Origin of the sequence: Janthinobacterium sp. GMG1, from assembly GCF_034427795.1 — a bacterium.
Classification (GTDB): domain Bacteria; phylum Pseudomonadota; class Gammaproteobacteria; order Burkholderiales; family Burkholderiaceae_D; genus Janthinobacterium.
In genome coordinates this window covers 625,474-682,619 of sequence record NZ_JAXQNT010000003.1, presented here as the reverse complement: position 1 = coordinate 682,619, position 57,146 = coordinate 625,474, and the positions used below count along the sequence as shown (strand labels likewise).

At 62.8% G+C, this 57,146-nt stretch carries 47 protein-coding genes and 2 riboswitches (2 of these 49 only partly in view); of the genes, 24 read left to right on the top strand and 23 right to left on the bottom strand.

The annotated features are described in order from the left end of the window. The 4 genes from SJI03_RS11870 to fecA all read left to right on the top strand — a co-directional run. A protein-coding gene (locus tag SJI03_RS11870; protein WP_035818065.1) for a CoA transferase subunit B crosses the window boundary here: on the top strand, positions 1-422 show its 3' portion. It extends 229 nt beyond the left edge of the window; the window shows 422 of its 651 coding nt (coding positions 230-651); the start codon falls outside the window, past its left edge; its stop codon occupies positions 420-422. 155 nt (positions 423-577) lie between these two features. Next, positions 578-1,108 (top strand): sigma-70 family RNA polymerase sigma factor, encoded by a 531-nt coding sequence (locus tag SJI03_RS11865; RefSeq protein WP_322427322.1) that lies wholly within the window; start codon positions 578-580, stop codon positions 1,106-1,108. Position 1,109: 1 nt separating this feature from the next. After that, entirely contained in the window at positions 1,110-2,090 is a 981-nt protein-coding gene (locus tag SJI03_RS11860) for a FecR domain-containing protein (protein WP_322427321.1), read from the top strand. Between the two features lie 84 nt (positions 2,091-2,174). After that, complete coding sequence (fecA, locus tag SJI03_RS11855; RefSeq protein ID WP_322427320.1) at positions 2,175-4,544, top strand: TonB-dependent Fe(3+) dicitrate receptor FecA; 2,370 nt, start codon at positions 2,175-2,177, stop codon at positions 4,542-4,544. A 66-nt stretch (positions 4,545-4,610) separates the two neighbouring features. Here fecA and SJI03_RS11850 read toward each other — a convergent pair whose 3' ends face one another. Beyond that, on the bottom strand, positions 4,611-5,024 hold the full coding sequence (locus SJI03_RS11850; RefSeq protein WP_099379905.1) for a DoxX family protein: 414 nt from the start codon (positions 5,022-5,024) through the stop codon (positions 4,611-4,613). Positions 5,025-5,274: 250 nt separating this feature from the next. Then, entirely contained in the window at positions 5,275-6,612 is a 1,338-nt protein-coding gene (locus SJI03_RS11845) for a dicarboxylate/amino acid:cation symporter (protein WP_322427319.1), read from the bottom strand. A gap of 349 nt (positions 6,613-6,961) precedes the next feature. Here SJI03_RS11845 and SJI03_RS11840 point away from each other — a divergent pair, with 349 nt between their 5' ends. From SJI03_RS11840 to SJI03_RS11830, 3 genes are read left to right on the top strand one after another with little or no spacing between them, the layout of a single operon-like run. Then, positions 6,962-7,843, top strand: a complete 882-nt coding sequence (locus tag SJI03_RS11840) for an alpha/beta fold hydrolase (RefSeq protein WP_099379903.1) — start codon at positions 6,962-6,964, stop codon at positions 7,841-7,843. Between the two features lie 46 nt (positions 7,844-7,889). Then, entirely contained in the window at positions 7,890-8,240 is a 351-nt protein-coding gene (locus SJI03_RS11835) for a RidA family protein (protein ID WP_099379902.1), read from the top strand. Positions 8,241-8,279: 39 nt separating this feature from the next. Then, entirely contained in the window at positions 8,280-10,532 is a 2,253-nt protein-coding gene (locus SJI03_RS11830) for a RelA/SpoT family protein (protein ID WP_099379901.1), read from the top strand. Positions 10,533-10,612: 80 nt separating this feature from the next. Here SJI03_RS11830 and SJI03_RS11825 read toward each other — a convergent pair whose 3' ends face one another. The 3 genes from SJI03_RS11825 to SJI03_RS11815 form a co-directional block, all read right to left on the bottom strand. Further along, a complete protein-coding gene (locus SJI03_RS11825) occupies positions 10,613-11,563 on the bottom strand; it encodes a cation diffusion facilitator family transporter (RefSeq protein WP_099379900.1) in 951 nt (316 codons plus the stop codon). 117 nt (positions 11,564-11,680) lie between these two features. Further along, positions 11,681-12,556: a pirin family protein gene (locus SJI03_RS11820; protein WP_322427318.1), complete on the bottom strand. Its 876-nt coding sequence runs from the start codon at positions 12,554-12,556 to the stop codon at positions 11,681-11,683. A gap of 67 nt (positions 12,557-12,623) precedes the next feature. Beyond that, entirely contained in the window at positions 12,624-13,223 is a 600-nt protein-coding gene (locus tag SJI03_RS11815; protein ID WP_322427317.1) for an FMN-dependent NADH-azoreductase, read from the bottom strand. A 123-nt stretch (positions 13,224-13,346) separates the two neighbouring features. Here SJI03_RS11815 and SJI03_RS11810 point away from each other — a divergent pair, with 123 nt between their 5' ends. Then, positions 13,347-14,252, top strand: a complete 906-nt coding sequence (locus SJI03_RS11810; protein WP_099379897.1) for a LysR family transcriptional regulator — start codon at positions 13,347-13,349, stop codon at positions 14,250-14,252. Positions 14,253-14,404: 152 nt separating this feature from the next. On the opposite strand, the gene asd is transcribed toward SJI03_RS11810, so the two are convergent. Then, positions 14,405-15,253 carry an archaetidylserine decarboxylase gene (gene asd, locus SJI03_RS11805; RefSeq protein WP_099379896.1) on the bottom strand — a complete coding sequence of 283 codons (849 nt, stop codon included), beginning with the start codon at positions 15,251-15,253 and terminating at the stop codon, positions 14,405-14,407. Positions 15,254-15,636: 383 nt separating this feature from the next. Between asd and SJI03_RS11800 the strand changes: the two genes are divergently transcribed. From SJI03_RS11800 to SJI03_RS11775, 6 genes are all read left to right on the top strand, one after another. Continuing rightward, entirely contained in the window at positions 15,637-17,718 is a 2,082-nt protein-coding gene (locus SJI03_RS11800) for a TonB-dependent receptor plug domain-containing protein (protein WP_322427316.1), read from the top strand. A 119-nt stretch (positions 17,719-17,837) separates the two neighbouring features. Beyond that, a complete protein-coding gene (locus tag SJI03_RS11795) occupies positions 17,838-19,076 on the top strand; it encodes a DEAD/DEAH box helicase (protein WP_322427315.1) in 1,239 nt (412 codons plus the stop codon). A 66-nt stretch (positions 19,077-19,142) separates the two neighbouring features. Beyond that, positions 19,143-19,760, top strand: coding sequence for an LON peptidase substrate-binding domain-containing protein (locus SJI03_RS11790; RefSeq protein WP_322427314.1), 618 nt, complete (start codon positions 19,143-19,145; stop codon positions 19,758-19,760). A 142-nt stretch (positions 19,761-19,902) separates the two neighbouring features. Then, positions 19,903-20,646: a DNA-binding protein gene (locus SJI03_RS11785; protein ID WP_046684938.1), complete on the top strand. Its 744-nt coding sequence runs from the start codon at positions 19,903-19,905 to the stop codon at positions 20,644-20,646. A gap of 230 nt (positions 20,647-20,876) precedes the next feature. Then, positions 20,877-21,869 (top strand): chemotaxis protein CheB, encoded by a 993-nt coding sequence (locus SJI03_RS11780; RefSeq protein ID WP_322427313.1) that lies wholly within the window; start codon positions 20,877-20,879, stop codon positions 21,867-21,869. A 52-nt stretch (positions 21,870-21,921) separates the two neighbouring features. After that, a complete protein-coding gene (locus SJI03_RS11775) occupies positions 21,922-22,869 on the top strand; it encodes a cupin-like domain-containing protein (RefSeq protein ID WP_099379892.1) in 948 nt (315 codons plus the stop codon). A 1-nt stretch (position 22,870) separates the two neighbouring features. Here the strand turns inward: SJI03_RS11775 and SJI03_RS11770 are convergent, their stop codons facing one another. After that, positions 22,871-23,779, bottom strand: coding sequence for a DMT family transporter (locus tag SJI03_RS11770; protein ID WP_099379891.1), 909 nt, complete (start codon positions 23,777-23,779; stop codon positions 22,871-22,873). A 51-nt stretch (positions 23,780-23,830) separates the two neighbouring features. On the opposite strand from SJI03_RS11770, the gene SJI03_RS11765 reads away from it, so the two are divergent. Then, on the top strand, positions 23,831-24,388 hold the full coding sequence (locus tag SJI03_RS11765) for an XRE family transcriptional regulator (protein ID WP_322427312.1): 558 nt from the start codon (positions 23,831-23,833) through the stop codon (positions 24,386-24,388). Between the two features lie 8 nt (positions 24,389-24,396). On the opposite strand, the gene SJI03_RS11760 is transcribed toward SJI03_RS11765, so the two are convergent. The 4 genes from SJI03_RS11760 to trpS all read right to left on the bottom strand — a co-directional run bounded on the left by SJI03_RS11760 (position 24,397) and on the right by trpS (position 29,211). Beyond that, on the bottom strand, positions 24,397-25,128 hold the full coding sequence (locus SJI03_RS11760; protein WP_322427311.1) for a class I SAM-dependent methyltransferase: 732 nt from the start codon (positions 25,126-25,128) through the stop codon (positions 24,397-24,399). Beyond that, on the bottom strand, positions 25,125-26,378 hold the full coding sequence (locus tag SJI03_RS11755; RefSeq protein WP_322427310.1) for a voltage-gated chloride channel family protein: 1,254 nt from the start codon (positions 26,376-26,378) through the stop codon (positions 25,125-25,127). The genes SJI03_RS11760 and SJI03_RS11755 overlap by 4 nt, the downstream gene beginning before the upstream one ends. A 36-nt stretch (positions 26,379-26,414) precedes the next feature. After that, complete coding sequence (locus tag SJI03_RS11750) at positions 26,415-28,004, bottom strand: pyridoxal-dependent decarboxylase (protein WP_322427309.1); 1,590 nt, start codon at positions 28,002-28,004, stop codon at positions 26,415-26,417. Positions 28,005-28,134: 130 nt separating this feature from the next. After that, complete coding sequence (gene trpS, locus SJI03_RS11745; RefSeq protein ID WP_322427308.1) at positions 28,135-29,211, bottom strand: tryptophan--tRNA ligase; 1,077 nt, start codon at positions 29,209-29,211, stop codon at positions 28,135-28,137. 296 nt (positions 29,212-29,507) lie between these two features. Between trpS and SJI03_RS11740 the strand changes: the two genes are divergently transcribed. Next, positions 29,508-31,487, top strand: a complete 1,980-nt coding sequence (locus tag SJI03_RS11740) for a CocE/NonD family hydrolase (protein WP_322427307.1) — start codon at positions 29,508-29,510, stop codon at positions 31,485-31,487. Here SJI03_RS11740 and SJI03_RS11735 read toward each other — a convergent pair. The 4 genes from SJI03_RS11735 to SJI03_RS11720 form a co-directional block, all read right to left on the bottom strand. Then, entirely contained in the window at positions 31,484-32,341 is an 858-nt protein-coding gene (locus SJI03_RS11735) for a DMT family transporter (protein WP_322427306.1), read from the bottom strand. The two genes, SJI03_RS11740 and SJI03_RS11735, sit on opposite strands and share 4 nt — an antisense overlap. A gap of 7 nt (positions 32,342-32,348) precedes the next feature. Next, positions 32,349-33,170, bottom strand: a complete 822-nt coding sequence (locus SJI03_RS11730; protein WP_099379884.1) for a substrate-binding periplasmic protein — start codon at positions 33,168-33,170, stop codon at positions 32,349-32,351. Positions 33,171-33,270: 100 nt separating this feature from the next. Further along, the gene (locus SJI03_RS11725; protein ID WP_322427305.1) at positions 33,271-34,554 is read right to left on the bottom strand and encodes a TCR/Tet family MFS transporter; all 1,284 of its coding nucleotides are present in this window, start codon (positions 34,552-34,554) and stop codon (positions 33,271-33,273) included. A 321-nt stretch (positions 34,555-34,875) separates the two neighbouring features. Beyond that, positions 34,876-35,523, bottom strand: coding sequence for an HD domain-containing protein (locus SJI03_RS11720; protein WP_322427304.1), 648 nt, complete (start codon positions 35,521-35,523; stop codon positions 34,876-34,878). A 296-nt stretch (positions 35,524-35,819) separates the two neighbouring features. On the opposite strand from SJI03_RS11720, the gene SJI03_RS11715 reads away from it, so the two are divergent. The 3 genes from SJI03_RS11715 to SJI03_RS11705 all read left to right on the top strand — a co-directional run bounded on the left by SJI03_RS11715 (position 35,820) and on the right by SJI03_RS11705 (position 39,860). Then, a complete protein-coding gene (locus tag SJI03_RS11715) occupies positions 35,820-36,311 on the top strand; it encodes a chemotaxis protein CheW (RefSeq protein WP_034752308.1) in 492 nt (163 codons plus the stop codon). 230 nt (positions 36,312-36,541) lie between these two features. Continuing rightward, complete coding sequence (locus SJI03_RS11710) at positions 36,542-38,149, top strand: methyl-accepting chemotaxis protein (protein WP_322427303.1); 1,608 nt, start codon at positions 36,542-36,544, stop codon at positions 38,147-38,149. 73 nt (positions 38,150-38,222) lie between these two features. Beyond that, on the top strand, positions 38,223-39,860 hold the full coding sequence (locus SJI03_RS11705) for a methyl-accepting chemotaxis protein (RefSeq protein ID WP_099379881.1): 1,638 nt from the start codon (positions 38,223-38,225) through the stop codon (positions 39,858-39,860). On the opposite strand, the gene SJI03_RS11700 is transcribed toward SJI03_RS11705, so the two are convergent. From SJI03_RS11700 to SJI03_RS11680, 5 genes are all read right to left on the bottom strand, one after another. Further along, complete coding sequence (locus tag SJI03_RS11700) at positions 39,857-40,378, bottom strand: ribonuclease HI family protein (RefSeq protein WP_322427302.1); 522 nt, start codon at positions 40,376-40,378, stop codon at positions 39,857-39,859. The two genes, SJI03_RS11705 and SJI03_RS11700, sit on opposite strands and share 4 nt — an antisense overlap. Further along, a complete protein-coding gene (locus SJI03_RS11695) occupies positions 40,375-40,728 on the bottom strand; it encodes a DUF6677 family protein (protein ID WP_322427301.1) in 354 nt (117 codons plus the stop codon). The genes SJI03_RS11700 and SJI03_RS11695 overlap by 4 nt, the downstream gene beginning before the upstream one ends. A gap of 36 nt (positions 40,729-40,764) precedes the next feature. Next, positions 40,765-43,449, bottom strand: a complete 2,685-nt coding sequence (mgtA, locus tag SJI03_RS11690; RefSeq protein WP_099379878.1) for a magnesium-translocating P-type ATPase — start codon at positions 43,447-43,449, stop codon at positions 40,765-40,767. A gap of 393 nt (positions 43,450-43,842) precedes the next feature. After that, a complete protein-coding gene (locus tag SJI03_RS11685) occupies positions 43,843-44,454 on the bottom strand; it encodes a helix-turn-helix domain-containing protein (protein ID WP_322427300.1) in 612 nt (203 codons plus the stop codon). A gap of 22 nt (positions 44,455-44,476) precedes the next feature. Continuing rightward, complete coding sequence (locus SJI03_RS11680; protein ID WP_322427299.1) at positions 44,477-45,694, bottom strand: Bcr/CflA family efflux MFS transporter; 1,218 nt, start codon at positions 45,692-45,694, stop codon at positions 44,477-44,479. A 164-nt stretch (positions 45,695-45,858) separates the two neighbouring features. On the opposite strand from SJI03_RS11680, the gene SJI03_RS11675 reads away from it, so the two are divergent. Then, complete coding sequence (locus tag SJI03_RS11675) at positions 45,859-46,017, top strand: hypothetical protein (protein WP_322427298.1); 159 nt, start codon at positions 45,859-45,861, stop codon at positions 46,015-46,017. 79 nt (positions 46,018-46,096) lie between these two features. Here SJI03_RS11675 and gcvP read toward each other — a convergent pair whose 3' ends face one another. The 3 genes from gcvP to gcvT all read right to left on the bottom strand — a co-directional run bounded on the left by gcvP (position 46,097) and on the right by gcvT (position 50,688). Continuing rightward, on the bottom strand, positions 46,097-48,997 hold the full coding sequence (gcvP, locus tag SJI03_RS11670; protein WP_322427297.1) for an aminomethyl-transferring glycine dehydrogenase: 2,901 nt from the start codon (positions 48,995-48,997) through the stop codon (positions 46,097-46,099). Positions 48,998-49,115: 118 nt separating this feature from the next. Further along, complete coding sequence (gene gcvH / locus SJI03_RS11665) at positions 49,116-49,496, bottom strand: glycine cleavage system protein GcvH (RefSeq protein WP_035818129.1); 381 nt, start codon at positions 49,494-49,496, stop codon at positions 49,116-49,118. A gap of 70 nt (positions 49,497-49,566) precedes the next feature. Continuing rightward, entirely contained in the window at positions 49,567-50,688 is a 1,122-nt protein-coding gene (gene gcvT / locus SJI03_RS11660) for a glycine cleavage system aminomethyltransferase GcvT (RefSeq protein WP_322427296.1), read from the bottom strand. Positions 50,689-50,762: 74 nt separating this feature from the next. After that, positions 50,763-50,868: riboswitch (glycine riboswitch) on the bottom strand. 27 nt (positions 50,869-50,895) lie between these two features. Then, positions 50,896-50,982, bottom strand: a riboswitch (glycine riboswitch). Positions 50,983-51,151: 169 nt separating this feature from the next. On the opposite strand from gcvT, the gene SJI03_RS11655 reads away from it, so the two are divergent. The 4 genes from SJI03_RS11655 to SJI03_RS11640 form a co-directional block, all read left to right on the top strand. Beyond that, a complete protein-coding gene (locus SJI03_RS11655; RefSeq protein ID WP_233516293.1) occupies positions 51,152-51,724 on the top strand; it encodes an ATP-dependent Clp protease proteolytic subunit in 573 nt (190 codons plus the stop codon). A gap of 145 nt (positions 51,725-51,869) precedes the next feature. Next, positions 51,870-52,505 carry a phosphatase PAP2 family protein gene (locus tag SJI03_RS11650; RefSeq protein WP_233516292.1) on the top strand — a complete coding sequence of 212 codons (636 nt, stop codon included), beginning with the start codon at positions 51,870-51,872 and terminating at the stop codon, positions 52,503-52,505. 183 nt (positions 52,506-52,688) lie between these two features. Further along, entirely contained in the window at positions 52,689-56,216 is a 3,528-nt protein-coding gene (smc, locus tag SJI03_RS11645; RefSeq protein WP_322427295.1) for a chromosome segregation protein SMC, read from the top strand. Beyond that, a protein-coding gene (locus SJI03_RS11640) for a cell division protein ZipA C-terminal FtsZ-binding domain-containing protein (protein ID WP_322427294.1) crosses the window boundary here: on the top strand, positions 56,213-57,146 show its 5' portion. The gene runs 230 nt beyond the window's last position; 934 of the gene's 1,164 nt are visible here — the first part of the coding sequence; it begins with the start codon at positions 56,213-56,215; the stop codon falls past the right edge of the window. Before smc ends, SJI03_RS11640 begins: the two co-directional genes overlap by 4 nt.

Genomic DNA, 57,146 nt, shown 5'->3' with positions numbered 1-57,146 from the left:
TGCCCGGCGCCGCCTACTTCAGCTCGGCCGATTCCTTCGGCATGATCCGCGGCGGCAAGATCAACCTGGCCATCCTGGGCGCCATGCAAGTGTCGGAAAAGGGCGACCTGGCGAACTGGATGATCCCAGGAAAAATGGTCAAGGGCATGGGCGGCGCGATGGACCTCGTCGCCGGCGTCAAGAGAGTCGTCGTGCTGATGGAACACGTGGCCACGGCCAAGGATGGCACGACGTCGCACAAGCTGCTCAAGCAGTGCGACTTGCCGCTGACGGGCGTGGGCGTGGTCGACGTCATCATCAGCGACCTGGGCGTGATCGACGTGACGGAAAACGGCTTGAAGCTGGTGGAACTGGCGCCGGGCGTGACCAAGGAGCAGGTGCAGGCGGCCACGGGCGCTGAACTGGACGTGTCGGCAGTCTGAACACGCATGGGCAGATAAAAAAGCGGACAGCGATGTCCGCTTTTTTTTCGTCCGTTCGGCCGCAATGCCACAGCCCGCCTTGCGATGAGGGCGCTTTTGCCTGATAATGAGAATACTTCTCATTTAATGGTTTGCCTGTGCGGCGGGCCGCCGCCATGCCTGCCAGCCATTCTTGCCTCACAGTTGATCTCCAACACGGCGATGCCGTGGGACAGCTGTATGGCGAGCATCATGGCTGGCTGCTGTCGTGGCTGCGCCACAAGCTGGGTTCCGCCCACTTGGCGGCCGACCTGGCGCACGATACCTTTTTGCGCGTGCTGACGTCGCGCGCCCACGTCACCCTGCTGCAGCCGCGCGCCTACCTGTGCACGATCGCGCATGGCCTGGCCGTGAATCACTGGCGCCGCCTCGACGTGGAGCGCGCCTATCTCGATGCGCTCGCTTGCCTGCCGGAAGCGCTGGCACCGTCGCCGGAAGAGCGCTTGCTGGTGCTCGAAGCCTTGCACCAGGCTGACGCCATGCTGGCGCGCCTGCCGCACAAGGCGCGCCGCGCCTTTCTGATGCACCAGCTCGACGGCCATACCTATGCCGAGATCGCCCAGGAGCTGGGCGTGTCCGAGCGCATGGTGCGCAAATACATGGCGCAATCAATGCTGCAGTGCCTGTCCTTGAGCCTGGCGGACTGAAGTGGCGGCCGCATCACAGGCTCAGCGGCGCTACATCATCCTGCAGCAGGCGGCCGAATGGTTCGCCTTGCTGGAATCCGATGCGGCGGGCGAGGCGGAACGGGCCAAATGGCAGCGCTGGCTGGATGCCGACCCCATGCATGCCTCCACCTGGCAGCAGGTGCTGGCCATCAGCGGGCAATTTCGCAGCTTGCCGCCGGCGCCGGCCCGCGCCGCGCTGGCTGGCGGCGCGGCACAGGGACGGCGCGCCTTTGCCGCCATGCTGGTGGCGGCCGTGGGTGGCGTGGCCCTGTGGCAATGGAATAAGCGGGAGGACGATGCCGGCGTGGCCTTGGCCAATACGGGCTACGACAGCGGCGTAGGCCAGTTGCGCCAGCTGCGCCTGCCTGATGGCGGCATCTTGCAGCTGGATACGGACAGCCTGGCCGAGCTTGGCTACAACGCTACGGCGCGGCGCATCGTGCTGCGGCGCGGACGCATTCATGTCAGCAGTGCGCCCGACACGCAGCAGCCTGCGCGGCCCCTGCTGGTGCAGACGGCACAGGGCACCCTGCGGGCATTGGGCACGCGCTTCGAGGTGCGCCAGTTCGATGGGCGCACGCAACTGTCCGTGGAACAGGGCGCCGTGGAAATCACGCCGCTGCAAGGTCCGGCCCTCGTCGTGCGGGCCGGGCAGGGCGCGCAGTTTGACGCACATCACAGCGCTCAGCCTGTAGCAGCCAGCGCGGCGGCGCCCGCCTGGACGCGCAGGATGTTGTTGGCCGATAACATGCGCCTCGATGATTTCCTGCAAGAATTGGGCCGCTACCGGCATGGCTACCTGGGTTGCTCGCCCGAAGTGGCGCACTTGCGCCTGGTGGGCGCATATCCGCTCGATGACCAGCCGGCGATTTTCGCCATGCTCGAAGCGAGCCTGCCCGTGCGGGTGCGCCAGCACATGCCGTGGTGGGTGTCGGTCTCGGCGCGGCATCAGCCCGACTAAAAATATTTTTCAAAAACAGGTTCCGCTTTTTGCGTCTCGCTTGGCAGACAAGTGAAAGCCGATCTCACTTTGAAAAGGAATCCCATGCCTGTCTTCGCCCACCTCCAGCCCCGCCACCGTCAACTGGCCCTGGCCATCCACCTCGCCTTGCTGGCGCTGCCCACCGTTGCCAGCGCGCAAGCCGCCACGGCGCATGCCGTGGAAGCCGTGCGCCAGTACGATTTGCCGGCCGGTGCCCTGAGCACGTCCCTGAGCCGCTTCGCGGGCCAGGCGGGCATCGCCCTGTCCGTCAACGCCAGCTTGACCGATGGCAAGAGTGCGCCCGCCCTGAGCGGCAGCTTTACGCCGGCGCAAGCCTTGCAGCGCTTGCTGGCGGGCAGCGGCCTGGAGGCGGTGGCGCGTGCGCCGGGCAGCTATCTGCTGAGGGGCACGTCCGCCACGCCGCTGGCGCAGGAGCAGGCCATGTCCGTCATCACCGTGGTGGGCAACTGGCTGGCCCATCCCGATGCGCAATCCGTGTTCGAACATGGCGGCGCGCGCAATGTGGTGGGGCGCGACGAGATCGTGCGCCTGGGCGCCACGGATGCGCGTGACGTGCTCAACCGCATTCCCGGCGTGCTGGCGCCCACGAATAACGGTACCGGCAGCCATGACATGGCCTTGAACTTCGGCGTGCGCGGCTTGAATCCGCGCCTGGCGGCCCGCTCCACCGTGTTGATGGATGGCATTCCCGTGCCGTTCGCGCCATATGGCCAGCCACAGCTGTCGTTTGCGCCCATTTCCATGGGCAATATGGATGCCGTCGACGTGGTGCGCGGCGGCGGCGCCGTGCGCTACGGCCCGCAAAACGTGGGCGGCATCGTCAACTTCGTCACGCGGGCGATTCCGGAAAAGGCCTCGGGAGAAGTGAGCGTGCAGGGCGAGCAAAGCCCATCCTCGTCCAGCGACAGCATCAAGACGCACACCAGCGTGATGCTGGGCGGCACCATGGATAACGGCCTGGGCGGCGCAATCCTGTACAGCGGCGTGCGCGGCAGCGACTGGCGCGAGCACAGCGACACGAAAATTGACGACGTGATCCTGAAAGGGCGCTACCGCATCGATGGCGCCAGCACGGTGACGGCCATGCTGCAAAACTATGAAGGCGAGGCCGACATGCCGGGCGGCTTGACGACGGCCGCGTTCGCGCGCGACCCTTACCAGTCGACGCGGCCCTACGATAATTTCTGGGGCCGCCGCAACCTGGCCAGTCTTGCGTATGAATACAAGCCGGACCGCCAGCGCCAGCTCAGCGTGCAGGCCTTTTATACGGACACCTTGCGTAGCGGCTACCTGGATCAAGGCAAGAACCTGACCCTGTCGCCACGCAGCTACACGGTGCGCGGCGTGGAAACGCGCTATGCGCAAGCATTTCGCCTGGGGCAGACGCGCCATGAAATCGGCGTGGGCTACCGCTTCATTGACGAAGCCAGCCATGAATTGCGCTACTGGCGCCTGAAGACGGGCGGCATCCTGCCGACGGAAAGCAGCCCCATCGACCGTGACACGTCGGGCAGCACGCGCGCCCATGCGCTGTTCATCGATGACCGCATCGACATCGGCAACTGGACCATCACGCCGGGCTTGCGCAACGAACGCATCAAGTCCTACCAGGACAATAACTTGAACGGCAAGCGCGATGGCGGCAACTACAACGTGCTGTTGCCCGCCCTGAACGCCATTTACCACGTCAATGACGCCTGGAATGTGTATGCAAGCGGCGACAGTTCATTTGGCACGGTGCAGTACAGCAAGATGGCCAATGCCGTGGTCAGCGGCGGCGCCGAGCCGGAAAAGGCCCGTTCGTGGGAACTGGGCACGCGCTATCAGGAGGGCGGCTTGCGCCTCGATGCGAATGTGTTTTTGATCCGCTTCAGTAACCAGTACGAAAGCAACCAGCAAACGAATAGCGTGTATGCGCGCGGCAAGACGCGCCATCGCGGTATCGAAAGCAGCGTCCAGTATGAACTGGGGGCCGCCATACCGGCTTTGCGCGGCGTCAATGTGTATGCGAGCTACGCGCTGGTTGATGCGGCAATCAAGGAAGACGGCCCGAACTTCGGCAAGCAAGTGCCGTTTTCGCCGCGCCACAAGGGCACGACCGGCGTCGGCTATCAGGCGGGCAAGTGGAGCGCCAGCGTCGACGGCATGTTCGAAGGCGCGCAGTTCGCCGACAGCGCCAACAGCGTGGCGGAAAATACGGCCGGTAACAATGGCCGCATTCCCGGCTATGGGGTGTGGGCCGCGCGCGGCAGCGTCGATATCGGCGGTGGCCCGGTCCCATTCCGCCTGAGCCTGGGCATGAAAAACCTGTTTGATCGCCGCTATTTTACGCGCTCGTTTGACGACAACAACATGGGCAAGTATGCGGCCCAGCCGCGCACCGTGTATGTGCAGCTGAGCAGCCGTTTCTAGGCGCCGCAGCGTAAAAAAGCCCCGGCAAGCGCGTGCGTGCCGGGGCTTTTTCTTGTCAGTAAAATTTTATGCCGCGCCAGCCTTGCCGCGCAAGCCGTCCAGGCTGTAGGCGCCAGCGCCCGCTACCGCGAAGTACAGGAAGGTGAAGCAATACATCACGGCCATTTCGCCGCCGTTCAGGATCGGCAGGAAGCCGGCGGGCGCATGCGCCATGAAGTAGGCGGCCGCCATCTGGCCCGACAGGATGAAGGCGACGGGGCGGGTGAACAGGCCAAGCAGCAGCAAGCTGCCGCCGACCAGCTCGATGACGCCGGCCGCGCCCATCACGGAAAACAGTTGCAGCCCGTCGAACATGGCCACATGCGGCGCGCCGAACAGCTTGGCCGTGCCGTGTTGCAGGAAGAGAAAGCCGAGGATGATGCGCAGCAGGCCCAGCAGGCGTGGGTTCCAGGTGGCGTAGAAGGCGGGCGAGAGGGACATGACGTACTCCATTCAAAAGTGAGGATGGTTCGGTGTCAGGCTTGCATTAACGCAATGTCATTATGCGCGAGCCAGGTGGCGAACAGGTGACAGTACTGTAATGGTTTTTCATTTATTGATCATCCTAGTAAATATTGATACATGATTTACTATTTGTTGATGATGCTGACAACAGTCTGCGCGCATGAAAAAAGCCCCGCAGAGTGATCTGCGGGGCTTTTCAGGAGGATGTCTCGCTGTAAGGTATTGCTTACTTGACGATATTCACGGCCGGTGCAACGTAGGCGTCGTCGGTCGGGTGGGTTGGATGGGCCAGCTCGCTATGCAGCTTGTCCATGTCCAGTTCTTTTTCCCATTTCGACACGACGATGGTGGCCACGCCGTTGCCCACAAAATTGGTCAGCGCGCGGCATTCGCTCATGAAGCGGTCGATACCGAGGATCAGCGCCATGCCAGCCACGGGAATCGTCGGCACCACGGCCAGGGTGGCAGCCAGGGTGATGAAGCCGGCGCCCGTGATGCCGGATGCGCCTTTCGAGGTCAGCATCGCCACGCCCAGGATGGTCAGTTCCTGCCAGATCGTCAGTTCCGTGTTGGTCGCTTGCGCAACGAACAGGGCCGCCATGGTCATGTAGATGTTGGTGCCGTCGAGGTTGAACGAGTAGCCGGTAGGCACGACCAGGCCGACGACTGGTTTGGAGCAACCCAGGCGCTCGAGTTTTTTCATCAGGGCCGGCAGGGCCGATTCCGACGAGCTGGTACCGAGCACGATCAGCAGTTCTTCCTTGATGTACAGCAAGAAGCGGCCGATGGAGAAGCCCGTGTACTTGGCGATCAGGCCCAGCACGACGAAGACGAACAGGAAGCAGGTCAGGTAGAACGAACCCATCAGTTTCGCCAGCGGGATCAGCGAAGCCAGGCCGTATTTACCGATGGTAAAGGCCATCGCACCGAATGCGCCGATGGGAGCGACTTTCATGATGATGTTGACCATGCCGAAGATGGCATGCGACAGTTCGTCGATCAGCTTGGTGACCGGACGGCCGCGCTCGCCCAGCAGGGACAGCGAAAAGCCGAACAGGATGGCGATCAACAGTACTTGCAGGATGTCGCCCTTGGCGAAGGCGTCGACGAAAGTCTTCGGGATGATATTCATCAGGAAGTCGACGGTGGTCAAGCCTTCGGCGTGCGTGTATTGCGCGATGGACTTGGCATCGAGGTGGGCCGGATCGGCGTTGAAGCCGGCGCCCGGTTTGAGGATGTTAGCCACCAGCAAGCCGATGGCCAGCGCGAAGGTGGAGACCACTTCGAAGTACAGCAGCGCCTTGCCGCCCACGCGGCCGATTTTCTTCACGTCCTGCATGCCGGCGATGCCGGAGACCACGGTACAGAAGATCACCGGGGCGATGATCATCTTGATCAGTTTGATAAAGCCGTCGCCCAGCGGTTTCATGTCGACGGCGTTCGAAGGGTAGAACACCCCCAGCAGTACGCCAGCGACGATGGCGAACAGCACCTGGACGTACAGGATTTTATAGAATGGTTTTTTCACGAGTGGTCTCCTCTTGCGGGTTGATGCTGCGATCATCCGCCCATTGCCAGGCCGGCTCAATTGTGGATAACCGCAGATATGCATTTTCGCTATATCGGGTATTGCGCCATGGCGAACGTGCCAGTGCTGTGCTGCGGCGCAGCATTTCAGGCGCGCGCTTGGAGCATTGCCCGCGCTGCGCTACACTGCCGTAGCGTCGCGCGCGAGGCAACCGGCAAATCGCCGGTTTCTTTGTTTTTTACTACCAAATAACGACGCCGGATAAAACCGTAGCGAGCGGAAGGGAGTTGTGGCCGAGAAGCGCAACCGTACTTAAGTACGGTGAGCATCGCAGGCCGCAAACACCGACGCGCAGTAGGTTTTCTCCGGTGTTATAAGGAATCGCATGATCGAAGCGAGCATCAAGTCAGTGCAATGTATCTCCCCCGCAGGCTTGCACACCATGTCGTATAAAGAGTGGGGCGCTGCCGATAATCCGAACGTGCTCGTCTGCGCCCACGGCGTGACGCGCGTGGCGGACGACTTCGATAACCTGGCGCGCGCCATGGCCAGCGATTACCGCGTGATCTGCCCCGACGTGGTGGGGCGTGGGCGCTCGGGCTGGCTGGCCAACCCGCAGTTTTACCGCGTACCACAATATGTGAGCGACATGGTGACCCTGCTGGCGCGCGTGCTGGCCAACGGCGAGCGCCAGACGGTGGATTGGTTCGGCACCTCGATGGGCGGCTTGATCGGCCTGGGCCTGGCATCGTTGCCCAACAGCCCGATCAGCAAGCTAGTGCTGAACGATATCGGCCCGACGCTGGCGCCCGAAGCCTTGCAGCGCATCGGCGACTACATCGGCCAGGACCTGCGTTTCGAAACCTTTGAGCAGGGCGCCAGGTTTGTGCGCGACGTGTCCGCCAGCTTCGGCCCGCACACGGACGCGGAATGGCATAAACTGGCGGTGGATGTGTTGCGCCAGGATAAGGATGGCCACTGGCGCCGCCACTATGATATGGGACTGGCCATGCCGTTCCGCTCGGCCACGCCGGAATCGGCGGCCAGCGACGAAGCCATGCTGTGGGCCGCGTATGATGCCGTACGCTGCCCCACCTTGCTGGTGCGCGGCTCGGAATCCGATTTGCTGTCGCATGAAACGGCCACGCGCATGCTGGGCCGCGGCCCGAAGGCTGAGCTGGTGGAAATCGCCGGCGTAGGCCATGCGCCCACTTTCGTGCACGACGACCAGATCGCCATCGCGCGCAAGTTTTTGCTGGGCAAGTAATAATCAGTAACGCTGTACAGATTTTGAAACAACCGAAAGAAGAAGCATGGAAATTACACGACTGCACGTAGGCAAACGCCTCTCCGAAGTAGCCATTCACAACAACACCATTTACCTGGCTGGCCAGATCGCCGAAGACACCACGCAAGGCATCGTCGGCCAGACGCGCGAAGTGCTCGGCCACGTCGACCGTTTGCTGATGGAAGCGGGCAGCGACAAGACTTGCATCCTGTCGTGCCAGATCTACATCGCCGACATGAAGGATTTTCCCGGCATGAATGAAGTGTGGGACGATTGGGTCGCGTCAAGCCACACGCCGCCGCGCGCCACGGTGGAAGCGAAGCTGGCCAATCCGGCTTGCCTGGTGGAAATCGTCATCATCGCTGCAGAGCGTTAAGTCATCAAGTTGTTGGGTTATTAAGTTTAAAGGTATCACATGGTTTCCATCTCGGCCCCGAATAGCGTCACCTCGGAACAACTGGTAGAGGGCTTGAGCGCGCCGGACAGCGCGCGCGTGCTGGACGCGTTCGCGTATGCCACCGAAGCATATGGCGACAAGCTGACCTTTGCCGGCCGCTCCGCGCTGGACTTCGCCGTCGGCGTGGCCACTACGCTGGCTTTCCTGCGCAGCGATGCGGAAACGCGCATCGCCGGCCTGATGTTCGAGCTGACCCTGCTGGAGCCGGATACGGCGGCCGATATCGAGCCCCGCTTCGGCAAGCAGGTGTGCGACCTGGCAACAGGCGTGCGCCAGCTGATCCGCTTGCGCGCGCTGACCCAGGCGCAGCACGGCAGCGCTGGCGGGCGCGGCAAGAATGCGGCGCAGCAAGCCGTGGCCCAGGTGGAAACCTTGCGCAAGATGTTGCTGGCGATGGCTTCCGACATGCGTGTCGTGCTGGTGCGCCTGGCTTCTTGCGTGACGACCTTGCGTTACTTTGCCGAACTAAAACTGTTCAATGAAATGACGCGCGAGTACGGCAAGGAAACCCTGGACCTGTACGCACCGCTGGCCAACCGCCTCGGCATCTGGCAGCTGAAGTGGGAGTTGGAAGACTTGTCGTTCCGCTTCATCGAGCCGGAAGCGTATAAACGCATCGCCAAGATGCTGGAAGAAAAGCGCATGATGCGCGAGGGCTTTGTTTCCTCGGCGATTTTGCGCCTGCAGACGGAACTGGCTTCGGCCGGTATCCAGGCGGAAGTATTTGGCCGCCCGAAACACATTTACAGCATCTGGAACAAGATGCGCGGCAAGGAACTCGATTTCACGGCCCTGTACGATGTGCGCGCCTTCCGCGTCATCGTTGCCGACGTGAAAACTTGCTACACGGTACTGGGCGTGGTCCACAATATCTGGACCCCCATCCCGAAAGAATTCGACGATTACATTTCGCGGCCGAAGCCGAACGGTTACCAGTCGCTGCACACGGTGGTGACGGCCGAGGATGGCCGGCCGCTGGAAGTGCAAATCCGCACGAATGAAATGCACAGCTTTGCCGAATACGGCGTGGCTGCGCACTGGCGCTACAAGGAAGAGGGCGGTTCGAATTTTGCCGGCCAGAAATACGACGAAAAGATCGCCTGGCTGCGCCAGTTGCTGGCCTGGAAAACGGAAGTGGCCGACGCCGTCGTGGGCCAGGAAGAAATCCAGCGCGAATGGGTGGAAAAACTCAAATCGGCCACCCTGGACGACCGCATCTTCGTCATGACGCCGCAAGCGCGCGTGCTGGAATTGCCCGTGGGCGCCACGCCCGTCGATTTTGCGTATCACCTGCACACGGACGTGGGCCACCGCTGCCGCGGCGCCAAGGTCGACGGCATCATGGTGCCCCTGAATACGCAACTGAAAAACGGCCAGACCTGCGAAATCATCACGGCCAAGGGCGCACCGGGCACGGCCGGGCCGTCGCGCGACTGGCTCAGCGCCGGCTACGCCGTCAGCACGCGCACGCGCTCGAAAATTCGCGCCTGGTTCCATGCCATCGACATGCAGGAAACCCTGGCCCATGGCCGCGCGCTGGTGGAAAAGTCCTTGCAGCGCGAAGGCAAGACAGCCGTCAACCTCGAAGCGCTGGCGCAAAAGCTGGGCTTTGCGAAAGTCGACGAGCTGTTCCTGTCGGTCGGCAAGGATGAGTTCAGCCTGCGCCACGTGGAGCAGGCGCTGCACGACAATGGCGAAGTGGTGGTGCCGGAAGACGCCGTGCTGGTCGGCAAGAGCCGCGCATCCAGCGTGGAGCAGGGCGCCAAGTCGGGTGTGCTGGTGGTGGGCACCGAAGGCTTGATGACGGTGCTGGCCAAATGCTGCAAGCCGGCGCCGCCGGACAGCATCGTCGGCTTCGTCACGCGTGGCAAGGGCGTGTCGATCCACCGCGCCACGTGCAAGAATTTCGAGGAAATGCGCGCCAAGTCGCCCGAACGGGTGATCTTCACGGAATGGGGCAGCACGGGCGGGCACGACACCGTGTATCCGGTCGATATCTTCATCCTGGCCGGCGACCGCCAGGGCTTGCTGCGCGACATCTCCGAAATCTTTTCGCGCGAAAAGATCAACGTGATCGGCGTCAACACCCAAAGCGCCAAGGGCCAGGCCCGCATGACCTTTACGGCCGAGATCAGCTCGACGGCGCAGTTGTTGAAGGCGCTGAATGTGATCAAGGATGTCAGTGGCGTGTTAGAGGCACGCAGAAGTTAGTGTATCTTGGGGTCAGACCCTCAAGCCCGCTAACGCAGAGCTCTGCGCTAACGTGGCCGGGGGTCTGACCCCAGTCCTTGCTAGTGGGTTTTGTCACCCTGATGCAACCCCGCCATCGCTGCCGTCTCAGGCTGCAGAGTAATATGGTCGATGCCATGCTTACTCAATAACATCTTCTTGATCGCCCGCAATACCTTCGGCCAATGGTCGAGGTGCTCGATTTCCACGTGGCCGATCAGGGCCGGCTGGCCGGGCGACATGTCCCACACATGCAGGTCGTGCACGGCAATCACGCCGTCCACTTGCTCCACGTCCGCGCCCACCTGAATGTAGTCGATATGCATGGGCACGCCTTCCATCAGGAAGTGGTACGACTCGCGCAGCACGCCGAACGTGGATTTCAGGATCAGCAGGGAGACCAGCACGGACAGCAGCGGGTCGATCTGCATCCAGCCCGTAAAGTAAATGACGGCGCCGGCGACGATGGCGGCGACCGAGCCGAGCAAGTCGCCCATCACATGCACGAGGGCGGCGCGCGTGTTGACGCTTTGCTTGTCTTTCGACAATACCCACGCCACCACCACGTTGATCGCCAGGCCGATAAAGGCGACGATGAAGACCATGCCGCCCTTGACGGGTTGCGGGGAGGAAAAGCGCAGCGCAGCTTCATAGCAGATCCAGCCCACCACGCACAGCATGGCCAGGCCGTTGACGAAGGCGGCCAGCGCTTCGGCGCGGCCAAAGCCGAACGAATGGCGCGGCGAGGGCGGGCGGCGCGCGATGAGCTGCGCCAGCAGTGCCAGGCCCAGCGCTGCCGCGTCCGTGACCATGTGGCCCGCGTCGGAAATCAGGGCCAGCGAATTGGACAGGAAGCCGGCCGCCACCTCGATGCCGGCAAATGACAGGGTCAGGCCCAGCGCCCACGCGAGGATGCTCTGGCTGCGTCCCTCGAACGAGTGGGTGTGCTTGGCGTCGCCTTTCAGGTGGGCGTGCAAATGGGTGGCGTCGTGTTCGGTGTGCGTCGGCTGCATGGAATGCTTTGTGGAATGATGTTGCCGTCAGTGTAATTGAAAAGCAACAACATAGTCGGCACGTAAAAAAACCTGCAGGCCCGGAGGCGCTGCAGGTTTTACCTGGAACAAACAATGTTACTGTACTGCCGTCTCGCCAAACTTACCTTCGCGGAAATCCTGCACGGCCTGGAATACTTCCGCCTGGGTATTCATGACAAACGGGCCATATTGCGCGATGGGCTCGTTCAAGGGCTGGCCGGCGACGAGGATCACGCGGCCGCCTTCGGGCGCGTCGATGCGCACGCCGTCGCTGCCTGGCGTGTTGGCGAAGATGGCCATGCGCAAGGCGGGCACGGCCTTGCCGTCCACCTGCACTTCGCCACGGAAGGTGTAGAGGAAGGCGTTATGGCCTGGCGGCAAGGACTGCTCGAAACTGCTGCCGGCCGGCAAGTCGATATCGAGATACAACGGTTCCGTCAGTTCACGCTGCACGGCGCCCGTCACGCCATGGCTCTCGCCGGCGATCACTTGCACGGCCACGCCAGCGTCCGTCGTGTAGCGGGGGATTTCGCTGCTGGTGAAATCGCGGTACCACGGCGTGCGCATCTTGTCGCGCGCGGGCAGGTTCAACCACAGCTGAAAACCTTCCATGACGCCTTCTTCCTGCTCCGGCATTTCCGAGTGGATCACGCCGCTGCCGGCCGTCATCCATTGCACGCCGCCCGAGGTCAGCAAGCCTTCGTGGCCGGCGCTGTCCTTGTGGCGCATGCGCCCCGTGATCATGTACGACACCGTTTCAAAGCCGCGGTGCGGATGCTCGGGGAAGCCGGCGATATAGTCGTTCGGCTTGTCGCTGGCGAAATTGTCGAGCATCAAAAACGGGTCGAGACGGCGCTGCAGCTGCTGCGTCAGCACGCGGTTGATCTTCACGCCGGCGCCATCCATGACGGCCTGGCCGGCGATCACGCGCTCGACGGCGCGTGGCTTGTTGACGGTGATGATGTCGCTCATTGCTTTCTCCTCTAGGCCAAGACGGCGCCAGTGCGCCGCCCCTTTCACTGCTGGGATTACATCGGGATCACACCAGGATGGCGTTGATCTCGGCGTCCGCTTGCGCTTGCGCCTTGGCCACGGCTTCCGGGCCCATGCCCATGCCTTCGGAATACACGTATTGCACGTCGGTCAGGCCGAGGAAGCCGAACATGGTGTTCAGGTAAGGCACCTGGCTATCGTTGGCGCTGTCGCGGTGCAAGCCGCCGCGGGACAGGCCCACGTAGACTTTCTTGCCGGTCAGCAGGCCAACAGGGCCGTTTTCCGTGTACTTGAAGGTGACGTTGGCGCGGGCAATCGCGTCGAACCAGCTTTTCAGTTGCACGGTGATACCGAAGTTGTACATCGGCGCGCCGATGACGATCACGTCAGCTGCTTGCACTTGCGCAATCAGCGCGTCGTCCAGGGCGATGCGGGCCGCTTGCTCCGGCGTGCGTTTGTCCGCTGGAGTGAACAGCGCTTGCAGGGTCGGCTCGTCGAGCACGGGGTGCGGTGCGGCAGCCAGGTCGCGGCGGACCAGGGCGGCGCCAGGGTTGGCTGCCTGTGCGCGGGCGACGATGGCGTCAGCCAGGCGGGTCGAGGCGGAACCGGTGCTGCGGGCGCTGGAATTGATTTGCAGGATGTTCATCTTGTTTCTCCGTGTGAGGTGTCTTGCGATGGATGAACTATAGCAATTCCAAAATTGATGCGGAAGCCGTTAAAATGGATAACATTAATCCACTCATGGAACAATCGAGCGTAAAGGTAGCGTATGAATATCGATCCCGGAGATTTGCTGCTGTTCGCCCGCGTCGTCGAGTGCGGCAGTTTCAGTCGTGCCGCCGTGCGCGTGGACTTGCCCAAGTCGACCTTGTCGCGCCGCATCTCGCTGCTGGAAGCGAAATTGGGCGAACGGCTGCTGTTGCGCACCACGCGCAAGCTGGCGCTGACGGAGTTTGGCGCCAGCCTGCTCGAGCATGCGCGCAAGGTGGTGGAAGAAACGGAGGCGGCTGGCGCCCTGGCGCAGCACCGCCAGGCAGGACCCAGCGGCTTGCTGCGCATTTCCATGCCGGCCGATTTCGGTGACACCCTGATGCGTCAGGTGCTGGCCGAGTTCGTGCGCCGCTATCCCGCCATTTCTCTGGAACTGGACTTGTCGGCGCGCCGGGTGGATTTACTGGAAGAAAATTTCGACCTGGCCATCCGCATGGGTAATTTGCCCGATGACGCCAGCCTGGCCGCGCGCCGTGTGGCCTTCAGCACTCTGGCGCTGTATGCCTCGCCGCAATACACGAGCGTGCACGGCTTGCCCGAGCATCCCGACGATTTGTATGGCCACGATTTATTGAGCTTGCCACGGGCCGTGCATGGCCTCGTGCACTGGACTTTGATCCGCGGCAAGACGACGTGGGAGCGCGATCTGCCCGTGCGCCTGCTGGCCAATTCGCCGGAATTGCTGGTGCGTATGGCCTGCACGGGCGTGGGCATTGCGGCCAGCACAGACCGCTTTGCCAAGCCGTATGTGGCGACGGGGGAATTGGTGCGCGTGCTGCCCGAGTGGAGTTTTCCGCTGGTCACGGGCTGGGCCGTGTTTCCCGGCCGGCGCTTGATGCCGGCCAAGACGCGCGCGTTTCTCGACCTAATGGAGGAAATGTACCAAACCGACGCGCCTGTTTAGTAACGGCTGTCAAAACCTACTGCGCGTCGTGATCTATGGCCTGCGATGCTCACTGTACCTTCGTACAGTTGCGCTTCTCGGCCACAGCTCCCTTCCGCTCGCTACGGTTTTGTCAGGCGTTGACAGGTCAGTGGAGGGCGCAGAGCCTTGATCTATTTAGGCCGGTTGCCCATGACTTCGCCCAGCTGTACGGGGCCGGCTGGCTGCCAGCCGGCATTGAAATCGACTGTGCCTTTCGGGAACAGCATGACGACGGTGGAGCCAAGCAGGAAGCGGCCCAGCTCTTCGCCCTGTTTCAGCACGACATTGTCGTTCGCATAGCTCCAGTCGCGTATCTGGCCTGTGCGGGGTGGGTTGACGACGCCGTGCCAGACGGTGGCCATGCTGCCGACGATGGTGGCGCCCACCAGGGTCATGACGAAGGGACCGTTGGCCGTGTCGAACACGCAGACGACGCGCTCGTTGCGGGCGAACAGGCCGGGAATGCCGCGCGCCGTCGTCGGGTTGACGGAGAACAATTCACCGGGAACATAAATCATGCGCGTCAGACGGCCATCGCAGGGCATGTGGATGCGGTGGTAGTCGCGCGGGCTCAGGTACAGATTGGCGAAGCTGCCGTGTTCGAACTGGGCCGCCAGGGCCGCATCGCCGCCGACCAGGGCCGTCGTGCTGAAGTTGTGGCCCTTGGCCTGGAAGATCTGGTCCTTGTCGATGCTGCCGAACTGGCTGATGCGCCCATCGACGGGGCAGACGTAGTCGGCCTGGGCCAGCGGACGGGCGTCCGGGCGCAGCGCGCGCGTGAAAAAGTCGTTGAAGCTCGTGTAGTGCGTGATGTCCGGATCCAGCGCCTCATCCATGTTGACGTTGTAGCGGCCGACGAACCAGCGGATCAAACGCGTCGTCATGGCGCCGCCCTTGGCACCGGCGACACGGCCGGCAAAATTGGTCAGCGCTCCCTTGGGCAGCAGATATTGAGGCAAAACGGCAAGACGGTCAGACACGATGGGAAGCCTTTGACGGGGTGATGGGAACAATGGTGAAAACGCATTATAGCGGCGATGTGGCGCGCAATACTATGCGCCGTATGCAAGGGTGCGTATCGCAGCCGGCCGCCGAATTTAATTTGCCATAGGAAATATTTTCAGGAAACTGTGCCACTCGGAAAAAATTACAGCACAATACAGCTGCCTGTTTTTTAGCTTTTAGCCATTTTTATTCAGCCAACTTTTTTAGCCAGGTCATGATGCCACGCCGTTGCCTTCGCCTTACCGTCCTTTGTTCCGCTGTCCTGTTTGCCTGGAATGCCCAGGCCCAGCAATCCGAAACGCCAGCCTCTGAGCCCGCCGCTGCGCCGCTGAAGGCTGAAAAGCCCGCCGCGCCCGCGATGCAAACCGTGGAAGTCAAGGGCAGCGGCTATGATCCGCGCCGCGACGATACGGCCAGCAAGATGGTCGTGGGCAGCGAGGAAATCCTCAAGTATGGCGACACGAATGTCACCGATGTGCTCAAGCGCTTGCCCGGCATCACGGTTTCCGGCGCGGCCGGGCGTTCGGGCGGCGAAATTCGCATGCGGGGCCTGGGCAGCGGCTACACGCAGATATTGCTCAACGGCGAGCGGGCGCCGGCCGGTTTTTCGCTCGACACCCTGTCGCCGGACGTGATCGAACGCATCGAGATTTTGCATGCGGCCAGCGCCGAATACAGCACGCAGTCGATTGCCGGCACCATCAATGTGGTGCTCAAGAAAGCCGTGAAGACGGCGCAGCGCGAACTCAAGCTGGGCGTGCAGGGCAGCGACGTGAGCTTTTCGCCCAGCGTGAACGTGCAACTGTCCGACCGCGACGGCAACTTCTCGTATTCGCTGGCCGGCTCGCTGTTCCGCTACGACTACCATTACGACAATCCCGGACTGGAACTGGGCTATGCGCCCGATGGCCGGCAAAACCTGCTGCGCCGCACGAATGGCACGGGCGATGGCCGCCCGGAAGGCATCAATCTGTCGCCGCGCCTGAACTGGGTGCTGGTCAACGGCGATAATGTGACGGCGCAATTCTTCTTCAATGGCGGGCGCTCGAATCACCGCAATTTCAGCCGCGCCGAGACGGAGCAGGGCTTGCGCCCCGATTACGACACCAATACGGGCAGCTCCAGCAACCACAATGCCTTCGGCCGCAGCGACCTGACGTGGATGCACAAGCTGGCCGGCGGCGCCCGGCTGGAATTGAAAATCGGCGCCTCGGCCGCCCGCAATACGTCCGACAGCCTGCAGCAAGGCTTTGTCGATGGCAGCGGCCTGGCGCTCGAGCGCAAGGTGGGCGTGAAGGCGACGGAAAACGGCGTCAGTTCCACCGGCAAGTATTCCACGCCCTTGCTGCCCGGCCATGCCCTGTCGATGGGCTGGGATGGCGCCTACACGGAGCGCGAGGAAACGCGCCGCCAGCGCGAAGCGGCACTGTCTGCCCTGGGTGCGCGCCCGCCCGTCGACAGCGACGAAGGTTTCGACGCCACCATCAAGCGCCTGGCCCTGTTTGTGCAGGACGACTGGGAAATCACGCCGCGCTGGTCGATGTATGCGGGCGTGCGCTGGGAGGGCATCGACACGCGCAGCGCAGGCAACACTTATGATGAAGTGCAGCAGCGCACCAGCGTGTGGAGTCCGCTGTTGCAAACCCTGTGGAAGTTGCCTGATACCAAGGGCGACCAAGTCCGTCTGGCCCTGACGCGCACCTACAAGGCGCAACCCACGGCAAGCCTGATTCCGCGTCGTAATACCTCGACCAACAATAGCCAGACGGACCCCGACCGTGAAGGCAATCCTTACCTGAAACCGGAGCTGGCGCTGGGCATCGATGCCTCGTACGAGCACTACTGGGCCGAAGGCGCCTTGCTCAGCGCGCGCGCCTCGGCCCGCCGCATCGATGGCTACACGCGCCAGGGCTTGCTGTTCATCAATGATCGCTGGGTCTCCACGCCCGTCAATGATGGCCGCGCGAATACTCAGACACTGGAACTGGAAGCGAAGTTCCCGCTGCGCGCCGTGCTGGCGGCGCCCGTGCCGGCCATCGACCTGCGCGCCAGCGTCAGCCGCAACTGGTCGCAGGTGGAGCAGGTGCCGGGGCCAAACAACCGGCTCGACCAGCAAACCCCCGTCAGCGGCAACTTCGGTCTCGATTACAAGACGCCGGATGGTGTGCTGACGACGGGTGGCAGCTTCAACTTCCGCAATGGCGGCCCCGTGCGCATCACCGAGCGCCAGAGCGCCTATACGTCGCCGCGGCGCGACCTCGACCTTTATGCGCTGTGGAAATTCGATGCGAAGAACCAGTTGCGCCTGGCCGTGTCGAACTTGCTGGCGCAAGACTTCGAAAGCACCACCACGTATGCGGACGCCAGCGGCACGATAGCCCGCAACAGCATTTCACCGAGTTCGCCGCAGGCGCGCGCGACCCTGGAAATGAAGTTCTGATCGCGACGTTCTCATACTGAAAACCCCGGCCGGCATCCCCGCTGGCCTATAATCTCGGCAATTGCGCGCGCGGCCCGTCCGTGCGCGCCACCTTTTCCTTTGCCAAGATTGCTTTCCCCATGACGTTTTCCTCCCTCGGCCTGATCGATCCCCTGGTCCGCAAACTCGATGAGCTCGGCTATGCCAAGCCCGCGCCCGTGCAGGCGCAAGCGATTCCTGCCGTGCTGGCCGGGCGCGACCTGATGGCCGCCGCCCAGACGGGCACGGGCAAGACGGCCGGCTTTGCCGTGCCGCTGCTGCAGCGCCTGACTTTGGAAGGCGTGGTGGCGCCCCAGTGCGTGCGCGTGCTGGTGCTCGTGCCCACGCGCGAACTGGCCGAGCAAGTGTATGCCAGCTTCCGCAGCTATGGCGGGAACTTGCCGCTGCGCAGCTTTGTCGCGTATGGCGGCGTGCCCATCGAGCCGCAGATCAGCAAACTGCGCAAGGGCCTCGACGTGCTGGTGGCTACGCCGGGCCGCTTGCTGGACTTGCAGACGCAGGGCGCCGTCAAGTTCGAGCAAGTGCAAACCCTGGTGCTGGACGAGGCGGACCGCATGCTGGACCTGGGCTTCGAGCGCGAACTAGATATATTGCTGATGACTATGCCCAAGCAGCGCCAGACCCTGCTGTTCTCGGCCACCTTCTCGGACGCCATCCGCGCCATGGCGAAAACCATGCTGAAGGACCCCGTCTCGGTAGAAGTGAGCGCGCGCAACAGCACGGTCAAGGCCGTGAAACAATCGGTGATCGTGTGCGACAAGAAACGCAAGCCGGAACTCTTTTTGCACTTGCTGAAGAAAAAGCGCTGGGGCCAGGTCCTGGTCTTCGTCAAGACGCGCAAGGGTGTCGAGCTGCTGGTGAACACTTTGCTGGAGCAGGGCGTGCGCGCCGATTCAATTCACGGCGACAAGACCCAGCCGAACCGTTTGCGCGCGCTGGCCCGCTTCAAATCGGCCGAGGTGCAGGTGCTGGTGGCCACCGACGTGGCTGCCCGCGGCCTCGATATCGATCAATTGCCCGTCGTCGTCAATTTCGACTTGCCCACCGTGGCGGAAGATTATATCCACCGCATCGGCCGCACGGGCCGCGCGGGCGCTTCGGGCGAAGCGATCTCGCTCGTTTGCGCCGATGAGGTGGAGCTGCTGTCGGCTGTGGAAGCGCTGACCCGGCAAACCCTGAAACGCAACGAGGAGCCCGGTTTCGAGGCCGAGCACCGTGTGCCGGGCACGTCCGCCGGCGGCACCATCCAGAAGAAGGCCGTGAAAGTGCTGGCGCCGAAGGCGGCGGAGCGGGCCAAGAAAAGGCGCTTCTACAAATAATCGGCGCAGTTAAGCTGACAAGGCAAGGCGCGCAGCACGGATATGCCATTCGTGCCATCATGCGCTATGACCTCGATACCTTTGTTCCCGCTCAATACGGTGCTGTATCCCGATGGCTATCTGCCCCTGCAGATCTTCGAGGTACGCTATCTGGACATGATACGCAAATGCATCATGGGCGAGCAGCCGTTTGGCGTGGTGCAACTGCTGGACGGCGGGGAAGTGCGCAAGCCGGGCCAGCAGGAAACGCTCGCGCCCGTGGGCACCCTGGCGCGTGTCATCGACTGGGCCGCGCCCCTGTCCGGCTTGCTGCAAATCAAATGCATGGGCATGCAGCGCTTTCATATCGTCTCCAGCGAACAGCTGAAGCACGGCTTGTGGATGGCGCAGATCGAAACCTTGCCGCCCGATAAAGCCATCCCCATTCCGCAAGAGCAGCAGAACGTGGCCGACGCGCTCGGCGCCCTGATCCGCACCTTGCAGGAGCAAAAGATCCCGCCTGACCAAATGCCCCTGCAGCCGCCGTACCGGCTCGATGAGTGCGGCTGGGTGGCGAACCGCTGGTGCGAGCTGCTGTCCCTGAGCGCCATGCAAAAACAACTATTGCTGAGTCAAGACAATCCCGTGCTGCGCCTGGAACTGGTGCAGGATATGCTCACGGAAAATGGCCTGCTCGAAGAGTAAAACGTCCCAGGCCGCATGCTTGCACAACATTTCGTTGTGCAATTGCAATTTCTATTGAGAAATACTTTACGCTTTGCCGCCGCTGGCATAAGATAATGCCCCTGGGCAAGATTGCCCTGGGCAACATTCAAGAGCAGACGACATGGCAAAAGTAAGCGCGGAACAGATCAATGCGGCAATGGAAGCGATGGCGGGCGAAGGCCAGGCCATCACGGTGCGCGCCTTGCGCGAACGGCTGGGCAACGGCGCCTGCCTGGGCACCATCAGCAAGCTCTTGCAGCGCCGCAAAGCCGGTGCGCAGCGCCAGATCGCTGCCGCCGCCGAACTGTCGCCCGTGCTGCAGCAAGCCATCCTCGATTATGTAGGACAGGAGTTAAGCGCCAGCCACAGCGCGCATGAAGCCGAGATGAACGACAATCAACAGGAATTGATGGACCTGGCCAGCGAGAACGAGCGCCAGCAAGAGTTGCTCGACCTGCAGGCCGGCGAGCTGGAAACCTTGCGCGAGGAACTTGAACGCGAGCGGCAAGTGGCGAACCAGGCGCGCACGGACCTGGCCAAGGCGCAGCTGCGCCTGGAAGGCTTGCCGCGCCTGGAAGAGGCGGCCGAGCAGGCACGCATGGACCTGGCCAAGGCGCAATTCAAGCTCGAAGGCATCCCCCGCCTGGAAGAGGCTGCCGAAGCGGCGCGCGCCGAACTGATCCAGGCCCAGCTGAAGCTGGAAAGCCTGACGCGCGTGGAAACGGAACTGGCCGCCGCGCGCCTGGAACTGGAAGCGGAACGCGAAGAGCTGGGCGAAACGCGCGCCGAGCTCGATGAAGAGCGCACCTTGCGCATCAAGGCGCAGCAGTTCATCGTCGATCCGATCTTCAAGACGCCTGTCTGAGGACGCCTGACCAAACCTACTGCGCGTCGTTATAGGCGGCCTGCGATGCTCACTGTACTTTAGTACGGTTGCGCTTCTCGGCCACCTCTCCCTTCCGCTCGCTACGGTTTCGTCAGGTGTCGTTACGTCTCTGTTCTGACCTAACGCTGCGTACAGTGTTAGCCGGCGCACTGAATCTTGTTATTAGGCGCGGCAAAATAGTTCAGTGATCCAGGCGCGAAAGGGCCGGCATGGAAACGCTGATCGTCATGGGTGCCTCGGTGGGCGGCGTGAGCGCACTGTCCACCATCTTCTCCGCCTTGTCGGCGAACCTGCCCGCGGCAATCCTGGTCGTCATGCATGTGGGCGCGCGCAATAGCGTGTTGCCCGAGATTCTAGGCAAAACCTCCGCCTTGCCCGTGCGCTTTGCCGAAGAGCGCGAACCCGTGCGCGCGGGGCGCATCCTGCTGGCGCCGCCGGATCGGCACATGCTCGTTGCCAACCTGGCTGGCCAGGCAACGGTCGAGCTGACCCGGGGACCCAAGGAAAACCATACGCGTCCCGCCATCGATCCCCTGTTTCGCAGTGCCGCGGCAGCTTTCGGCCCGAAGGTGGTGGGCGTCATCCTCAGCGGTTACCTCGACGATGGCACGGCAGGCTTGCAGGCCATCAAGGCCTGCGGTGGCAAGGCGCTGGTGCAGGAGCCGCAGGATGCGGTGGCGCCGTCGATGCCGCAAAGCGCAATCGACCACGCCGAGGTGGACTGGCGCCTGCCGTGCGCCGAGATCGGCCCGGCCCTGCTGGCGCTGGCCAGCGACACGCCAGCGCCGGCCAGCGCCGCGCAGCCTTTGCCGCCCGCGCCGTCGTGGATCGCCGTGGAAAACCGTTTTGCCCGGGGAGTGGGAAATATGGAGCAACTGGAAAAAATTGCCACGCCATCGACTTTCACCTGTCCCGAATGCCAGGGCACCCTGTGGGAGCTGCATGCTCAGCAGCCGCAGCGTTTTCGCTGCCATACGGGCCACAGTTTCACGGCGCGGATGCTCGGCGAGTTGCAGCATGACAAGGCGGAAAACGCTATGTGGGCCGCCGTCAGGGCGCTGCAGGAAAAGGAAAAGCTGTACCTGAACCTGGCCGCCAAGGCTCAGGCCTGGCTGCATCCGAGTACGGCCAGCGAATATGCCGCCAAGGCGCGCCAGGCGGGCGAGCAGGCCGATATGCTGAAACGGGCCTTGCTGGCTTAAAATAGCGTACGGTCGCGCCATGCCGCGCGACGCCCGATCGCAAAGAAGGTTTATGTCCGTAGAAAAGAAAGCGCCGCACCCGCCTGCGGCCACCCCCATCTTGCCGCGCGCACTGCCGCCCCGGCCGCCAGCCGAATTCAGTTCTGCCGCAACAGCCCTTGCGCATAAGCAGGCGCGCGAAGCCAAGGATGCGCAGGTGCGCGGCGTCACGTCCATCGATGCCATGCGTGTCGCCATCAAACAGGCGGCGCGCGACTTGCCCACCATCACCGAGGTGCCGCGCCTGGCCATGCTGGACGCCGCCGCCTTCCGTGCGCGGGCCGCGCTGGGCTTGCCCTTCCTGATGCGCGGGCTGGTGCGGCGTTGGCCCCTGTCGGCCCTGGGCCCCGAAGTCTTGCGCGAGCAATTCAGCCACGTGCCCGTGCGGGCGCGGGTGGGTGACTACATCAACACGGCTTTCGCGGCCGACCGCGCCATGCAGGACATGTCGATGGGGCAATATCTGGATATGGTGGCAGAGGGCGAGTATGCGCTGCCGCCTTACCTGGGCAACCTGGAATTGCGCGAACTGAACCGTCTGTGCCACTGGCCCACGTATTTCGACAAGATGGGCCCGCCACGCTTCTGGGTGGGGCCGGCCGGCACGGTGACGCCCTTGCATTGCGATTACGACGACAATATCTTCGCCCAGGTGTGGGGCCGCAAACGCATCTTTTTGTCGCCGCCGCACCATGACGCCTTCCTGTATCCCAGCGAGGCGAACGCCATCCTGTTCGGCTCGCCGTTCGACCCGGAAGCGCCCGATTTCGAGCGTTTTCCCCTGGCGCGCCAGGCCACCATGATCGAATGCCTCGTCGAGCCGGGCGACATGCTGTACGTGCCCGCCGGCTGGTACCACCAGGTGCGGGCGCTGACGTTTTCCCTGTCGTCGAACCGCTGGGCCAGGGCCGTGCCGCTGGCGCTGCATGGGGATATGGCGCTGCGGCGGGGCGAGGAATAACTTAGGGCTGGATGGTCTTGCCGGCAGCGCGCACGCGGCGCTTGGGCCGCCACTCGCTGAGGATGCCAGCAGCGATGATCAATATCGCGCCCACGATGGCCAGGGCCGGCAGGCGCTCGCCGGCGATGCGGCCGATCACGCCGGCCCACACGGGTTCGCCCGCATAGATCAAGGTGGCCTTGGTGGCGGAAATGCGCTTTTGCGCCCAGTTCATCACATATTGGATCAGCGCGCTGGCGCAGCCCAGGGCCAGCACGCTGAAGACGAAGGTCTTGCTGAGGACCGGTGGCGCTTCGCCCAAGACGGGCATCAGCAGCAGGGCGATCAATGAGGCCGTGGCCAGTTGCACGATGGTCACGCGCAGGATGTTCAGCTGCGGCGAGACGCGGCTGATGAGGATGATTTCCAGGGCGATGGCGATGGCGCCCACGGCCGTGATCAGTTCGCCCGTGCCAAAACCCATGCTCAAGCCATCCGTGCCGGTGAGCAGCAGCAAGCCGACGAACGCCAGCACGACGGCCGCCCACACTGCAGGGTGGGGCCGCTGCTTGAAGCCCAGCCATTGCACCAGCGGCACGATGGGCACATAAAAGGCCGTGATGAAGGCGGACTTGCTGCTCGTGATATACATCAAGCCATAGGTTTGCAGGGCGTAGCCGCCGAAGATGCTCACGCCGATGGCCATGCCGGTGAATAACTCCGCTTTCGTCAACTGGCGCAGCTGGCCCCGGCAAATCAGGGCGCCGATGCTGGCGGCCACGGCAAAGCGGGCGGCCACAAAGGCCAGCGGGCCGCTGACCGTCACGGCATGTTGCACGACAAGAAACGTGCCGCCCCAGAGGAAGGTAATGGCGATCAGGGCCAGTTCGGGCATGCCGAGGGCGGGCGGGGGACTTGCGTGTGTTTTCATGGGACGCTATGCTATGAGCAAAATATTTCCCATCATAATAGGAGCAATATATTGCGCAGTCAAGCCGAAGCCGGTGGCGTGCTGGCATACCTGGCCACCAATCTGCGGCGCTTGCGCCTGGCCGCCGGCCTCAGCCAGGAAGAGCTGGCGCGCCAGTCCGGCCTGAGCCGGCGCATGGTCAATGGCGTCGAGGCGGGCAGCACCAACATCAGCCTGGCCAACCTCGACCATGTGGCGGCCGCCTTGAACGTGGCCTTTGTCGACCTAGTCCAGCCACCGCGGCAGCCGCAAGACAGCTTGCGCGTGCTGATGTGGCAAAGCGCATCGCAAGCCAGCCGGGCCGTGCTGCTGGGCGCGGCACCCGCCAGCCGCCAGGTGGAACTGTGGTCGTGGACCCTGGCACCAGGCGAGCGCTACGATGCGCAAGCCGATCCGGCGGGCTTCAGCGAAATGATCTACGTGCTGGAAGGCGAGCTGCAGCTCGTGCTGGCGGCGGAAACCCGGCAGCTGGCCACGGGCGATTTTTTCGTCTTCAGCAGCGCGCAAGCGTATGCCTATGTGAATGCGGGTGAGTCTACCTTGCGCTTTACGCGCAATGTGGCCAGCTGACAGCGCGATTACGGCAGGCTACATCCCACCAGCAACAGCATCGGCCGCTCGCGCTCTTCCGCCAGCGCCGACTGCTGCGCGACCTGTGCGTCGGTGGGGCCCCATTCTTCCATGTGTTCCAGCTGGAAACCAGCGCGTAGCAGCGCATTGATGGTCGTGCCGAGCGTGCGGTGCTGCTTGATCACGCCTGGCGCCAGCCAGTCCGACACGCGCGGGCCTTGCTGCTGGTAGCTGTCGACGGGCCAGCGCTTGCGGCCTTGCGCGTCCGTCAGCCAGCCCGGCTGGCGCGGGGCCATGAAGATCGGGTGCTCGATGGAAAACACCAGCTTGCCGCCCGGTTTCAAGCCGTGGCGGATGGTAGCCAGCAAGGTGGTGAAATCCTCGATGTAGTGAAACGCGAGCGAACTGTAGACGAGGTCGTAGCTGGCGGGCGGCAGGGCCAGTTGTTCCAGGTCCAGCCGGGCATAGCTGACGGCCGCGTGCGTCCCCATGGCGTTCGCCTGCGCCAGCATCTTTTCCGACACGTCCACGCCCAGCACCTGCGCCGCACCAGCATCGGCTGCCCAGCGGGAGAACCAGCCATAGCCGCAGCCAAGGTCGAGCACGATTTTTCCTTGTATCTCCGGCAGCATTGCGCGCAGGGCTGGCCATTCGGGGGCGCTGTCGAGCCCGCCGATGGAACGGGGCAGCTGGCTGTAGCCGGTAAAGAAGGCGTCGTTGTCGTAGATATTCTGTGTCATGTGTCGATATCCTTGTGGACGGTGCGCTTGGTATGCCCGCCCCGTTGTGCCCGGTAAATGCCCGCGTGGCCGGAAAACAGATACGCCACGACGCAGGCGATGGCTGCGTACACGCCGATCTCGGCGCCGAACAGTTCCATCGCCATCAGGGTCGAGGCGATCGGCGTGTTGGCTGCGCCCGCAAACACGGCGACAAAGCCGATGGCGGCCAGCAAGGTGACAGGCTGGTGCAATAGCGGGCCCAACGCATTGCCCAGGGTCGCGCCGATGAAGAACAATGGCGTCACTTCGCCGCCCTTGAACCCCGTACCGAGGGAAACAATGGTAAATGCCATCTTGCCGAGGAAGTCATGTGCGGGCAACGGTTCTTTCAGCGCATCGACGATGGTGGGAATGCCCAGGCCGATGTAGCGATCCGTACCCAGCAGCCATACGGCAAGCGCGACAACGAGGCCGCCGGCCAGCGGACGCAGCGGGGCGTAGGCGATCCAGCGTTTCATCAGGCCGCTCAAGCCGTGCGTGGCTTGCGCAAACAGTTTCCCCGTCACGCCGAACAGCACGCCAGCGATCACCATCGCGCACAAGGTCCAGGTTGAAAGGGCGGGGATCAGGGGCACGGCGTAATGCGTGTGAGCAATTTGCAAAAGCGGTCCCCACAGCAGAACCACCTGGTCGGCGATGACGGCAGCCAGCAGGCAGGGCAGCATGGCTTCGTAGCGCAAGCGGCCGATGGCCAGCACTTCCAGGCCGAAGAGGGCACCTGCCAGCGGCGTGCCGAAGACGGAAGCAAAGCCGGCGCTGATGCCGGCCATCAGGATGATGCGGCGGTCTTCATTGTTCAAGCGAAACATGCGGGTCAGCTGGTCGGCCAGCGCGCCACCCATCTGCACGGCCGTGCCTTCGCGTCCGACCGAGGCGCCAAACAAATGCGAAATGACGGTGCCGCCCAGCACCAGCGGTGCCATGCGCAAGGGGATGATTTTTTTCGGGTCGTGGATTTCATCGATCAGGAGGTTGGCCCCGCCTTCGACACTGCGCCCGTAGCGCAAATACAGCCAGCCGACGGCAAAGCCCGCCACGGGCAGCAGCCAGATCAGCCAGGCGTGCGCCATCCGCGTGCGCGTGGCCCACTCAAGGGCGAACAGGAAGCCGGCCGAGGCCGTCCCTGCCAGCACGGCAACGACAAAGGCCAGCAGCAGCCATTTCAACAGATGCCGTAACAGATCGGTGAGGGCGCTAAGACGCTGCATCGTGCATCCAGTCAAGGCTGATGGGTGGGTGCTTCCTTACAAGCCGAATTCCGCCACCAGCGCCTGGCCGATGGCCCGCTGTTCGGCCAAAATGGCGCGCAAGTGGTGGGGGCGCGTCTTGACATTCGTCATGACCACGCGCAGCACGTTGGTCGGGCCGGGGTAGCGCGTCGATTCGAGTACCGTGCGCGACACGAAGCTGTGGCCTTGCGCCTTTTGCCGGTTCTGCAGCTTGGCGTTCAAGGTGTTGAGTTGCTTGTTCAGTTCGGTCGCCGCCTCCACTTCGCCGTCGGCCAGCAAGCTTTCCATGCGCTGGCGCAAGTGCGCGGGCACGTAGCGGTAAGTGAGAATGAAGGTGTCGGAGCGCGTGACGAGTTCGAAATCCTGCTGGTCGGCCAGCAAGTCCTGCAACTGGCCGGACAGGGTGGCCGCCTGCTGCAGCAAGGTCGTGTAGCCGGACACACCGAGCACCTTGAACGAGGTCCACAGTTTCAAGGCATCGAAGCGGCGCGAGCCTTCCAGCGACGTCTGGCCCAGGTCGCCCGAGTTGTCGCGCAAGATGTAGTTGGCGTTGTGTTTGAGCAAGTTCAGGCTGGCGCTATCCTTGAACAGCACCATGCTTTGCGCCATCGGCACCCACAGCAATTTATGCCCGTCGATGACGACGGAGTCGGCCAGGGCAATGCCGTCGTACAGCGCGCGGTACTGTTCCGCGATCAAGAGCGCGCCGCCCCAGGCTGCGTCCACGTGGAACCAGATGTTTTCGCGCGCCGCAATCGCCGCCATGGCTGCCAACGGGTCGATGGCGCCCGTTTCCGTCGTGCCGGCGATGCCGATCATGGCGACGACCTTGATCCTGCGCAATTTCAAATCGGCAATCGTCGCTTCCAGCGCGCCGACGTCGATGCGGTTGTCGCGGTCGACGGCCACCAGGTGCAAGGCGTTTTCACCGAGCCCCAGGGTCGCCAGCGCCTTTTTCACGGAATAATGGCTGCGGGCCGAGCCGATCACGGCCAGCCCCGCATAGCCTGATTCCTGCATGGTGGCAAACAAACCGCGCTTGCGCGTGCCGGGCAGTTGCTGTTCCAACGCCACGGCCAGGGCCGTCAGGTTGCCCATGGTGCCGCCATTGACGACATTACCCAGCGCGCCGCTGGTGGCGGCCATGGCCTGCGTGTAGACGGCGTCCGGTTGCTGGTACACCTGGCGGTGCAGCCAGCCGAGGATCTGTTTTTCGATCAGGGTCGACACGTAGGCTGTCTCGATCTTGACCTGGTTCTGGTTCAGGGTGGCCGTAAACGCTTCGGCCAGCACGCTGATCCACGGCAGGGCCTGCGTCATGTGGCCGATGTACTGGGGATGGTTCAGCTGGGCCGTATTGGCCAGCACGGTGGTGTCGAGTTCTTGCAGGAATTGCGCCACGGGCATGCCGTGCGCGGGCAGGCAAGTGTCGGACAGTTGCGTCAGCAGTTCCGCATACGGCGTGTGCGGATAGGCCTTGTCGCGGTCGGCGGCCAGCCAGCCGCCCAGCATGCCCAGCGCCTGCTGCAGGGGCGCGGGCGCCTTCTGCAGCGCATCGATGGAAAAATGCTGCTGCAGCAGCTGTTCGATAGGGGTATCGGTCATGGCGCGTTGTCTTCTCTACGGATTGCTGGTGCCACGGTGACAAACGAATTGCGCCCAGGCGAAAGCGGGATTTTACCCGACTCCGCCTGAGCGCATCAGTTTGCTATATCAGTTTGCTCGCTGCTGGCGATCAGAAGTAGTTCAGGCCCAGCGCCGACTTGACTTCATCGGCCGTGCGGGCCGCTACTTCGCGCGCCTTGAAGGTGCCTTCCTTGAGCATCTGGATGACTTGCCCCTTGTCCTTGGCGAATTCTTCGCGGCGGGCGCGGATCGGCGCCAGCATTTCCTGCAAGACCACGTCCAGGCGCTTCTTGACGATGCTGTCGCCCAGGCCGCCGCGCACGTAATGGGCTTTCATTTCGGCCAGCGCCGCTTTTTCCGGATCGAAAGCGTCCAGGTAGGTAAACGCGATATTGCCTTCCAGGTGGCCCGGGTCTTCCACGCGCAGGTGCAGCGGGTCGGTATAGACTTTCTTCACGGCAGCCGTGATTTCGGCCGAGGTCGCGCCCAGGTTGATGGTGTTGCCCAGCGACTTGCTCATCTTCGCCTTGCCGTCGATGCCGGGCAGGCGGCCGATATCGGGCACCAGCGCCTTGCATTCCATCAATACTTCACGGTTGTACATGCGGTTGAAGCGGCGCACGATTTCATTCGTTTGCTCGATCATCGGGATCTGGTCTTCGCCCACGGGCACGACGCCGGCCTTGAAGGCCGTGATGTCGGCCGCCTGGCTGGCCGGGTAGGTCAAAAAGCCGGCCGGGATGTCGCGCTCGAAGCCGCGCAGGCGGATTTCTTCCTTGACGGTGGGGTTGCGCTCGAGGCGCGCCACGGTGACGATGTTCAGGTAGTAAAAGGTCAGCTCGGCCAGTTCCGGGATCTGCGACTGGATGAAGACCGTGGTTTTCGCCGGGTCGATGCCGACGGCCAGGTAATCGAGCGCCACTTCGACGACATTGCGGTGCACCTTGTCGATGTCGTCCATATTGTCCGTCAGCGCTTGCGCGTCGGCCAGCATGATGAATTGCTTGTAGCTGTTCTGGTAGCGGACGCGGTCGCGCAGGCTGCCCACGTAGTGGCCCAAGTGCAAGGGGCCGGTCGGACGGTCGCCCGTCAGGATCACGGATTGCGAAGCGATGGCGGCGGCCGACAGCGGCGCTGCCGGTGCGTCATTCTGGTCTTGGGTATCGGGGGTATTAGGCAAGCTCATCAAGTTTCCTTTTGAGCCGCCTGCATCGGGGATGATCCAGGCTGAGCCTGTTACGCCACCGATCGAGGCGGCGTGGATCAGATTCACATCACTATGCAGTGGCCGCGCGAAAGTGAGCGGGACCACCAATTCAAGCAGGCGTGTTGTGAAGGGATAAATTTCATGGCGTTATGGTTGCAGTTCGCACGCGTTCTGTCAAGTTGCACCCCGATTTATCTGCCGGCAGGTGGCGGCTGAACTTCTGTCAAACTTGCTTTGCGGGTACTATTGTCAATATGAATCTTTTGGAGACGTGTATGCCTGTTGTATCCCCCATCCGCCTGAGTGGTCTGGCCCTGCTTGTCAGTACCTTGTTCATCGCTCCCGTGCTGGCGCAAACGCCGCAAACGCCACGACTGCTGCAAACGCCGCAAACGCCGCCGATGACGCCCGATATCGGCGCCAAACTGGTGATGCCGGACCTGAACGACTACGTCAAGCGCGTGGTGATGATCCCCATGCGCGACGGTGTCAAGCTGTACACGGTGATCGTCGTGCCGAAGGGCGCGCAAAAAGCGCCGATCATGCTCACGCGCACGCCCTATAACGCTGCCCGCCGCGCCCAGCGCACGGCCAGCCCCAGCATGCTGGCCACCTTGCCGCAGGGCGACGATACCCTGGTGGAAAACGGCTACATCCGCGTGTTCCAGGATGTGCGCGGCAAGTATGGCTCGCAAGGCGATTACGTGATGACGCGCCCCGTGCGCGGCCCGCTGAACAATACCAAGGTGGACAACGTCACGGATGCGTGGGACACCATCGACTGGCTCGTGAAGAACGTGCCGGAAAGCAATGGCAAGGTGGGCATGCTCGGTTCCTCGTACGAAGGCCACACGGTGCTGATGGCCCTGGTCGATCCGCATCCGGCCCTGAAAGTGGCTGTGCCCATGAGCGCCATGGTCGATGGCTGGCGCGGCGACGACTGGTTTCATAATGGCGCCTTCCGCATGCCCAGCCTGTCGTATATCGCCGGCCAGACCAGCGTGCGCGGCGGCGGCGAATCGCCGGCCCTGGGCGTCTACGACGATTACGACGCGTACCTGCGCATCGGCTCGGCGCGCGACTTTGCGAAGAAATTCGGCATCGACAAGCTGACCTATACGAAAAAACTGTTCGAGCATCCGGCCTACGACAATTACTGGCAGGAGCAGGCGCTGGATAAAATCCTGGCGAAACGCCCGCTGATCGTGCCCACCATGCACGTGGTGGGGCAGTGGGACCAGGAAGACATCTATGGCCCTTATGCCACCTACACGGCGATGGAGGGGCGCGACAAGCACAACAACCTCAATTACCTGGCCATCGGCCCGTGGCGCCACAGCGGCGTCAATTATGACGGTTCCAGTCTGGGCGCCCTGAAGTTTGACGGCGATACGGCGCGCCAGTTCCGCGAAAAAGTCATGCAGCCATTCCTCAATCAATACCTGAAGGATGGCGCGCCGGAAGCGAACACGGCGCCCGTGGTGTCGTATCAGAGCGGCACGAACCAGTGGCAGCGCCTGCAGCAGTGGCCGCTGGCCTGCGAGACGTGCGATATCAAGCTGACGCCGATCTATTTGCAGGATGGCTCCAAGCTGGGCTTTGCGGCGCCATCGGGCGCTGCGGATGCGGCGGAAGGCGCCTTCGACGAATACGTGTCCGATCCGGCCAAGCCCGTGCCTTTCGTACCCCGTCCCGTGCGCCTGAACGATGGCGACGTGTGGAAGCCATGGCTGGTCAGCGACCAGCGTGGCTATGCGGACCGCACGGACGTGCTCAGCTATGTTTCCGAACCGTTGAAGGAAGCCGTGCGCATCTCCGGCGCACCGATGGTGAACCTGTTCGCCGCCACCAGCGGTACGGATGCGGACTGGGTGGTGAAACTGATCGACGTGTATCCGGACGAGGTGCCGTCGCAGCCGGCCATGGGCGGGTATCAACTGGGCGTGGCGATGGATATCTTCCGCGGGCGCTACCGTGAGAGCTTCGAGCACCCGGCAATGATAACGCCGGGCAAGGTGGAGCGTTACCGTTTCGCCTTGCCGAACGCGAATCACGTCTTCCTGCCCGGCCACCGCATCGCCGTGCAAGTGCAGTCGAGCTGGTTCCCCCTTTACGACCGCAATCCGCAAACCTTCGTGCCGAACATCTTCCTGGCCGACCCAGGCCATTATAGAAAGGCGACGCAGCGCGTGTACCACGCGACAGGCGCTGCCAGTGCCATCGAGTTGCCGATTGCGCCGCTCGATGCGCGCTAGCCCATTCGCATGAGGATGGCTCCCGCCGCGATCAGGCTGATGGCCAGATAGCGGCGGGGGTTGATTTTTTCGCGCAGGAACAGGGCCGCAATGGCGATGGCGAACAAAATCGACGTTTCGCGCAGGGCCGCGATGGCGGCCACGGGCGCCTGCGTCATGGCCCACAGGGCCAGTCCATACGAGGCGAGGGTGCCGAAGCCGCCAACGGCGGCCAAACGCCATTGTGTTTGCGCATACGCAAGCAGGTCGGCGGGCCGGCGCAACGCCGTCCACAGCAGCAGTCCCGCGCCGTTCAAGACAAAAATCCACATCGTGTAGGCGGCCGGCGCGCCGGACAGGCGCACGCCGATGCCGTCGATCAGGGTATAGCTGGCGATGACGCAGGCATTGCCCAGCGCAAAGGCGGTGGCGTGGCCCGTGCTTTTCGGCACCTTGCCGATAGTGCTGGTGCGCGCGGCAACATACAAGCCAAGGATGCCCGCGCAGATGCAGGCGACAGCGCCCATCTGCATGGCGGACAGGCGCTCGCCGATCAGTGGCCAGCTGGCCAGCGCGACGATAAGCGGCGCGCTGCCGCGCATCAGGGGATAGGCATGGCTCATGTCGCCCGCCTTGTAGGCGGCCGCCAGCAGCGAGTAATAGGCCAGCTGCGCCACGGCCGAGGCGGCCAGGTAGGGCCAGCTGGCGGGCGCGGGAGCATGAACAAAGGGTAAGACGGCCAGTGAAATCAGGGCCGCGCCCACGGAAACGAGCACCGTGCTGAGAAAGGTATCCTTGCCCGACTTGACGATGGCGTTCCAGCTGGCGTGCAGCAGGGCGGCAAACAGGACGACGGCGACGACAAGGCCGGACATGCGGGCCTTAGCGGGGGCGTATGCTCAGCGACAACAGTTCCTGGCGGTGATGGCGCTGGAAGCCTTCCATCACGGAACCGGAGCGGCCCGCCTTGTCCAGCAGTTCGCGCAGGGTGGCCTGGTCTTCCGCCGTCAGCGACTTGCGCGACAGGTAGACGCCGCTCATGCCCCACGGCAACTCCGGCAGCGCTTCCAGGCGCAGGCGGTCGGCCAGGCCATATACGCGCGCATCGTTTTGCGCCACGCCGGCCAGGATGGTAGGCGCCATGATGGTGGCATCGATGAAGCCGCTTTGCATCAAACGCGCCACGGACAGGGCGTCGACTTCATAAAACAGGCGGCCCTGGCTGCTCAGCTCCTTCGCCAGCGCCTGGTACGGCGCGCCATAGTCGTAGCCGCGCACGAGCGCCACGCGCAATTCGCGCCGCTCGATCAATTCCTGCATGGTGTTGATGGGGGCGCGCGCGCCCTGTAGCGAGATCAGCAGGGGGCGGCTGCCCAGCATGGGAATGAACAGGCCATGCTGGTCGCGCCGCAAGGTGCTGCTGGCCGGGATCAGCAAGTCTGCCTTGCCCGTCTCGAACATCGCTTCCAGCCGCGCGCGGGGCACGGCCGTGAAGATGAAATTGCAGCCGAGCTTGGCGCCCATGCCGCGCAGCAAGTCGGGATAGATGCCGCCTATCGTGGCGCCATTGACCACCACGCTGGCGCCGATGGCCGAGACGGGCACCTGGATGTCGCGTGAACATTGCGCGCCCGCCAGCGATGGCAGCGCCAGCGCCAGCATGGCCACGGTCCGGCGCCAGGCGCTGGAATAAAAGTCAGTCATACCCATCCTTGCTCACCATCGAATCGCGGGCGTCGGCAACGCCCGTCTGATTATCCCATTCTCGCCTATTAATTTCCCAAATGCAATATTATCTTGCCGCCTACTTTGTGGTGGAAACCACAAGTCTTGCCTGGCGTTGCGCCTTGAAGTAGCGCCAGGCCACCAGGATGCCCAGGGTTTGCATGATGGCGCACAGGTAGAAGGTGCTGCCGATGCGCCAGTCTTGCGGCGGCAAGTGGCTCACTTCGCCGAGGATCATGCTGCCGAGCAAAGGCATGATGATGATGCCCAGGCTGCTGATCGATTGCAGGGAACCCATCAGTTCTCCCTGTTCGCTGGCGTTCGATGACTTCGAGATGATGCCTTGCAGGGCCGGTCCGGCGGCAAAGGCCAGCAGGTTGCACAGGATCAGCGCATACATCATCCAGCCCTGCGTCGCCAGGCCGTACAGCAAATAGGTGAGGGCGCCCGAGGCCATGCCCAGCAGGGACAGGCGCACTTCGCCGAAGCGCTTGATGAGTATGCCCAGCAAGCCTGCCTGCACGACGGCCGCGCACAGGCCCACGCAGAACAGGGCGATGCCGTTCTGGCGCGGCGTCCAGTCGAAGCGGAAATGGGTATATAGCACCCAGGTGGTGTTGAGCATCATTTGCGCAAACGTCATCAGGCCGAAGGCCAGCACCAGGCCGCGGATTTCCACGCGGCGCACCAGCTTCAGCAGGGCGGCAAACGGGTTGATGCGCGCCCAGGTAAATGGCGCGCGCGGACCGGGCCGCAGCGACTCGGGCACGCAGAAATAGCCGTAGATGAAATTGGCCGCCGACAGGCCCGCCGCCACGTAAAACGGCAGGTGCAGATTGACTTCGCCCAGCAGGCCGCCCAGCATGGGGCCGCAAATGAAGCCCAGGCCAAAGGCGGCGCCGATCTTGCCGAAGCTCTTGGCGCGGTTGTCCGGCGTGGACACGTCGGACGCATAGGCGGACGCGACCGACATACTGGCCGACGAGACGCCGCCGATGATGCGGCCGATGAACAGGCAGGCCAGGTTCGGCGCCCAGCCCGTGGCGAGAAAGTTGATGCCCATGCCGGCCATCGAATACAGCAGCACGGGACGGCGTCCCACGCGGTCGCTGATGGCGCCCAGCATGGGCATGAAGATGAACTGTAGCAAGCCGAAGACGGCCGCCATGATGCCGTACCAGAATGCTTGCTCATCCTTGCCGTTGACAAAGTCGCCGATCAGGATGGGCAACACGGGCACCACCAGGCCGATGCCCAGCATGTCGATGAAGACGCAGACGAGGATGAAATTGAGGTTGCCGGTGCGCGCGGGCGCGGCGGGCGGTGACGGGGAATGGCTGTCGGGGCTGGTTTTATCGGACATGCATGCTTTCGGCGCGCACCCCGCGTCGCCGTGCGGCTGGCGGGGTTCAGTTGTTGGCGTTGCGCCGGCGCGTTGCAGGTTTTTTGCTGGCGCGCGGCGCGATAGCTGAGCCTTGCATTATAGACAGCAAGGGCCATGCTGGCTATCGCCACCAGGGTTTATGCACTAAGTAACCCCCAATAAATTATTGTGATTTCTGACTTCCATAACCGGCGCTCTGCGGCGTTGCCCACTGCTAGCAGTACTCGCACTGCGTCGCAGCGGGCGCCTTGCATAGCATCCAGTTCTGTTCGTCATAAATTCACAATATTTTCCCGAGGATTACTTAACTCCCCACTCGCCGGCAAAGGCGGCGCGGAAATCCGTCAGCACGGCCAGCCGCTGTTCGGCCAGCGCGCGGCCCGCCGCCGTCTGCATCTTGCCAGGCAGTTTGTCGAGCTTGGTGACGATATGGTCGAGGGCGTAGGCCTTGTCGTCGAGCGGACGCTGCTGCGCCAGCGGATCCGTGCCATGCGCCAGCGCGCTATCCATGCGCGCGGCCGTGTAGAACAGGCGCGCCAGTCCCACGGCGCCCAGGGCGTCGATGCGGTCTGCATCCTGCACGATTTGCGCTTCGATGGTGTGCGGCGGCAGATTGGCTGAAAAACTGTGCGTCTCGATGGCGTGGGCCACGCCGGGTAATTTTTCTGCCGGGAAATTCAGTTCCGCCAGTTGGCGGCACGCCAGCGCCGCCGCCTGGCGCGAGGCCAGATGGCGCTCGGGGTGGTTTTTCGGCAGATTGACGAGGTCGTGCAGGTAGCAGGCGGCCATCACGGTGAGGGCGTCCGCGTCCGCATGCTCTTGCAGCAGGACACTGGCATTGCGCCAGACGCGGTGCAGGTGGTTGAGGTCGTGGGCGCCGTCATCGCCCAGGCCGGCCGTGGCCAGCGCCAGCAGGTGAGGTTGCCATTGAGAAAGCAAAGAGTGCATGGTTCAAAGTCATAAAAAGCAGGGGCCGCCAGTGTGGCATAAAACGCCGCCGCGTGCGGCGGGGAGTCCGGCGTCCCGGCGTGCCGTATTTGCCACACAGATTGTATTTTTAGAAATCATCATTCCAGCAATTGCTCTTTTTTAGTGCATGTAAAATTTACATGGGGTAACATTGCCGCACGGAAATTAGAAGCATAAGCTAATTGCGAGAAAGTATTTGCAAAAACATACAAGTGGCTGCCATGCCATCGTGCATGCTTGGCCTGCGCCCCAGGCGAGTTAACTAAAGGATTATCATGAACACCAATTCCAGCGACACTGGCGCAACCGTTGCCAAGGCTGCCGAATACCTGGCTTTTACCCTTGGCCAGGAAGAGTATGGCATCGACATCCAGAAAGTCAGCGAAATCCGCAGCTATGAAACGCCGACCCGCATCGCCAACGCGCCCGAGTTCGTCAAGGGCGTGGTCAACCTGCGCGGCATCATCGTGCCGATCGTCGACATGCGCATCAAGTTCAACCTGGGCACGCCCAGCTATGACCAGTTCACCGTCGTCATCATCCTCAATATCGGCAACCGCGTCGTCGGCATGGTCGTTGACCGCGTCTCCGACGTCACCACCCTGATGCCGGAACAGATCAAGCCGGCGCCGGACATGGGCCGTTCGATCAACACGGAATACGTGATCGGCCTGGGCACCATCGATGAGCGCATGCTGATTCTGGTCGATATTGACCAGCTGATGTCTAGCGCCGACATGGGCTTGATCGAAAAATTAGCCGCTTAATTCTCGCCGCGGTCATTTTGACTGGATTTGTCGGAAACAATTGACTCTCGGCATTGCTTGATTTTTCTGCAAGGCGCACGCTAGCGCCTTTCCTGGCGCACGGTTCAACCGAACCGTGCGCCAGTTTCACTTGTCACGCCAATTCGCTACAGCAGCCAGCCAGCGCCCGCCCATGAGCGAGATCGTCAGCTTGTTATCAGGCTGACGGCAGGGCCTTTTAGGATAGTCACATGAATTTATTACGCAACGTCAGCATCGGTGTCCGCCTCGGACTCGGTTTTGCCGTGATTTTGCTGTTTTCCATGCTCATTACGGGCATCAGCGTCTGGCGCCTGCACGACGTGGCCAGCGCCACGCGCGTCATGATGGAGCAGCCGCTGGCGAAGGAACGCTATATTTCCGACTGGTACGGCCGCATCGACAGCGCCGTGCGCCGCACCATCGCCATTGCTCGCAGCAGCGACACTTCGCTCAGCGGCTATTTCGCCGAAGAATCGAAAGTTTCGTCGTCCAGCTCGGCCGAACTGCAAAAGAAAATCGAGGCGCTGATCGACAAGCCGGAGGAAAAAGCCATGTTCGCGGGCTTGCTGGAACAGCGCAAGGTGTACATCAGTTCGCGCGACCAGGTCTACAAGCTGAAAGGCGAAGCGCAGGTCGATGCCGCCAATGAGGTGTTTGAAAAGACCTTCGTGCCGGCCGCCGCCAAATACCAGAAGATGGTGCAGGACTTGCTGGAACACCAGCGCGCCAGCATCGACACGACGGCGCGCGAGATCGACGCCGTCGCCAATACCAGCCGCAACCTGATGCTGGTGCTGGCCGCGCTGGCGCTGGCTTTTGGCGTCGTCTGCGCCTGGGTCTTGACGACGGGCATCGTGCGCCCCCTGCGCACGGCCGTGGACATCGCGCGCAAGGTGGCCGATGGCGACTTGACGGCGCAGATCGACGCCAGTGCCAAGGATGAGACGGGGCAACTGCTGCTGGCCCTGAAGGACATGAACACGAGCCTGCTCAATATCGTGGGCGAAGTGCGCAGCGGCACGGACAGCATCGCCACCTCGTCGACGCAGATCGCCGCCGGCAACCAGGACCTGTCTTCCCGCACGGAAGAGCAGGCCGGTTCCCTGGAGGAAACAGCGTCTTCGATGGAAGAACTGACCAGCACTGTGAAACAGAATGCGGACAATGCGCGCCAGGCCAACCAGTTGGCGGCCTCGGCGGCGCAAGTGGCCGTCAAGGGTGGCGAAGTGGTGGCGCAAGTGGTGGGCACGATGGAATCGATCAACGCTTCGTCGAACAAGATCGTCGACATCATTTCCGTGATTGACGGCATCGCCTTCCAGACGAATATCCTGGCCCTGAACGCGGCCGTGGAAGCGGCCCGTGCCGGCGAACAAGGCCGCGGCTTTGCCGTCGTGGCGTCCGAGGTGCGCAACCTGGCCCAGCGTTCCGCTTCGGCGGCGAAAGAGATCAAGACCCTGATCGGCGCTTCCGTGGAACAAGTCAACGCGGGCAGCATGCTGGTAGCGCAAGCCGGTTCGACCATGACCGACATCGTCGACAGCGTGCAGCGCGTGAGCGACATCATCACGGAAATCACGGCGGCCAGCAGCGAGCAAAGCGTGGGCATCGACGAGATCAACCGCGCCATCGGCCAGATGGATGCCGTGACGCAACAAAATGCGGCCCTGGTGGAAGAATCGGCCGCGGCGGCCGAATCGATGCAGCACCAGGCGCACAACCTGGCGCAAGTGGTCAGCGTCTTTAAATTGAATGGCCAGCAGGCGCTGAAACGCCCGGCTGCGCCGCAAACCACCTTGCGCATCGGCAAACGCTGATGACGCCGCGGCTGCCACGTGCAGCCGCAACTCCCTTTTATATAGTCTGGTTCCGCTTTTTTAGGATATTCACATGAATTTGTTAAGAAACGTCAGTATTGGTGTGCGCCTCGGCCTGGGTTTTGCCGTGATTTTGCTGTTTTCCATGCTCATCACGGGCATCAGCGTGTGGCGCTTGCATGACGTGGCCACGGCTACGCGCACCATGATGGAATTGCCGCTGGCGAAGGAACGCTATATTTCCGACTGGTATTCCAAGATCGATAGCGGCGTGCGCCGCACCACGGCCATCGCGCGCAGCAGCGACACGTCACTGGGCGCGTATTTTGCGGAAGAAGCCAAGCAATCGTCCGTCGTATCGGGTGAATTGCAAAAGAAAATCGAAGCCTTGATTTCCAGCCCGGAAGAAAAGGAACTGTTCCGTCTGGTGAGCGAACAGCGCAAGGTCTACCTCGACTCGCGCGCGCAAGTGTCGAAGCTGAAGGCGGATGGACAGGAAGCGGAAGCGGAGCAAGCTTTCCAGAACGTCTTCGTGCCCGGTTCGACGAAATACCTGAAAGTGGTCAACGACATGCTGCAGCACCAGCGCGCCAGCATCGACAAGACGGCGCGCGAGATCGACGAAGTCGCCAAGACGAGCCGCAACTTGCTGCTGACCCTGGCCGTGCTGGCGCTGGGTTTTGGCGTCGTGTGCGCCTGGTTGTTGACGACGGGCATCGTGCGCCCCCTGCGCACGGCCGTGGAAATCGCCCGCAAGGTGGCCGATGGCGACTTGACGGCGCAGATCGACGCCAGCGCCAAGGATGAGACGGGGCAACTGCTGCTGGCCCTGAAAGACATGAACACGAGCCTGCTCAATATCGTGGGCGAAGTGCGCAGCGGCACGGACAGCATCGCCACCTCGTCGACGCAGATTGCCGCCGGCAACCAGGACCTGTCTTCCCGCACGGAAGAGCAGGCCGGTTCCCTGGAGGAAACAGCGTCTTCGATGGAAGAGCTGACCAGCACCGTGAAACAGAATGCGGACAATGCCCGCCAGGCGAACCAGTTGGCGGCCTCGGCGGCGCAAGTGGCCGTCAAGGGCGGCGAAGTCGTGGCGCAAGTGGTGGGCACGATGGAATCGATCAACGCTTCGTCGAACAAGATCGTCGACATCATTTCCGTGATTGACGGCATCGCTTTCCAGACGAATATCCTGGCCTTGAACGCGGCCGTGGAAGCGGCCCGTGCCGGCGAACAAGGCCGTGGCTTTGCCGTCGTGGCGTCCGAAGTGCGCAACCTGGCCCAGCGTTCCGCTTCGGCCGCGAAAGAGATCAAGACCCTGATCGGTGCTTCCGTGGAGCAAGTCAACGCGGGCAGCATGCTGGTGGCGCAAGCCGGTTCGACCATGACCGACATCGTCGACAGCGTACAGCGCGTGAGCGACATCATCACGGAAATCACGGCGGCCAGCAGCGAGCAAAGCGTGGGCATCGACGAGATCAACCGCGCCATCGGCCAGATGGATGCAGTGACGCAGCAAAATGCGGCGCTGGTGGAAGAATCGGCCGCGGCGGCCGAATCGATGCAGCACCAGGCGCACAACCTGGCGCAAGTGGTCAGCGTCTTTAAACTGAACGGGCAGCAGGCCAGTGTCAGCGGTTTGAAAGGCGCCAAGCGTCCTGCGGCCAAGGCACCGCAAGAAGCATTGCGGATCGGCCGCGCCGCTTAATCTTTCTCGACCCAGCCGGTAATCGCCAGCTGGGACAGCCGGTCCGCCTCGCCATTCCTGTGGCGAGGAATCCAGCGCAAGCTCACATCCGTGAATTGTTCCAGCAGGGCCACTACGGTGGCCCGCTGCGTTTCCAGTCCCTTGGCGCCGACCGGCGTCGTTCCCAGCACGTCATTGATCACCACCTGGCTGTCGCCGTACAGCAGCAGTTGCACGGGCGGTGGGCGCACGCCGAGCGCCGCCTGCAGCATGGCCGTCAAGGCTGCATATTCCGCGTCGCTGCTGCTGCCATAGCCGGCCGCCTCGCTCACCTCGATGCGCTCGCCGTTCGGTCCCAGCAGCAGGGCGCCTATGCCCAGCTTGCCCGGATTCGGATGGGCTGAGCCGTCGAACCAGCCACGCCAGGCCAGCGGACCGCCATGGTCCTGGCGGCTGAGCGCCAGCTGCGCGCGGCGCGCCTGCATCCTGGCTTCCTTGCGTTTTTTGCGTTCATTGCGCGCGACTGCTTCCGGCGTCATGGCTTGATCAGGAAGGTGTCGATCAGACTGCCGATCCAGCACGCCACCAGCACACAAACGGCCACCGTCATGGCGGGACCGTCACTGGCCGACAACGCATCGACTTTTTCCACGATCAGCTGCACGTCGAGGGGCAGGGCGCCGCTGTCGAGCTGTGCCATTACCTGGTCCAAACGTGCCATGATCTGGCGCAATACGAGCACCAGCGCTACCAGCGCAGGCAAGAGGAAGAGGCAGCCGCGCGCCTTGCGGCCTAACAGGAAATGCCCGCTGCCGGGAAAGACGAGGGCCGACAGCAGCAGGGCCTGCGTGCGTTTGGATTTTGATGAAGATGAGGGAGAGCCGCTCATGCGCGCCTTTTCTAAGGGGAAGAGCGGCTCATCATACTATTGCCAGCCAAATTTGCGCAGATACACGCGTTTCATGAACGTCGTCAGTACCGTGTAGCAGACGAGGATGCCCAGCAGCCAGGGGAAATAGCCCAGCGGCAAGGCTTGCAGCTTGAAGTAGCTCGCCAGCGGTCCCATCGGCAGGAACACGCCCACGGCCATGATGAGGGTCGTGGCCACCAGCAGGGGCACGGAAGCGATGCTGTCGATGAAGGGCAGCTTGGGCGTGCGGATCAGGTGCACGATCAGGGTTTGCGTCAGCAGGCCCACGACGAACCAGCCGGACTGGAACAGGGTTTGCTGCTCTGGCGTGTTCGCGCCAAACACATGCCACATCAGGATAAACGTGCTGATGTCGAAGATCGAGCTGATGGGCCCGAAAAACACCATGAAGCGGCCGATGTCGCGCGGATTCCAGCTCAAAGGCTGCTGGATCAGTTCGGCGTCGACATGGTCGAAGGGAATGGCGATCTGCGACACGTCATACAGCAGGTTTTGCACCAGCAAGTGCAGTGGCAGCATCGGTAAAAACGGCAAAAAGGCGCTGGCCACCAGCACGGAAAACACATTGCCGAAGTTCGAGCTGGCCGTCATGCGGATATATTTCAGCATGTTGCTGAAGGTGCGCCGGCCTTCCAGCACGCCTTCTTCCAGCACCATCAGGCTCTTTTCCAGCAGGATGATGTCGGCCGCTTCCTTGGCGATATCGACGGCCGAATCGACGGAAATACCGATGTCGGCCGCGCGCAGGGCGGGCGCGTCGTTGATGCCGTCGCCCATGAAGCCGACGATGTGGCCATTGCCGCGCAGGGCGCGCACGAGGCGTTCCTTGTGCAGAGGGCTGAGTTTGGCAAACACGGTGTTGTCTTCTGCCGCCCTTGCCAGGGCGGCGTCGTCCATGTCGTCCAGTTGCGGGCCTTGCAGCACGCCATGCACGGCCAGGCCCACTTCGCGGCAAATCTTCGCCGTCACCAGATGGTTGTCGCCCGTCAAGACTTTCACGGTGACGCCATGTTCCGCCAGTGCGCGCAGGGCGGGCGCCGTCGATTCCTTCGGCGGATCGAGGAAGGCCACATAACCGATCAGGGTCAGCGCCGCTTCATCGGCCACGCCGTACACGGTTTTATGCGGCGGCACTTCCTTGACGGCCACGGCCACCACCCGTAAACCTTCCGCATTCAGGCCATGCGTCGTTTCCAGCACCTTGTCCAGCAGGGCCGCATCGAGGGGAATATTTACGCCGCCCAGGCGCAGATGGCTGCAGGCGGCGAGGATTTCCTCGACGGCGCCCTTGCAGATCAGCTCATGATGGTCATTCTTTTCAGAAACGACGACGGACATGCGACGGCGCACGAAATCAAACGGGATTTCATCGACTTTCACGTAGTCGCGCGCCAGCTGCATTTCTGTCTGCAGTTCCACATGGTCGAGCACGGCGCGGTCCAGCAGGTTTTTCAGTCCCGTCTGGTAGTGGCTGTTCAAATAGGCGAACTGCAGCACTTCGTCGGACGGCTGGCCGAACACGTCCGTGTGACGTTCGAGCACGATCTTGTCCTGCGTCAAGGTGCCCGTCTTGTCCGTGCACAGCACATCCATGGCGCCGAAGTTCTGGATGGCGTCCAGGCGCTTGACGACGACTTTCTTTTTCGACAGTTTCACGGCACCCTTGGCCAGAGTGCTGGTGACGATCATGGGCAGCATTTCCGGCGTCAGACCCACGGCCACCGACAGGGCGAAGAGGAACGCTTCCATCCAGTCGCCCTTGGTCCAGCCATTGATGAGGAACACGAGCGGCGCCATCACGAGGGCGAAGCGGATCAAGAGCCAGCTGACGCTGTTGACGCCCGCTTCGAACGCCGTCGGCGTGCGCTCGGTGGCCGTCACTCTCGTGGCGATGGTGCCGAAATAGGTGCGGTTGCCGGTCGCCAAGACCAGCGCCGTGGCGGCACCTGAAATGACGTTGGTGCCCATGAACAGCAGGTTGGCCAGTTCCATCGGGTCGCGGTTTGCGCTGTCGGCCAGCTCGGCCATCTTTTCCACTGGCAAGGATTCGCCCGTCATGGCGGCCTGGCTGACGAACAGGTCTTTTGCGGACAGCAGGCGGCAGTCGGCGGGAATCATGTCGCCGGCCGACAGCACGATGAGGTCGCCCTGCACCAGTTGGCGGATGGGCAGCTCGATCTGCTGGCCATTGCGCAGCACGGTGGCCGTGTTGCTGACCATGGCTTTCAGGCGCTCGGCGGCCCGGTTCGAGCGGCCTTCCTGCACGAAGCGCAACAGGGTCGACAGGATCACCATGGTGCCGATGACGATGGTCGCCTTCGGGTCTTCCGTCAGGTAGGAAACGATGGCCAGCACGGTGAGCAGCAGGTTGAACGGGTTCTTGTAGCACAGCCACAGGTGCTGGTACCAGGCCAGCGGTTTTTCATGCTCGACCTCGTTCGGTCCCGTCTGCGCGCCGATCACTTGCGCTTCGGCATCGCGCAAGCCTTCCAGGCGCGTGTGCAGGCGATTCAGGGCGCTGTCCAGGTCTTCATGGGCGGCGGCCAGCAGCTGGCGCGCCAGGTGGTCGGGCACGGGGCGGGCCGTGCTGTTTTCCAGCGGCATGGCGCGGCGGCGGAAGTTGCCGGCCGTATGGCGCTTGCGCAGAAACGATTCGAATAAGCGGGTGAAGAGATTCATGGCTCTTCCTTTCACGACGAGGTGTTGACGGGCGGCGCAGCCGCAGGCAAGACTTGCGCGCCGCCAACGCGGCATGACGAAGCATGGCGCTGGCGGGCAATCCGGGTCAGTAGCCGGTCGCGATCGGAAAGAGGGGGGAGGCGCGCAGCCGGCTGGCCGCGCGAGACACCGCACCTTGCTCAGCAAGGCACGGAGGAAAGAGAGTTCCGCGTTGCTTGCTGTTTAGCTGCCGAGGCAATCACCGATACAAGATCGGCTACTGTCACTAGAACAAGTACCCACGTGGGACTCCGTAAATGAATAATGAGGGCATCTTATGGATGCGCTGCAAGAGTGTCAACTGAAGAAATCTTAGGTTTCCAAAGTGTAATGTGGCTGTTGCTAGCCGCATGCTCAGCCGTGTTGCGCCGCCAGCGCCAGCGAATCGGACAGGATATGCCACAGGGCTGCGTGGCGCTGCTGCAGCGCGGCGCCGCCCGCGTAGATCAGTTCCACGTGCAGGCTGTCGACGATGCCCAGGTAGGCTTGCGCATACAGCTCCACGCGCTGCGGCGCCAAGGCGGGCGCCAGCCGGCCCAGGCTGGCCACGTAATGCCGCTGCAGCTGCGCCAGCAAGGCTTCGTAGCCCGTGCCGACTTCCACGCGCAGGGGCGCGGGCGGTAAATACGCCGTGCGCAGCAAAAAGCGCAAATGGGCCGAATCGGCATAGCGCTGCGCCATGCGGTCGCAGTACAGGGCGCCAGCTTGCTGGCCGCCGGGCGCCGCCAGCGCCGCTTCGTCGGCGAAGCAGGCATCCATGAAGGTTTGCTCTTCGGCAAGGGCATCGGCAAACACGTCCAGAAACAGGGCGTCCTTGCCGGCGAAGTGCGAATACAGCGAAGCCTTGCGCATGCCCGCCTGCGCGGCGATGTCGCTGAGGGACGAAGCGTCGTAGCCGTGTTCCGAAAAGTGGACGACAGCGACGGCACAGATGTTATCGGCCGAAGCCGAGCGTTTTTTCATCATGGGGGTGAGAGTGGGTGAGGCGTCAGTGCGCTCCCAGGCTGCTGGCATGGACCGGATGGACGCGCGCAGTGGCCAGGGTCAGCCATGATACCAGCAGGCCGGCCACGGTCAAGAACAGCAGCCAGGGCAATGGCCCCCATTCGGACAGGCTGGCCGCCAGCGGCGTGGCCAGGGACGACAAGGTCATCTGGATGGCGCCCAGCAGGGCGGCCGTGGAGCCGAGCGCGCGCTGCTGCGAACCCATGGCCATGGCCATCAGCGCCGCTTCCGCGATGCCCAGGCCCAACAGGGCCACGAACATGCCCGGCACGACGGCCGTTATTCCCCCTCCCGCCCACGCGCCGAGCAGGGCCAATGCCGCGCCGCCCAGCATGGCCACGCTGCCCGCCACGCTCAGGCGCGCCACGCCATGCTTTTCCACCAGACGGCCGCTGGCCATCGCACCGAGCAGCACGGCCACGCCGGTGGCGCCGAAGACGAGGCCGAAGTTGCCGGCGGACAGGCCGAAATCGCGCTGGTACACGAGCGATGCGCCGCCGATATAGGCAAACAGGAAAAAGAAAGTGGCCGACAGGGCCAGCGCGGGTAGCAGGAAGGCGCGCTCCAGCGCGATGCGCGCATACGTGCGGTGCATGCCGCGCGGCGCGACGCGCCGGGCCGCTGGCAGGGTTTCGGGCAGGAACAGCGCGCTATTGAGCAGGGTCAAGACACCCAGTGCGGCCAGGGCCAGCATCACGGTGCGCCAGCCGTAGTGCGCGTCGAGCAAGCCGCCCACGGCGGGCGCCAGCACGGGCGCCAGGCCGACGATGGTCATCAGGAGGGCAAACAGCTGCGCCGCTTTGACGCCATCGGCCACGTCGCGCACCATGCTCATCACCACGACCAGGGTCAGCGCGGCGCCCAGGCCTTGCAGCAAGCGCGCCAGCAGCAGGGTGCTCAGGTGATCCGCCTGCGACGCCCACACGGCGGCAAGAATGTACACGGCGATGCCGGCCAGCAGCGGACGGCGCCGGCCCAGCATGTCGGTGAGCGGGCCGCACAGCAATTGTCCGCCGCCCAGGGCGAGCAGGAAAACCGTCAGGCTCAGCTGCACATTCGCATACGAGGTATGCAGCTCGCGCGCCATGGCTGGCATCGAGGCAAGGTACATGTCGATGCCGGCCGGACCGAGCACTGCCACCAGGGCCAGGGAAGCCGCCAGCCCGAGACTGGCGGCGGGGAGAGTGGTTTGCTGCTGCATTGCGCTTCCTTCGTGTCGTCAAAAAAACGGGGCATGGACGCCGCCGTGTTTTTTATTGTACACTTACTGCCTACCGGTAGGTAGCTTGTTCAATCAATGAAAAGGATGAGACCGATGAAAGAAGAAACAATGACGGACGCGTTGCCGCCGGTGGGGGAGACGGCATGACGGAAGTGGGAATTGCGCTCAGCGGCGTGGCTGTCACGCTGCTATTTGCCGCCTGGAGCTCGCACCGCGCCCGCTGCGAACGGCGCGATGTCATGTTGCTGACGATACTGGGCACCGTGCTGGGCTTGCCGGGCGCGGCCTTGCTGGCGTTGTAGGGCGGCGCATAAAAAAACGGCAGACCCTGCGGCCTGCCGTGCTGTTTTCCTCTTGCCCGGCTAGCCGGGCAAATGGCGTTTACTCTTCTTCATAAGAACTGATTGGCGCACAACCGCAGAACAGGTTGCGGTCGCCGTACACATTGTCGGCGCGGCCGACCGGTGGCCAGTATTTGCGCTGGCGCAGGGAAGCGACGGGGTAGGCGGCGATTTCACGGCTGTACTTGCGTTCCCAGTTGTCCGACATCAATACCTGTGCCGTATGCGGCGCGTTTTTCAAAGGGTTGTCGTCGTGGTCGAATTCGCCGCTGGCGACCTTGGCGATTTCCGCGCGGATGGCGATCATGGCGTCGATGAAGCGGTCGATCTCCACTTTCGATTCGCTTTCCGTCGGCTCGATCATCAGGGTGCCCGGCACGGGGAAGCTCATGGTCGGCGCATGGAAGCCGAAGTCCATCAAACGCTTGGCCACGTCTTCGTTGCTGATGCCGGTGGCGTCCGTGATCGGGCGCAGGTCCAGGATGCATTCGTGCGCGACCAGGCCGTCGTGGCCCGAGTACAGCACAGGGTAGTGCGGCGCCAGGCGGCGCGCAATGTAGTTCGCCGCCAGGATCGCCGTCTCGGTCGCTGCCGTTAATCCCTCCGCGCCCATCATGGCGATATACATCCACGAAATTGGCAGGATGCTGGCCGAGCCGAATGGCGCGGCGCTGACGGCGCCGATGCCTGCCGCGTCGCGCTGGTAGCCCGAGGAACGCTGGTTCGGCAGGAATTTCGCCAGGTGGGCGCCCACGCCGATCGGGCCGACGCCTGGTCCGCCACCGCCGTGCGGGATGCAGAAGGTTTTGTGCAGGTTCAGGTGCGACACGTCGCCGCCGAACGAGCCGGGAGCGGCCACGCCGACCAGCGCGTTCATGTTGGCGCCGTCGATGTAGACCTGGCCGCCGTGCGAGTGGATGATCTCGCACAGTTCCTGGATCCCTTCTTCGAACACGCCGTGGGTGGATGGGTAGGTGACCATCACGCAAGCCAGGTTGGCACTGTGCTTTTCCGCCTTCGCCTTCAGGTCGGCCAGGTCCACGTTGCCGTTGGCGTCGCAGCTGGTGACGACGACCTGCATGCCGACCATGTTGGCCGAGGCAGGGTTGGTGCCGTGCGCCGACGACGGAATCAGGCAGATGTTGCGGTGGCCTTCGCCGCGCGACTCGTGATATGCCTTGATCACCAGCAGACCCGCGTATTCACCCTGCGAGCCGGCGTTCGGCTGCAGCGAGACGGCCGCGTAGCCCGTCAGCGCGCACAGCATTTCTTCCAGCTGCGCGATCATTTCGCGGTAGCCGACCGTTTGCGCATCCGGCGCGAACGGGTGGATGTTGGAAAACTCGGGCCAGGTGACGGGAATCATTTCGCTCGTCGCGTTCAGCTTCATGGTGCACGAGCCGAGCGGGATCATGGTGCGGTCCAGTGCCAGGTCCTTGTCGGCCAGGCTGCGCAGGTAGCGCAGCATTTCGTGTTCCGAGTGGTAGCTGTTGAAGACGGGGTGGGTCAGGTAGGCGCTCTCGCGTGCCAGGTTGGCCGGCAGCGCGCTGGTCACGGCTGCTTCAACGGCGTCCAGGTCAGGCGCGGCAGGCGCGTTGACCAGGCCGTGCGCGAACACTTTCCACAGCAGCGCGATATCGTCGCGCGTGGTGGTTTCGTCGAGCGACACGCCGACATGGGTGTTGTCGATCTTGCGCAGGTTGACGCCGTGGTGCATGGCCGTCGCGTGCAGTTGCGCCGCATCGGCAACGTTGATGGTCAGGGTGTCGAAGTAGCTTGCGTTGACGACGCCGTAGCCTAGGGTCTTCAGGTTGGCGGCCAGCACGCCCGTAAAGCGGTGCACGCGTTGGGCGATCTGCAGCAGGCCGGCAGGGCCGTGGTAGACGGCGTACATCGAGGCCATCACGGCCAGCAGCACTTGCGCCGTGCAGATGTTCGAGGTGGCTTTTTCGCGGCGGATATGCTGTTCGCGCGTTTGCAGGGCCAGGCGGTACGCCTTGTTGCCTTGCGCATCGACGGTCACGCCCACCAGGCGGCCCGACATATTGCGCTTGAATTCATCGCGCGTGGACAGATAGCCCGCGTGCGGGCCGCCGAAACCGAGCGGCACGCCGAAGCGCTGGCTGTTGCCGACGACGACGTCGGCGCCCCATTCGCCCGGCGGCGTCAGCATGGTCAGGGCCAGCAGGTCGGCCGCGACGATGACCATGGCGCCATTCGCGTGCAGTTTTTCCACGCCGGCGCGGTAGTCGCGCACGACACCGTTCACGCCAGGGTATTGCAGCAGCACGCCGAAGCAGGCGTCCAGCGACTCGATTTCAGCCGGGTCGAAGGTACGCACTTCGATGCCGATCGGCTGGGCGCGCGTTTGCACCACTTCCAGCGTTTGCGGCAGCACGTCATTGGCGACGTACAGCACGGTCGACTTCGACTTGCCCACGCGCTGGATCAGGGTCATCGCTTCGGCGGCGGCAGTGCCTTCGTCCAGCATCGAGGCGTTCGAGATGCCCATGCCGGTCAGGTCCGTGATCACTTGCTGGAAGTTCAGGATCGCTTCCAGGCGGCCTTGCGAAATCTCAGGCTGGTAAGGCGTGTACGCCGTGTACCAGGCGGGATTTTCAAAGATGTTGCGCAGCACGACGCCAGGGGTGAACGTGTTGTAGTAGCCCTGGCCGATCAGGGATTTGAGCACCTGGTTCTTGCCGGCGATGGCTTTCAGGCGCGACAGGGCTTCCTGTTCCGGCATCGGCTGCGAATACGCGCCCAATGGCAGGGCGCCCTTGTTGCGGATGTTGGCCGGCACCAGGGCGTCGATCAGCGCGGCGCGCGATGGATAGCCGAGGGTCGCCAGCATGGCTTGCTGTTCGGTGGAAGAGGGGCCGATGTGGCGGGCGATGAAGGCATCGCGTGCTTCGAGTTGGGTCAGGCTGGTGCGGGTCATGATATAGAGGCCAAAAAAGACTGAAAAACCGGGATGCGGCGCGCGGGCGCAGCGCCGGGGCATAGCTACAAAATTAAATGCAAACGGGCCGCGATTGCGGCCCGTGAGTCAAACGCGATTACGCGCTGGTGGTGGCGCCATAGGCGGCAGCGTCGAGCAAGCCGTCCAGGGCCGACACGTCGGCTGGCTTGATCTTGAACAGCCAGTTCGCGTAGGCGTCGGCGTTGATCGACTCAGGCGAGTTGACTACGTCGTCGTTGACGGCCACGACTTCGCCGGCGATCGGTGCGTAGATGTCGCTCGCTGCCTTGACCGACTCCACCACGGCGGCGTCGTCGCCGGCGCCGTAGGTATTGCCCACGGTTGGCAGTTCGACGAAGACGATGTCGCCCAGGGCGTCCTGCGCGTACTCGGTGATGCCGACGGTGATCGTGCCGTCGCCTTCAAGGCGTACCCATTCGTGGGAAGCGGTGTACTTCAGGTCTGCAGGAATGTTCATGTGTGGCTCCAGATGGTAAGTGTTCGTTATTGATTATGTTTATTCGGTCTTGCGGGCGGCTCTAAAACGCTTACGCAGCCAGGATTTTACCGTTACGCACGAAAGGCAGCTTGACAACAGAAGCGGCCAGCTGCTTGCCGCGGATTTCCACGTGCACGGTGTCGCCTACCGCTACGCCGTTGGGCACGCGCGCCAGGGCAATCGCTTCCTGCATGGTCGGGCTGAAGGTGCCGCTGGTGATTTCGCCCGTGGCGTCATTGCCGGCGATGATGACTTTCTGGTGGGCGCGCAGCACGCCGCCTTTTTCGCGCAGGATCAGGCCCACGAATTGCGCGTTCTGGCCCTTGGCCAGCAGGGCCGCCTTGCCGATGAAGTCGCGCTCGCTGACGAGGTCGATGGTCCACGCCAGGCCTGCGTCGAGCGGGTTGACGGTTTCATCCATGTCCTGGCCGTACAGATTCATGCCCGCTTCCAGGCGCAGGGTGTCGCGCGCGCCCAGGCCGGCCGGCTTGACGCCGGCGGCGATCAATGCGTTCCACAGGGCTTCCACCTGGGTGGCCGATACGCCGATTTCAAAGCCGTCTTCGCCCGTGTAGCCGGTGCGCGCCAGCATGACTTCGCCGAAGGCCGTGTCCTTGACGATGACGACATTGAACGGTTTGATGGCTTCGGAGGCGGCTTGCGTCTCCGGCAGCACTTGCCACACCTTGGCGCGCGCGTTCGGGCCTTGTACAGCGACGAGGGCCATCGGATCGTTGGCATTGCGGCGTTCGGTAATCGTCAGGCCGCTGTTGGTGGCGGTATTTTGCTGCTGCATCCAGGCCACGTCTTTTTCCGCCGTGCCCGCGTTGACGACGAGGCGGAACCAGTTTTCATTGAAGAAGTAGACGATCAGGTCATCGATGACGGTGCCTTCGGCATTGAGCATGCACGAATACAGGGCCTTGCCCGACACTTGCAGCTTGTCAACGTTGTTGGCCAGCAAGCCGCGCAGGAAGGCGCGCACGTTCGGGCCTTCGATATCGACCACGCACATATGGGACACGTCGAACATGCCGGCATCGCCGCGCACGGCGTTGTGTTCTTCGATTTGCGAGCCGTAGTTGACAGGCATGTCCCAGCCGCCGAAATCGACCATGCGGGCGCCGAGGGCACGGTGGGCGTTGTTGAGTGGGGTCGCTTTGAGCGTCATGGATTCCTCGGGACGAAGGTAATAGGGGAGTTAACAAAACATAGAATAGCCAAACACGGCTTTCCAGCGTGATCACTGACCCCCCTGTCCTTTGTACCTGAGAGATTACGGGGGCTTGCCCCGCGCGCCCCTTCGGTGGGCCGCCGGCAATAGCCGCGGCCGCTCTCCAGAGTTGAGCTAAAGATGTCGCCAAAGCAACAACTTCAGTCCGCCTGATCGGTCCTTTTGCCTGAGAGTTTTTGGGTAGTGCCCCTTCGGCGGCAACGCTGGGTTGCCCTCTCCCGATCAAGTGGGAGGAATATATGCCAGCAGGGTGTTTCTGTCAATCTGAAAAGACGTTGCCAAATTGCAGCAAAAGCCCCGATTTGCGGGGCTGGGAGGGGTGCTGGCGCGGTGCAAAAGGGCGCCCGGCCGCGCGGGAATGCGCTATGATGAAATCCTGGCTTTCTTGCGGGTGCCTGCCATGAACACTACACAAAGCGAGACGCAAAACAACACCGAGCAGCACGGTTATTTCACCCTCTCGGGCGACGTCAACAGTGATATGGTGCGGCGCGTCTTCAACGCCGTGGCCGACATCACGGAAGACAAGCTCACCACCGCGCACATTTTGATACAGTCCAACGGCGGTTATGTCAGCGATGGCATCTGCCTGTACAACTTCCTCAGCAAGTTGCCATTCGACATCATTACCTATAACGCGGGCGCCGTGGCGTCCATCGCCGTCACCCTGTTTCTGTCGGGGCGGCACCGCCATGCCAGCGACACGGCCCGCTTCATGGTGCACAAGTCGCATGCGACAGCGTCGCCCGGCTCGCGTCCCGATGCGCTCAGCATCATCGTCGAGGGCTTGCGCGCCGACGACATGCGTACCGAACGCATCCTGCGTGGCCACGTCAACCTGACGGAAGAGCAGTGGCAGGTGCACGCGTATTCCGACCTGCACCTGACGGCCGACCAGGCGCTGGAAGTGGGCATGATCGAATCGATCCGCGACTTTACGCCACCCAAGGGCAAGCGCCTGACGAATATCTGACGCCTGCCTCGCAATGACCGGCGATGGTTTTGCATGGAAATTTTGTAATCGAATGTAATTCTTCGCTGCAGCACAGCAAAAGCCGCGCGGAACAGGGCAGAGTCGTGGCATAGTACAAGCTGATCATGAAATAAGTGCAGGCGCGATGACTTGGTGGAATGGGATTTCTTTTGCGGCCGACATGTCCGTGATGGGGCCGGCTGGCGTGGCGATCGCCCTGTGGCTGCTCGTCTCGCGCCAGTGGCGCCTGGTGCTCAGCTGGAGCTTGTGGTACGGCGGCGGCCTGGCCCTCGTGGTGCTGTCGAAGCTGGCTTTCATGAGCTGGGGCGTGGGCAGCAGCGCGCTCGATTTTACGGGTTTCAGCGGCCACGCCATGCGCGCCGGCGCCGTGTTTCCCGTGCTGATGTATGTGCTGCTGCAGCGGGCCGCACCGCGCTGGCGCCATGCAGGCGTGCTCGTCGGCGTGGCCTTTGCCGTGCTGGTGGCCATTTCGCGCGTGGTCGTGCATGCGCACAGCGTGTCGGAAGCCGTCAGCGGCTGCGTGCTGGGCCTGGCACTGGCGCTGGGTTTCATGTGGAATGCCCGCGGCGCCGTCAATTTTGCCGTCAGCCATGCGCTGGCCCTGGCCAGCCTGGTGCTGATGGTGGTGCTCAGCTTCAAGGCGGAACCCATGCCGACCGAGCAATGGCTGCAAAAACTGGCCCTGATATTGTCTGGCCATGAGCGCGTTTTTTCCCGTGAAGACTGGAAACTGGCACAGGATGGCCGTCCAGCCCCGTGAGGCGGGGCAGGCTGGCGCCTGGCGCTGCGGTTTTTTGGCCAGAAAAGCATCAGGAAATGGTATGATGAACCACTTTTTTGCGGTGAATGGCCAGACAGCCGTCGCGATGGTGCATCTGAAATGAATATGAACCGGGTTCACCCATAATATAACCGCCAGCATAGGCCAGGAACTCTAAAACACGTGCGTCTCTCTTCCATCAAGTTGTCGGGATTTAAGTCTTTCGTCGATCCCACCAATTTCCAGGTGCCAGGCCAGCTCGTGGGCGTGGTCGGGCCGAATGGCTGCGGCAAGTCGAACATCATCGATGCCGTGCGCTGGGTGCTGGGCGAATCGAAAGCGTCGGAATTGCGCGGCGAATCGATGCAGGACGTCATTTTCAATGGCTCCACCCACCGTAAACCAGCCGGGCGCGCTTCCGTGGAACTGGTGTTCGACAATAACGATGGCAAGGCGTCCGGCCAATGGGGCCAGTACGCCGAGATCGCCGTCAAGCGCACCCTGACGCGTGACGGCACCTCCACCTATTACATCAATGGCCAGCCCGTGCGCCGGCGCGACATCCAGGATATTTTCCTCGGCACCGGCCTCGGCCCGCGCGCCTACGCCATCATCGGCCAGGGCATGATTTCGCGCATCATCGAATCGCGCCCCGAAGAATTGCGCGTCTTTCTCGAAGAAGCGGCAGGTGTTTCCAAATACAAGGAACGCCGCCGCGAGACGGAAAACCGCCTGCAGGACACGCGCGAGAATTTGCTGCGCGTGGAAGACATCTTGCGCGAACTCAATGCCAACCTGGAAAAGCTCGAAGCGCAGGCGGCCGTGGCCACGCGTTTCCACGCCTTGCAGGCGGACCAGGAAGAAAAGCAGAAACTCTTGTGGCTGCTGCGCAAGAACGAGGCGCAAAACGAGCAGACACGCTATTTCCGCGAAGTGGAACAGGCGCAGACGGACCTGGAAGAACAGACGGCCAAGCTGCGCAACGTGGAACTGACCCTCGAGCAGATGCGCCAGGCGCACTTTGCCGTGGGCGACCGTTTGCATACGGCGCAGGGCCATCTGTACCAGACGAATGCGGAAATCGGCAGCCTGGAAGCGCAGATCAAGTTCGTCATCGAATCGCGCGCCCGCCTGCAGGCGCAGCTGGCGACCCTGACGGCCCAGCGCGACCAGTGGACGCAACAGGGCGGCGAATACCAGGAACAGATCGAAGAGGCGGAATTCCACCTCGAAGAGCTGGCCGCGAAGGTCGAGCAATCGCAAATGATGGCCGAGCAGAAAGGCGAGCAATTGCCCGAGCTGGACGCCGCCTGGCGCGCCGCGCAAAACAAGAGCACGGAATCACGCGCCCGAATCATGCAGGCCCAGCAGCAGCTGGAACTGGAATCGGCGCACCAGCGCAACGCCTCGAACATCCTGGCCAGCCTGCTGACGCGCCGCGAGCGCTTGCAGCAGGAAAAGAACAGCCTGAGTTTGCCCGACAGCAGCCACCTGGAAAACCTGAAACTGCAGCTGGAAGAAAAGCAGCAGACGCTGGAAGAACAGGGTTTCTACCTGGAAGAAGCGCTGGAGCAGCAACCGAAGCTGGAGCAGGAGCGGGCTGAAGCACAGGCGCAGGTGAATGCCGAAACAGCCGCCAACGCCCAACTGGAAGCGCGTCTTTCCGCTTTAAAACAATTGCAGGAGCGGGTACAGACCCAGGGCAAGGTCCAGCCATGGCTGAAAAAGCACGAGCTCGACACCTTGCCGCGCCTGTGGCAAAAGTTGCAGATCGAAGCGGGCTGGGAAGCAGCCATGGAATCGATCTTGCGCGAGCGCACGTCGGCCTTGCAACTGTCGAATATCGACTGGGCCAAGGCTTTCTTTGCCGACGCGCCACCGGCCAAGCTGGCCCTGTACGCGCCATCGACCGTGGCGCCGCTGCCGCAGCCGGAAGTGCCAGGCCTGAAACCGTTCCTGAACTTGTTGAAACTTAATGATCCGGGCTTGCGCGGCTTGCTGCAGGATTGGCTGTACAACGCCTACGCCGTGGAAGACGCGGCCGAAGCCTTGCTTGAACGCAGCAAATTGCCGCCGGGCGGCTATTTCGTCACGCGCGCCGGCCATGTGGTCACGGCCACCAGCGTGCGCTTCTATGCGGCCGATTCGGAGCAGGAAGGCATGCTGGGCCGCCAGCAGGAAATCGAGAATATCGGCAAACAGTTGCGCGCCCAGCAATTGCTGGCCGAAGAGGCGCGCGCCCGTTCCGTGCGGGCCGATGCGGCCGTTGCCACCTTGACGCGCAACCTGTCGGACTTGCGCTTGCGCATACAGCAGCTCACTTCCTCCGTGCATACTCTGCAACTGGACGTGGTGAAACTGTCGGAAGTGGAAGCGCGTTTCAACCAGCGCAGCACGCAGATCGGCGCCGACCTGGCGGAGATTGCCGCACAGGAAGCGGAACAGATGCAGACCAAGCTGGAATCGGAAGAGAAATTCGAACAGCTGGACATGGAACTGGGCAACTTGCAGGAAGCGCACGAAGACGGCCATACGGACTTCCTGCAGAAGGAACAGCGTCTGGCCGAGGCGCGCGAAGCCTTGCGCGACCTGGAGCGGGCAGCCAAGGATACGGAATACGCGGAAAAAGCCCACCGCGCGAAGATCGAGGAATTGCGCCGCAACATCGCCACGGCCAGCACGCAAGCCCAGCAAGTGACGGAAAGCCTGCAGGCGGGCGAACTGGAACTGGCCAACCTGGAAAGCGGCGCGGCGGCCGATGGCTTGCAGGATCTGTTAGAACGCCGCACCACGCAGGAGCGGGCGCTGGCGGACGCGCGCCACGAACTGGACCAGATCACGCAGCAGCTGCGCCTGTCCGAAGATGCGCGCACGCAATCGGAACGCAGCCTGCAGCCGCAGCGCGACAAGATCATGGAAATGCAGCTCAAGGAACAGGCCGCGCGCCTGAACCAGGAGCAATTCGCCCAGCAATTGCTGGAGTCGGGCGCCGACGAGGCCGCGTTGACGGAAAAATTGCACCCGGACATGCGCCCATCGTATCTGCAGGGCGAAGTGACGCGTTTGACCAACGCCATCACGGGCCTGGGCGCCGTCAACCTGGCCGCGCTGGACGAACTGGCGCAGGCGTCCGAGCGCAAGAATTTCCTCGACGCCCAGAATGCCGACCTGACGGAAGCGATCAACACGCTGGAAGACGCGATCCACAAGATCGACAAGGAAACGCGCGATTTGCTGCAAGACACGTTCGACAAGGTCAACCATCACTTTTCCGAGCTGTTCCCGATCCTGTTCGGCGGCGGCCAGGCCAAGCTGACCATGACGGGCGACGAGATTCTTGATTCCGGTGTACAAGTCATGGCGCAGCCTCCCGGCAAGAAAAATGCCACCATCCACCTGTTATCGGGTGGAGAGAAGGCGCTGACCGCGACCGCATTGGTGTTTTCCATGTTCCGCCTGAATCCGGCGCCGTTTTGCCTGCTCGACGAAGTCGATGCACCGCTGGACGATTCGAACACGGAACGCTTCTGCCGCATGGTCAAGCGCATGTCCGACCAGACCCAATTCCTTTTCATTTCGCATAACAAGATTGCGATGGAAATGGCCCATCAATTGATCGGTGTGACGATGCAGGAGCAGGGCGTATCGCGCATCGTGGCGGTGGACATGGAGTCCGCCGCAAATTTTGCAACCGAGGCACAAGCAGCATGACAGACCTTCAAATTACCTTGTTCGGCGCCGGCGGCGTCTTTATCGTCGGCGTTTTCTCGTACAACAAATGGCAGGAATACAAGGCCAAGAAAAGCGTGGAACGGGCCTTTTCCACCGACCATGATGACGTGCTGATGCGCGAGGGCGACGCCCCTGCCGTGGAAGCCCAGGATCCCGTGCTGCGCCAGGAGCCGCGCTTCGACGCCGCGCCCGCCGCCAAGGCCGAACCGTCGTTTGGCGCGCCGCCAGCAACCGTGGTGCCGGACGCGCCCGTGCACGCGGAACCGTCGCTGGCCGATGCTGATCCCGCACCCGCCACCCCGGCCGCGCCGGCGCAGCAGGAAGTCAGCGCCGCCAGCGAACAGGCGACCAGCCTGGTCGACCCGCTGATCGATTGCCTGCTGCCGTTGTCGCTGGAAGCGCCCGTGCGCGGCGACAAGATCTTGCCCGTGCTGCAAACCCTGCGCCTGGTGGGCAACAAGCCCGTCCACTTCATCGGTTTGCACGTGAATGGCGACTGGGAACCGATCACGCATGGCGGTGTCTACACCAAGATGCAAGGCGGCGTGCAGCTGGCCAGCCGCAGCACGGCCTTGAATGAACTGGAATACTCGGAACTGGTCACGCGCCTGCGCGGCGTGGCTGACGAGATCGGCGCCGAGCCCGAAGTGCCCGACATGATGGAAGTGATGGCCGAAGCGCGCAATCTGCACCGCTTTGTTGCCGGTCACGACGCGCAGCTGGGCGTCAACCTGCACACGAATGGCGCGCCATGGGCCATTTCCACCTTGCTGTTCGCACTGGAAAAGCAGGGCTTTGACGTGCGTCCTGATGGCCGTTTCGTCATGCCGGACGGCGACGGCGGCTATCTGTTCTCGCTGTCGACGAATGTCACCCTGGCCGAAGAAACGACGCCACGCCTGACCCTGT

What these genes read in the sequence shown, in the direction of transcription:
- SJI03_RS11865 (WP_322427322.1), top strand. Translation starts at nt 578, where the DNA reads ATGCCTGCCAGCCATTCTTGCCTCACAGTTGATCTCCAACACGGCGAT.
- fecA (WP_322427320.1), top strand. Translation starts at nt 2,175, where the DNA reads ATGCCTGTCTTCGCCCACCTCCAGCCCCGCCACCGTCAACTGGCCCTG.
- SJI03_RS11850 (WP_099379905.1), bottom strand. Translation starts at nt 5,024, where the DNA reads ATGTCCCTCTCGCCCGCCTTCTACGCCACCTGGAACCCACGCCTGCTG.
- SJI03_RS11845 (WP_322427319.1), bottom strand. Translation starts at nt 6,612, where the DNA reads ATGATCGCAGCATCAACCCGCAAGAGGAGACCACTCGTGAAAAAACCA.
- SJI03_RS11840 (WP_099379903.1), top strand. Translation starts at nt 6,962, where the DNA reads ATGATCGAAGCGAGCATCAAGTCAGTGCAATGTATCTCCCCCGCAGGC.
- SJI03_RS11835 (WP_099379902.1), top strand. Translation starts at nt 7,890, where the DNA reads ATGGAAATTACACGACTGCACGTAGGCAAACGCCTCTCCGAAGTAGCC.
- SJI03_RS11830 (WP_099379901.1), top strand. Translation starts at nt 8,280, where the DNA reads ATGGTTTCCATCTCGGCCCCGAATAGCGTCACCTCGGAACAACTGGTA.
- SJI03_RS11825 (WP_099379900.1), bottom strand. Translation starts at nt 11,563, where the DNA reads ATGCAGCCGACGCACACCGAACACGACGCCACCCATTTGCACGCCCAC.
- SJI03_RS11820 (WP_322427318.1), bottom strand. Translation starts at nt 12,556, where the DNA reads ATGAGCGACATCATCACCGTCAACAAGCCACGCGCCGTCGAGCGCGTG.
- SJI03_RS11815 (WP_322427317.1), bottom strand. Translation starts at nt 13,223, where the DNA reads ATGAACATCCTGCAAATCAATTCCAGCGCCCGCAGCACCGGTTCCGCC.
- SJI03_RS11810 (WP_099379897.1), top strand. Translation starts at nt 13,347, where the DNA reads ATGAATATCGATCCCGGAGATTTGCTGCTGTTCGCCCGCGTCGTCGAG.
- SJI03_RS11800 (WP_322427316.1), top strand. Translation starts at nt 15,637, where the DNA reads ATGCAAACCGTGGAAGTCAAGGGCAGCGGCTATGATCCGCGCCGCGAC.
- SJI03_RS11795 (WP_322427315.1), top strand. Translation starts at nt 17,838, where the DNA reads ATGACGTTTTCCTCCCTCGGCCTGATCGATCCCCTGGTCCGCAAACTC.
- SJI03_RS11790 (WP_322427314.1), top strand. Translation starts at nt 19,143, where the DNA reads ATGACCTCGATACCTTTGTTCCCGCTCAATACGGTGCTGTATCCCGAT.
- SJI03_RS11785 (WP_046684938.1), top strand. Translation starts at nt 19,903, where the DNA reads ATGGCAAAAGTAAGCGCGGAACAGATCAATGCGGCAATGGAAGCGATG.
- SJI03_RS11780 (WP_322427313.1), top strand. Translation starts at nt 20,877, where the DNA reads ATGGAAACGCTGATCGTCATGGGTGCCTCGGTGGGCGGCGTGAGCGCA.
- SJI03_RS11775 (WP_099379892.1), top strand. Translation starts at nt 21,922, where the DNA reads ATGTCCGTAGAAAAGAAAGCGCCGCACCCGCCTGCGGCCACCCCCATC.
- SJI03_RS11770 (WP_099379891.1), bottom strand. Translation starts at nt 23,779, where the DNA reads ATGAAAACACACGCAAGTCCCCCGCCCGCCCTCGGCATGCCCGAACTG.
- SJI03_RS11760 (WP_322427311.1), bottom strand. Translation starts at nt 25,128, where the DNA reads ATGACACAGAATATCTACGACAACGACGCCTTCTTTACCGGCTACAGC.
- SJI03_RS11755 (WP_322427310.1), bottom strand. Translation starts at nt 26,378, where the DNA reads ATGCAGCGTCTTAGCGCCCTCACCGATCTGTTACGGCATCTGTTGAAA.
- SJI03_RS11750 (WP_322427309.1), bottom strand. Translation starts at nt 28,004, where the DNA reads ATGACCGATACCCCTATCGAACAGCTGCTGCAGCAGCATTTTTCCATC.
- trpS (WP_322427308.1), bottom strand. Translation starts at nt 29,211, where the DNA reads ATGAGCTTGCCTAATACCCCCGATACCCAAGACCAGAATGACGCACCG.
- SJI03_RS11740 (WP_322427307.1), top strand. Translation starts at nt 29,508, where the DNA reads ATGCCTGTTGTATCCCCCATCCGCCTGAGTGGTCTGGCCCTGCTTGTC.
- SJI03_RS11735 (WP_322427306.1), bottom strand. Translation starts at nt 32,341, where the DNA reads ATGTCCGGCCTTGTCGTCGCCGTCGTCCTGTTTGCCGCCCTGCTGCAC.
- SJI03_RS11730 (WP_099379884.1), bottom strand. Translation starts at nt 33,170, where the DNA reads ATGACTGACTTTTATTCCAGCGCCTGGCGCCGGACCGTGGCCATGCTG.
- SJI03_RS11725 (WP_322427305.1), bottom strand. Translation starts at nt 34,554, where the DNA reads ATGTCCGATAAAACCAGCCCCGACAGCCATTCCCCGTCACCGCCCGCC.
- SJI03_RS11720 (WP_322427304.1), bottom strand. Translation starts at nt 35,523, where the DNA reads ATGCACTCTTTGCTTTCTCAATGGCAACCTCACCTGCTGGCGCTGGCC.
- SJI03_RS11715 (WP_034752308.1), top strand. Translation starts at nt 35,820, where the DNA reads ATGAACACCAATTCCAGCGACACTGGCGCAACCGTTGCCAAGGCTGCC.
- SJI03_RS11710 (WP_322427303.1), top strand. Translation starts at nt 36,542, where the DNA reads ATGAATTTATTACGCAACGTCAGCATCGGTGTCCGCCTCGGACTCGGT.
- SJI03_RS11705 (WP_099379881.1), top strand. Translation starts at nt 38,223, where the DNA reads ATGAATTTGTTAAGAAACGTCAGTATTGGTGTGCGCCTCGGCCTGGGT.
- SJI03_RS11700 (WP_322427302.1), bottom strand. Translation starts at nt 40,378, where the DNA reads ATGACGCCGGAAGCAGTCGCGCGCAATGAACGCAAAAAACGCAAGGAA.
- SJI03_RS11695 (WP_322427301.1), bottom strand. Translation starts at nt 40,728, where the DNA reads ATGAGCGGCTCTCCCTCATCTTCATCAAAATCCAAACGCACGCAGGCC.
- mgtA (WP_099379878.1), bottom strand. Translation starts at nt 43,449, where the DNA reads ATGAATCTCTTCACCCGCTTATTCGAATCGTTTCTGCGCAAGCGCCAT.
- SJI03_RS11685 (WP_322427300.1), bottom strand. Translation starts at nt 44,454, where the DNA reads ATGATGAAAAAACGCTCGGCTTCGGCCGATAACATCTGTGCCGTCGCT.
- SJI03_RS11680 (WP_322427299.1), bottom strand. Translation starts at nt 45,694, where the DNA reads ATGCAGCAGCAAACCACTCTCCCCGCCGCCAGTCTCGGGCTGGCGGCT.
- SJI03_RS11675 (WP_322427298.1), top strand. Translation starts at nt 45,859, where the DNA reads ATGACGGAAGTGGGAATTGCGCTCAGCGGCGTGGCTGTCACGCTGCTA.
- gcvP (WP_322427297.1), bottom strand. Translation starts at nt 48,997, where the DNA reads ATGACCCGCACCAGCCTGACCCAACTCGAAGCACGCGATGCCTTCATC.
- gcvH (WP_035818129.1), bottom strand. Translation starts at nt 49,496, where the DNA reads ATGAACATTCCTGCAGACCTGAAGTACACCGCTTCCCACGAATGGGTA.
- gcvT (WP_322427296.1), bottom strand. Translation starts at nt 50,688, where the DNA reads ATGACGCTCAAAGCGACCCCACTCAACAACGCCCACCGTGCCCTCGGC.
- SJI03_RS11655 (WP_233516293.1), top strand. Translation starts at nt 51,152, where the DNA reads ATGAACACTACACAAAGCGAGACGCAAAACAACACCGAGCAGCACGGT.
- SJI03_RS11650 (WP_233516292.1), top strand. Translation starts at nt 51,870, where the DNA reads ATGACTTGGTGGAATGGGATTTCTTTTGCGGCCGACATGTCCGTGATG.